The organism is Cupriavidus sp. H18C2, assembly GCF_049393795.1.
GTDB classification, from domain to species: domain Bacteria; phylum Pseudomonadota; class Gammaproteobacteria; order Burkholderiales; family Burkholderiaceae; genus Cupriavidus; species Cupriavidus pauculus_C.
The window spans coordinates 332801-389535 of the sequence record NZ_CP186010.1 but is presented as its reverse complement, the minus strand read 5'-3'; the positions used below and the strand labels follow the sequence as shown (position 1 = coordinate 389535).

General features: G+C 69.3%; 47 protein-coding genes (1 of these 47 cut by a window edge). 23 read left to right on the top strand and 24 right to left on the bottom strand.

Features of this window, described 5'->3' with window-relative positions:
- Positions 1–75: 75 nt before the first annotated feature.
- The 9 genes from ubiB to EPAKOI_RS01775 form a co-directional block, all read right to left on the bottom strand.
- Positions 76–1653, bottom strand: a complete 1578-nt coding sequence (gene ubiB / locus EPAKOI_RS01815; protein WP_124682467.1) for a ubiquinone biosynthesis regulatory protein kinase UbiB — start codon at positions 1651–1653, stop codon at positions 76–78.
- Between the two features lie 56 nt (positions 1654–1709).
- Positions 1710–2387: a ubiquinone biosynthesis accessory factor UbiJ gene (locus EPAKOI_RS01810; protein ID WP_423192816.1), complete on the bottom strand. Its 678-nt coding sequence runs from the start codon at positions 2385–2387 to the stop codon at positions 1710–1712.
- Positions 2388–2506: 119 nt separating this feature from the next.
- The gene (locus EPAKOI_RS01805) at positions 2507–3508 is read right to left on the bottom strand and encodes a Tim44-like domain-containing protein (protein WP_313837674.1); all 1002 of its coding nucleotides are present in this window, start codon (positions 3506–3508) and stop codon (positions 2507–2509) included.
- 49 nt (positions 3509–3557) lie between these two features.
- Positions 3558–4289 carry a bifunctional demethylmenaquinone methyltransferase/2-methoxy-6-polyprenyl-1,4-benzoquinol methylase UbiE gene (gene ubiE / locus EPAKOI_RS01800; RefSeq protein WP_124682470.1) on the bottom strand — a complete coding sequence of 244 codons (732 nt, stop codon included), beginning with the start codon at positions 4287–4289 and terminating at the stop codon, positions 3558–3560.
- A 22-nt stretch (positions 4290–4311) separates the two neighbouring features.
- Complete coding sequence (locus tag EPAKOI_RS01795; protein ID WP_423192815.1) at positions 4312–4728, bottom strand: gamma-butyrobetaine hydroxylase-like domain-containing protein; 417 nt, start codon at positions 4726–4728, stop codon at positions 4312–4314.
- A 51-nt stretch (positions 4729–4779) separates the two neighbouring features.
- Complete coding sequence (locus tag EPAKOI_RS01790; protein ID WP_423192814.1) at positions 4780–6717, bottom strand: ABC transporter ATP-binding protein/permease; 1938 nt, start codon at positions 6715–6717, stop codon at positions 4780–4782.
- A 123-nt stretch (positions 6718–6840) separates the two neighbouring features.
- Entirely contained in the window at positions 6841–7275 is a 435-nt protein-coding gene (locus tag EPAKOI_RS01785; RefSeq protein WP_124682473.1) for an HIT family protein, read from the bottom strand.
- 90 nt (positions 7276–7365) lie between these two features.
- Positions 7366–11340: a DUF3683 domain-containing protein gene (locus EPAKOI_RS01780; protein ID WP_423192813.1), complete on the bottom strand. Its 3975-nt coding sequence runs from the start codon at positions 11338–11340 to the stop codon at positions 7366–7368.
- 174 nt (positions 11341–11514) lie between these two features.
- Entirely contained in the window at positions 11515–12093 is a 579-nt protein-coding gene (locus EPAKOI_RS01775; protein WP_423192812.1) for a YqaA family protein, read from the bottom strand.
- A gap of 267 nt (positions 12094–12360) precedes the next feature.
- Between EPAKOI_RS01775 and EPAKOI_RS01770 the strand changes: the two genes are divergently transcribed.
- The 8 genes from EPAKOI_RS01770 to EPAKOI_RS01735 all read left to right on the top strand — a co-directional run bounded on the left by EPAKOI_RS01770 (position 12361) and on the right by EPAKOI_RS01735 (position 20574).
- Positions 12361–12876: a (2Fe-2S)-binding protein gene (locus tag EPAKOI_RS01770; protein ID WP_124682476.1), complete on the top strand. Its 516-nt coding sequence runs from the start codon at positions 12361–12363 to the stop codon at positions 12874–12876.
- 11 nt (positions 12877–12887) lie between these two features.
- The gene (locus EPAKOI_RS01765; protein ID WP_423192811.1) at positions 12888–15272 is read left to right on the top strand and encodes a xanthine dehydrogenase family protein molybdopterin-binding subunit; all 2385 of its coding nucleotides are present in this window, start codon (positions 12888–12890) and stop codon (positions 15270–15272) included.
- Between the two features lie 14 nt (positions 15273–15286).
- Positions 15287–16087: an FAD binding domain-containing protein gene (locus EPAKOI_RS01760; protein WP_124682478.1), complete on the top strand. Its 801-nt coding sequence runs from the start codon at positions 15287–15289 to the stop codon at positions 16085–16087.
- Between the two features lie 124 nt (positions 16088–16211).
- The gene (locus EPAKOI_RS01755) at positions 16212–17108 is read left to right on the top strand and encodes a MoxR family ATPase (protein ID WP_313837663.1); all 897 of its coding nucleotides are present in this window, start codon (positions 16212–16214) and stop codon (positions 17106–17108) included.
- Position 17109: 1 nt separating this feature from the next.
- Positions 17110–18348 carry a vWA domain-containing protein gene (locus EPAKOI_RS01750; RefSeq protein ID WP_423192810.1) on the top strand — a complete coding sequence of 413 codons (1239 nt, stop codon included), beginning with the start codon at positions 17110–17112 and terminating at the stop codon, positions 18346–18348.
- Positions 18339–18944 carry a CoxG family protein gene (locus EPAKOI_RS01745; protein WP_423192809.1) on the top strand — a complete coding sequence of 202 codons (606 nt, stop codon included), beginning with the start codon at positions 18339–18341 and terminating at the stop codon, positions 18942–18944. Before EPAKOI_RS01750 ends, EPAKOI_RS01745 begins: the two co-directional genes overlap by 10 nt.
- Positions 18917–19972 carry an XdhC family protein gene (locus tag EPAKOI_RS01740; protein ID WP_124682482.1) on the top strand — a complete coding sequence of 352 codons (1056 nt, stop codon included), beginning with the start codon at positions 18917–18919 and terminating at the stop codon, positions 19970–19972. Before EPAKOI_RS01745 ends, EPAKOI_RS01740 begins: the two co-directional genes overlap by 28 nt.
- A complete protein-coding gene (locus EPAKOI_RS01735) occupies positions 19969–20574 on the top strand; it encodes a nucleotidyltransferase family protein (protein ID WP_313837655.1) in 606 nt (201 codons plus the stop codon). Before EPAKOI_RS01740 ends, EPAKOI_RS01735 begins: the two co-directional genes overlap by 4 nt.
- A 599-nt stretch (positions 20575–21173) precedes the next feature.
- Here EPAKOI_RS01735 and EPAKOI_RS01730 read toward each other — a convergent pair.
- The 3 genes from EPAKOI_RS01730 to otsB form a co-directional block, all read right to left on the bottom strand.
- Positions 21174–22568, bottom strand: coding sequence for an alpha,alpha-trehalose-phosphate synthase (UDP-forming) (locus tag EPAKOI_RS01730; RefSeq protein ID WP_124682484.1), 1395 nt, complete (start codon positions 22566–22568; stop codon positions 21174–21176).
- Positions 22569–22599: 31 nt separating this feature from the next.
- Positions 22600–24357 (bottom strand): glycoside hydrolase family 15 protein, encoded by a 1758-nt coding sequence (locus tag EPAKOI_RS01725; RefSeq protein WP_172966086.1) that lies wholly within the window; start codon positions 24355–24357, stop codon positions 22600–22602.
- A 104-nt stretch (positions 24358–24461) separates the two neighbouring features.
- Complete coding sequence (gene otsB, locus EPAKOI_RS01720) at positions 24462–25262, bottom strand: trehalose-phosphatase (protein ID WP_313837652.1); 801 nt, start codon at positions 25260–25262, stop codon at positions 24462–24464.
- A 201-nt stretch (positions 25263–25463) separates the two neighbouring features.
- On the opposite strand from otsB, the gene ilvA reads away from it, so the two are divergent.
- Positions 25464–26999 carry a threonine ammonia-lyase, biosynthetic gene (ilvA, locus tag EPAKOI_RS01715; protein ID WP_124682487.1) on the top strand — a complete coding sequence of 512 codons (1536 nt, stop codon included), beginning with the start codon at positions 25464–25466 and terminating at the stop codon, positions 26997–26999.
- 8 nt (positions 27000–27007) lie between these two features.
- Entirely contained in the window at positions 27008–27841 is an 834-nt protein-coding gene (queF, locus tag EPAKOI_RS01710; RefSeq protein ID WP_124682488.1) for an NADPH-dependent 7-cyano-7-deazaguanine reductase QueF, read from the top strand.
- A 244-nt stretch (positions 27842–28085) separates the two neighbouring features.
- Here queF and EPAKOI_RS01705 read toward each other — a convergent pair whose 3' ends face one another.
- Positions 28086–29456 carry a carbohydrate porin gene (locus EPAKOI_RS01705; protein WP_423192808.1) on the bottom strand — a complete coding sequence of 457 codons (1371 nt, stop codon included), beginning with the start codon at positions 29454–29456 and terminating at the stop codon, positions 28086–28088.
- 195 nt (positions 29457–29651) lie between these two features.
- On the opposite strand from EPAKOI_RS01705, the gene EPAKOI_RS01700 reads away from it, so the two are divergent.
- From EPAKOI_RS01700 to EPAKOI_RS01680, 5 genes are read left to right on the top strand one after another with little or no spacing between them, the layout of a single operon-like run.
- The gene (locus tag EPAKOI_RS01700) at positions 29652–30323 is read left to right on the top strand and encodes a TetR/AcrR family transcriptional regulator (protein ID WP_313837644.1); all 672 of its coding nucleotides are present in this window, start codon (positions 29652–29654) and stop codon (positions 30321–30323) included.
- Between the two features lie 27 nt (positions 30324–30350).
- Complete coding sequence (locus EPAKOI_RS01695; RefSeq protein WP_423192807.1) at positions 30351–31307, top strand: HlyD family secretion protein; 957 nt, start codon at positions 30351–30353, stop codon at positions 31305–31307.
- The gene (locus EPAKOI_RS01690; RefSeq protein ID WP_423192806.1) at positions 31304–32293 is read left to right on the top strand and encodes an ABC transporter ATP-binding protein; all 990 of its coding nucleotides are present in this window, start codon (positions 31304–31306) and stop codon (positions 32291–32293) included. Before EPAKOI_RS01695 ends, EPAKOI_RS01690 begins: the two co-directional genes overlap by 4 nt.
- Complete coding sequence (locus EPAKOI_RS01685; protein ID WP_124682493.1) at positions 32290–33453, top strand: ABC transporter permease; 1164 nt, start codon at positions 32290–32292, stop codon at positions 33451–33453. Before EPAKOI_RS01690 ends, EPAKOI_RS01685 begins: the two co-directional genes overlap by 4 nt.
- A 15-nt stretch (positions 33454–33468) precedes the next feature.
- Positions 33469–34932, top strand: coding sequence for an efflux transporter outer membrane subunit (locus EPAKOI_RS01680; RefSeq protein ID WP_423192805.1), 1464 nt, complete (start codon positions 33469–33471; stop codon positions 34930–34932).
- Between the two features lie 518 nt (positions 34933–35450).
- Here EPAKOI_RS01680 and EPAKOI_RS01675 read toward each other — a convergent pair.
- From EPAKOI_RS01675 to EPAKOI_RS01660, 4 genes are all read right to left on the bottom strand, one after another.
- The gene (locus EPAKOI_RS01675) at positions 35451–36650 is read right to left on the bottom strand and encodes a pyridoxal phosphate-dependent aminotransferase (protein ID WP_423192804.1); all 1200 of its coding nucleotides are present in this window, start codon (positions 36648–36650) and stop codon (positions 35451–35453) included.
- 75 nt (positions 36651–36725) lie between these two features.
- Complete coding sequence (locus EPAKOI_RS01670; protein ID WP_423192803.1) at positions 36726–36938, bottom strand: DUF2783 domain-containing protein; 213 nt, start codon at positions 36936–36938, stop codon at positions 36726–36728.
- A 25-nt stretch (positions 36939–36963) separates the two neighbouring features.
- Positions 36964–38724, bottom strand: coding sequence for an FAD-dependent oxidoreductase (locus EPAKOI_RS01665; RefSeq protein WP_423192802.1), 1761 nt, complete (start codon positions 38722–38724; stop codon positions 36964–36966).
- Positions 38725–38812: 88 nt separating this feature from the next.
- On the bottom strand, positions 38813–39772 hold the full coding sequence (locus EPAKOI_RS01660) for an MBL fold metallo-hydrolase (RefSeq protein WP_423192801.1): 960 nt from the start codon (positions 39770–39772) through the stop codon (positions 38813–38815).
- A 253-nt stretch (positions 39773–40025) separates the two neighbouring features.
- Between EPAKOI_RS01660 and EPAKOI_RS01655 the strand changes: the two genes are divergently transcribed.
- Together EPAKOI_RS01655 and EPAKOI_RS01650 are read left to right on the top strand one after the other, a co-directional pair.
- Entirely contained in the window at positions 40026–40805 is a 780-nt protein-coding gene (locus EPAKOI_RS01655) for an IclR family transcriptional regulator (RefSeq protein WP_423192800.1), read from the top strand.
- A complete protein-coding gene (locus tag EPAKOI_RS01650) occupies positions 40802–41593 on the top strand; it encodes an IclR family transcriptional regulator (RefSeq protein WP_423192799.1) in 792 nt (263 codons plus the stop codon). Before EPAKOI_RS01655 ends, EPAKOI_RS01650 begins: the two co-directional genes overlap by 4 nt.
- 13 nt (positions 41594–41606) lie before the next feature.
- On the opposite strand, the gene EPAKOI_RS01645 is transcribed toward EPAKOI_RS01650, so the two are convergent.
- Entirely contained in the window at positions 41607–43271 is a 1665-nt protein-coding gene (locus tag EPAKOI_RS01645; RefSeq protein ID WP_423193471.1) for a SulP family inorganic anion transporter, read from the bottom strand.
- A gap of 292 nt (positions 43272–43563) precedes the next feature.
- Here EPAKOI_RS01645 and EPAKOI_RS01640 point away from each other — a divergent pair, with 292 nt between their 5' ends.
- Positions 43564–44115: a cytochrome P460 family protein gene (locus EPAKOI_RS01640; protein WP_423192798.1), complete on the top strand. Its 552-nt coding sequence runs from the start codon at positions 43564–43566 to the stop codon at positions 44113–44115.
- A 10-nt stretch (positions 44116–44125) separates the two neighbouring features.
- On the opposite strand, the gene EPAKOI_RS01635 is transcribed toward EPAKOI_RS01640, so the two are convergent.
- The 6 genes from EPAKOI_RS01635 to EPAKOI_RS01610 form a co-directional block, all read right to left on the bottom strand.
- Positions 44126–44899 carry a DeoR/GlpR family DNA-binding transcription regulator gene (locus tag EPAKOI_RS01635; RefSeq protein ID WP_124682503.1) on the bottom strand — a complete coding sequence of 258 codons (774 nt, stop codon included), beginning with the start codon at positions 44897–44899 and terminating at the stop codon, positions 44126–44128.
- Between the two features lie 101 nt (positions 44900–45000).
- Positions 45001–45750, bottom strand: a complete 750-nt coding sequence (locus tag EPAKOI_RS01630) for an amino acid ABC transporter ATP-binding protein (RefSeq protein WP_124684977.1) — start codon at positions 45748–45750, stop codon at positions 45001–45003.
- A gap of 28 nt (positions 45751–45778) precedes the next feature.
- Entirely contained in the window at positions 45779–46432 is a 654-nt protein-coding gene (locus tag EPAKOI_RS01625) for an amino acid ABC transporter permease (RefSeq protein WP_124682504.1), read from the bottom strand.
- A gap of 52 nt (positions 46433–46484) precedes the next feature.
- A complete protein-coding gene (locus EPAKOI_RS01620) occupies positions 46485–47273 on the bottom strand; it encodes an amino acid ABC transporter substrate-binding protein (RefSeq protein ID WP_124682505.1) in 789 nt (262 codons plus the stop codon).
- Between the two features lie 366 nt (positions 47274–47639).
- On the bottom strand, positions 47640–48233 hold the full coding sequence (locus EPAKOI_RS01615; protein ID WP_172966003.1) for a hypothetical protein: 594 nt from the start codon (positions 48231–48233) through the stop codon (positions 47640–47642).
- 116 nt (positions 48234–48349) lie between these two features.
- Complete coding sequence (locus EPAKOI_RS01610; RefSeq protein ID WP_423192797.1) at positions 48350–51115, bottom strand: decarboxylase; 2766 nt, start codon at positions 51113–51115, stop codon at positions 48350–48352.
- A gap of 257 nt (positions 51116–51372) precedes the next feature.
- Between EPAKOI_RS01610 and EPAKOI_RS01605 the strand changes: the two genes are divergently transcribed.
- The 5 genes from EPAKOI_RS01605 to EPAKOI_RS01585 all read left to right on the top strand — a co-directional run.
- The gene (locus EPAKOI_RS01605) at positions 51373–53013 is read left to right on the top strand and encodes a bifunctional aspartate transaminase/aspartate 4-decarboxylase (protein ID WP_423192796.1); all 1641 of its coding nucleotides are present in this window, start codon (positions 51373–51375) and stop codon (positions 53011–53013) included.
- A 73-nt stretch (positions 53014–53086) separates the two neighbouring features.
- Positions 53087–54778, top strand: a complete 1692-nt coding sequence (aspT, locus tag EPAKOI_RS01600; protein ID WP_313837616.1) for an aspartate-alanine antiporter — start codon at positions 53087–53089, stop codon at positions 54776–54778.
- Positions 54779–54787: 9 nt separating this feature from the next.
- Positions 54788–55852: a calcium/proton exchanger gene (gene cax, locus EPAKOI_RS01595; protein ID WP_423192795.1), complete on the top strand. Its 1065-nt coding sequence runs from the start codon at positions 54788–54790 to the stop codon at positions 55850–55852.
- A gap of 75 nt (positions 55853–55927) precedes the next feature.
- Positions 55928–56257, top strand: coding sequence for an ArsR/SmtB family transcription factor (locus tag EPAKOI_RS01590; protein WP_423192794.1), 330 nt, complete (start codon positions 55928–55930; stop codon positions 56255–56257).
- A gap of 3 nt (positions 56258–56260) precedes the next feature.
- Positions 56261–56735, top strand: partial view of an ArsI/CadI family heavy metal resistance metalloenzyme gene (locus EPAKOI_RS01585; protein ID WP_423192793.1) — the 5' portion only. Its footprint extends 23 nt past the window's final position; 475 of the gene's 498 nt are visible here — the first part of the coding sequence; it begins with the start codon at positions 56261–56263; its stop codon lies off the right edge, out of view.

The window sequence follows — 56735 nt, the reverse complement described above, 5'->3', positions numbered from 1 at the left end:
TCCGGTCGAAAAAAATTCCCGGACAGCCGCCAAATGCACGAATTCGTGCACAAATGTGTTGTTTGCGGGATTTCGCTACCAGTACCCGGCCCAGGCCATCGCCTGGACGATCACGATGCCGGCCAGGAAGCCACCCATCAGCAGCAACGCCGTGGACAGCCGCCGGTTGGTCCGCCGTTGCTCGATCACAAGCTGGGCCAGCAGCCGTTCCTGCTCGCCGTTGCCCTGCAGCGCCCGGCGTTCCAGGAACTGGTGGGCCAGGCGCGGGAAGTCCGGCAGCATCTTGGCCCACTGCGGCGCCTCCACCTTGACCCGCTCCCAGGCGCCCTTCCAGCCCACCTGCTCGTACATCCACCGTTCCAGGAACGGCTTGGCGGTCTTCCAGAGATCCAGGTCGGGATCGAGCTGGCGGCCCAGCCCTTCGATATTGAGCAGCGTCTTCTGCAGCAGCACCAGTTGTGGCTGAATCTCCACATTGAAGCGGCGCGAAGTCTGGAACAGCCGCATCAGCACCATGCCCAGCGAGATTTCGCGCAGCGGCTTGTCGAAGTACGGCTCGCAGCAGGCGCGCACGGCCGACTCCAGTTCCTCCACGCGTGTCTCGGCCGGCACCCAGCCCGACTCCACGTGCAGCAGCGCCACGCGGTGGTAGTCACGCCGGAAGAAAGCGATGAAGTTCTGCGCCAGGTAGTTCTTGTCGAACTCGGACAGCGCGCCGACGATGCCGAAGTCCAGCGCGATGTAGCGCCCGAACGTCTCCGGCTGCACCGACACCAGGATGTTGCCCGGATGCATGTCGGCGTGGAAGAAGCCGTCGCGGAACACCTGCGTGAAGAAAATCTCGACGCCTTCCTCGGCCAGCTTGTGCATGTCGACGCCAGCGGCCTTCAGCGACTCCGTCCGCGAGATCGGGATGCCATGCATCCGCTCCATCGTGAACACGGTGCTGGTACACCAGTCCCAGTACACCTCGGGCACGCACAGCAGCTCGCTGTCGGCAAAGTTGCGGCGTAGCTGGCTGGCGTTGGCCGCCTCGATCATCAGGTCCAGCTCGTCGTGCAGGTACTTGTCGAACTCGGCCACCACCTCGCGCGGCTTCAGGCGCCGACCGTCGACCCAGACCCGCTCCAGCCACGTGGCCATGTCGCCCATCAGCGCCAGGTCGCTGTCGATGACCGGCAGCATGCCCGGCCGCAGCACCTTCACGGCCACCTCGCGGCCATGGTTCGGCCCGCCGCGCAGCGTGGCAAAGTGCACCTGGGCGATGGACGCGCTGGCCACCGGTTGCAGCTCGAAATTCTCGTACAGGTCGCCCAGCGGCCGGCCCAGCGACTTCTCGATGATCTTCACCGCCAGCGCCGAATCGAACGGCGGCACCTGGTCCTGCAGCTTGGCCAGTTCGTCGGCGATGTCGGGCGGCATCAGGTCGCGCCGGGTGGACAGCACCTGCCCGAACTTGACGAAGATCGGGCCCAGCGCGGTCAGCGCCAGCCGCAGCCGCTCGCCGCGCGGCTGCTCCAGCTTGCGGCCGATGGTGATGACGCGAACCAGAAACTTGATGCGCCGGCTCTTGAAACCGGACAGCACGAGTTCGTCGAGCCCGTAGTACAGGACGACGAAGATGATCTTGCAGAGACGCAGCAGGCGGGTCATTCGGGATGTTCAGGTGGCAGCGCCGCGCGGGGCGGCAACGGGGGACGGCATGGCGGTTAGCGGTGGGCCGACGGGAGCGAGCCCGGCGCGTGATCCCCCTGTCCGCCCCCGCGCTCCAGGCGTTCCAGCCGTTTTTCGAGCCGCGCCAGGTCGTCGCGCAGCAGTGCCACATCGGCGCCGAACCCGTCGAGCGCGGCATGGCGCACCAGGGTCGGCTGTTCGTCCAGCAGGTATTCGGTCACATTGTCGAGCAGGGCCCGGCCGACCCGGGTGGCGCTTTCATGCGCCTGGCGCGCGCCGTCCACCACGCGCTGCGCCACGCTGTCGCTGATCGGGCCGCCCATCACGCCACGCAGCGCGCGCGACAGGTCTTCGGCCGCATCCCAGCGCAGGTTGCGCGCCAGCGTCGACACCGCGTTGGCCAGTTCGGCGTCGCCGTCTATCCGCACATGGCGCATCGCGGCGGCCTGGCCGCCCTCGGCCACGTCGGCCACCACTAGCGGCCATTGCTGCAGCGGCACGATCAGCGTCACGGCCGCCACCTCGGCCTCGGCCGCCCGCTCGATGCAGCCCTGATCGGTGATCCGCAGCGACAGCGCAAAGGCGGCGGCATCGAACCGGATCACGCGGCCGGCAAACGGTGCCAGCAGGCTGCAGGCCCATGGCTCCTGTTCGATCAGGTGATTCAACGCGGCGACGATCGGCGCGGCCAGCGGTGAGGGCAAGGCGTTCATGGCGTCGGGTATCCGGGCAGTGCTGCCCAATAAAAAAGGCCCACGCTTACGTGGGCCTCCATTCTAAGCTACTCGGCCGCCGCTTCATGTCATCCATGCGCCGACGGCCCAGACGCCACTCAGGATTCCTGCTGGATGCCGGCCAGCAGCCAGCCGCCGTCGCCGGACGCCGACTTGGCCAGGTTCCACACCTCGCCGAACGGCTGCGCCGGCTCGCCGGCGGTCTCGCGGATCATGCCCGAGAAGCGCACGCTGGCAACGTGCTGCGACGGCGTCGACTCGATGCCGAGCAGCTGGGCTTCCAGCGTGACGACGTCGGTCTTGTTGACGGCCACTCCGCGGTCGGACAGGTCCATCTTGATCTCGGCAAACATTTCCGGCGTGGTGAACTCGCGGATGTCGTCGAGGTTGCCGGCATCCCAGGCGGCCTGCAGGCGGACGTAGTGAACCTTGGCATTGCGCAGGAACGCTTCGGTATCGAAGTCGGCCGGCACGCCCCACGGCTGCTGCACCGTTGCCGCCGCGGCACCCGCGGCCGCGCCACCCATCACGGGGTTGGCCGCCGCGCCACCGTAGCCAGCGGCCGGCTGCACCGGTTCGGCCTGGCGCAGCGTCGGTTCGGTGTTGCGCTCCATGCCGCCAAACGGCGAGTTATTGCCCTGGCTGTTGCCCATGCCGGCATAGGCCGGGGTCCGCGACCGGGCCGCGCCGCCGCGGAACTTGCGGATCAGCCAGAACGCGATCATGGCGATGATGGCGATCAGGATGGCGTTGGCCAGGAAGCTGGCCGCCGCGCCACCCAGGCCGAAGTGCGACAGCAGGTAGCCAAGACCCAGGCCGGCTGCCAGGCCGCCGAGCATGCCGCCCCAGTTACGCTTCGGGGCGGCCGCGGCTGCCGTGCCGGCGGCGCCGGCCGTGGCCGGTGCGGCCTGCTGCGCGGGCTGCTGGGCCGGCGCGGTCTGTTGCGGCGGCGTGGCCTGGCGCTGCTGCGTCACCGTCGACGATTGCTTGCCGACGCTGCGCGACCCGCCCAGGCGTTTCGCGTTGGCGTCCAGCGCTGCCCCCAGGGCCAGCGTCGCCATCAGCGACACGGCCAGGAATTTTCCACGAAAAGAAGACATTTTTAGCTTTCCCCTGTCATTTCCGGCCTATGCGGCCGAACATGGCGAATTAGTACTTTCTCCCGACGTGGAGCGCCACGACTCCGGCCGTCAGATTGAAGTATTCGACTTGTTCAAGCCCGACTTGTTCCATCAAGCGTACAAGTGAACCCTGGTCCGGATGCATTCTGATCGATTCCGCCAGATAGCGATAGCTCGGGGCATCCCCAGCCACGCGCTGGCCCAGCCAGGGGAGCACCTTGAAGGAATAGATATCGTAGAACTTCTCCAGCGGTTTCCAGACCTTGGAGAACTCCAGCACCATCACCTTGCCGCCCGGCTTGACCACGCGGCGCATTTCGGCCAGCGCCCGGTCCTTGTGCGTCATGTTGCGCAGGCCGAACGCCACGGTCACCAGGTCGAAGTAGTTGTCCGGAAACGGAATCTTCTCGGCGTCGCACAGCGCCACGGGCGTCACCACGCCCTTGTCCAGCAGGCGGTCGCGGCCCACGCGCAGCATCGACTCGTTGATGTCCGTGAGCCAGACCTCGCCCCTGGGGCCGGCCTGCCGGGCGAACGCCTTGGCCAGGTCGCCCGTGCCGCCGGCGATGTCCAGCACCTTGTGCCCGGGCCGCACGTTGGCCTGGGCGATCGTGAACATCTTCCAGACCCGGTGCATGCCGCCGGACATCAGGTCGTTCATCACGTCGTACTTGCCGGCCACCGAATGGAACACGCCGGCGACCTTGCCAGCCTTTTCCGTTTCGTCGACCTTCTCGAACCCGAAGTGGGTTTCGCTCATTCTTGGACTCCAGGTGCTTGATTCAGTGATGATGGCCGCAGGCGTGGCCGCCGGCCGCCGGCATCGACGCGTCGCGGTCCAGCCCGGCGGCTTGCAGCCGCTGCAGGTAGGCCGTCCACAGCGATTCCTGCTGGTCGCCCAGGCGGTACAGCAGTTCCCACGTGTAGATGCCGGTGTCGTGGCCGTCGTCGAAACGGATCTGGATCGCGTAGTTGCCCACCGGCTCCACGGCGGCGATGCCGACGTGGCGCTTGCCGGTCTGCAGCGTTTCCTGTCCAGGCCCATGGCCCTGGACTTCAGCGGAGGGCGAGTATACGCGCAGCAGCTCGAACGGCAGCCGCCAGGTGCGGCCATTGTCGAAGCCGATTTCCAGCACGCGCGATTGCGTGTGGACGGTCAGCGCGGTGGGATGAGGAGTGTCTTTGTCCAGGCCAGCCATGATCAGGAGTGCCGCGCCGCCGGCCCGGCTCCAGGGGCGGCGCCGGCGTCGTCACGCGTCTTGTACGACCCGATAGCTTACTCCACCCCCCTCGCCTTGCCCATCCCGCGGCCCGCCGCCACTTTCGTCGCGGGCGCCGTTGGCCGGGCCGGCCGCCGGCACATAGCGCAGGCGCCGGTTGTGGAACGCGGCCACCGTGCTGCGGTGCGCAATGCTGACGATAGCCGCGCCGGGCAGCGCATCGACCATCAACTGGTACATGGCGCGCTCGGTGTCCTCGTCCAGCGCGCTGGTGGCCTCGTCCAGGAACAGGAAGTCGGGCTTCTGCAGCAGCGCCCGGGCGAAGGCCAGCCGCTGCTGCTCGCCGGGCGACAGCCGCAGCGACCAGTTGTCGAAGACGTCCAGATGCCGCGCCAGGAAGCCTAGCTGCGCGCGCCGCAGCACGTCGGCCAGCGTCTCGCGCGAATGGGCGTTGCCGGCGTCCGGGTAGGACAGCGCATCGGCCAGCGTGCCGATCGGCAGGTAGCTGCGCTGCGGCAGGAACAGCGTGCGGCGCGCCGGCATCGTGATGCGGCCGCACCCGTAGGGCCAGATGCCGGCCAGCGCGCGGAACAGCACGCTCTTGCCGCAGCCCGACGGGCCGCTGACCAGCCAGCGCTCGCCCGGCGCGATCGACAGCGAGAACGGCGCCACCAGCGGGCGCATGCCGGGCTGGCCGGCGCCTTCCACGCCCTCGCCGGCCACGCCTTCGTCGTCCACGCCAAACCCGCCGCGCACCGGCAGCGCCAGCGCCAGCCCGCTGATGGCGATGCCGGCATCCGCGCCGTCGGTGGCCGTCACCACCTCGATGTCGCCCGGGCCCTCGTGCGTCAGGTCCTGCCGCTCGGCCACGCGCATGGCTTCCTGGAAGTCGATCAGCCGGTTGGCGGCCGCCTTCCAGCCCACCAGCGTCGCGTAGCTGCCGACGAACCAGGACAGCGCGCCCTGCACCTGGCCGAATGCCGAATTAATCTGCATCAGGCCGCCCAGCGTCAGCTTGCCCGAGAAGTAGCGCGGCGCCGCCACCAGCAGCGGGAAGATGATCGCGAACTGGCCGTAGCCCGAGTTCACGAACGTCAGCCGCCGCGTGTAGCGCATGAGCTGGTTCCAGTTGGCCCGGATCCGCTCGAAGCGGGCGCGCAGGCCGCCTTCCTCGGTCGGCTCGCCGCGGTAGAGCGCCACGGGCTCGCTGTTCTCGCGCAGCCGCACGAGCATGAAACGGAAATTCGCCTCGTACTGTTCCTGCTGGAACGACAGGCCGATCAGCGGCCGGCCGACGAAGTGGGCGATCAGCGAGCCGACCACGGCGTAGCCGATCGCAAACCAGACCATGTAGCCGGGGATGGTCACGTCGACGCCGCCGAGCACGAAGCTGATGGGCCCCGACACCACCCACAGGATGCCGATGAACGACACCAGCGTGACCACCGAGTTCAGCAGCCCCATCGACAGCGTCAGCGCGCCGTCGGTGAACTGGCGCAGGTCGTCGGCCAGCCGCTGGTCGGGGTTGTCGGTCGAATGGGTCTGTTCGATGCGGTAGTACGCCTGGTGGCCCAGCCAGCGCCGCAGGAACGTGCCGGTCATCCACGTCCGCCAGCGCATCTGCAGCATCATCTGGTAGTACTGGCGCGAGATGGCCAGCACGATGAAGCAGGCCGCGATCCACGAGAACCGCAGCAGCAGCGCCTTGAACGACACGAAGTCGCGCTGCTCGATGGCGTTGTAGAACACGCGGTTCCACTCGTTGAGCAGCACGTTGATGTAGACGATGCCCAGGTTCAGCGCCACGACCAGCGCCAGCAGGCCCAGCCCGGCCTTGCGGTCCTCGGAACGCCAGTACGGCTTGATCAGCGCCCAGGTGGCCGCCAGGCGCAGCCGGCTCTGGTTCTTCAGGGCCTCGGCGGGGACGGCCGGGCCCGGCACGGTAACGGACGAAGGGGTGGAAGACATGGCGCCAGCGGTTGGCCCGCCGCCGACCGCCGGCGGGCATGTTGTTGTTCGACCGGTGTCAGACGTACCGCCACCGGGGCGGGTTCCTCGCCTGACGGCTACGGCACTTTACCAAGGACGGCGTCAGTCGGCAGCGCCCAGCGCGGACAGGGCCGCCCGCAGCGTGGGCAGCCGGGTCTGCAGCTCGGCAATGCGCGCCGCATCGGCGTTGCGCTGTGGCGCGGCCCAGACCGCTTCGGGAAAGTGGGTGTCCCAGCGGTAGCGCGGGATGATGTGCCAGTGCAGGTGCGGCACCATGTTGCCGAACGCCGCCAGGTTGACCTTGTCCGGCCCCATCACCTCGCGCACCACCCGCTCCACGCGCGCCACCAGCCGCATCAGCCAGGCCTGGTCGGCCTCGTCGAGGTCGGTCAGCTCGGCCGCGTGGTCGTTCCAGACCACCCGGCAGAACCCTGGAAACCGTTCCGCCTCCACCAGGATCACGCGGGCGCGGTCGCCCATCCAGACCAGCTCGCCGCCGTCGGTTTCGCAGAGGGGACAGGAGGGCAGTCGATGCATGGTGGTCGGCCTGGGGATGTGGATGGTTGGCGCCCCTCTCCCGCCAAGCGGGAGCGGGGCGTTGAGACGGCGCGAACGGACGTTGTCGCGTTACACCAGCACCCGCTCGATCCCGCCCGCGTTGGCCTTGGCCACGTACTCGGGCATCCAGTTCTCGCCCAGCAGGTGCCTGGCCATTTCCACCACGATGTAGTCGGCGGTGACCGCGGCGTCCTCGTTGTAGCGCGACAGGCCCTGCAGGCACGACGGGCAGCTCGTCAGGATCTTGACGTCGCCGTTGAAGTCGTCGGTGCGCAGCTTGCCGGCGCCCTTGCGCATTTCCTCTTCCTTGCGGAAGCGGATCTGCGTCGACACGTCCGGCCGCGTCACGGCCAGCGTGCCCGATTCGCCGCAGCAGCGGTCGTTCTTCTCGATCTTGCCGCCGCCCTGGTTGCCGCCCATCAGGTCGTTGACCAGCCTGGTCGGGTCCATCGTCTTGATCGGCGTGTGGCAGGGGTCGTGGTACATGTACCGCGTGCCGGTCACGCCTTCCAGCTTCACGCCCTTTTCCAGCAGGTACTCGTGGATGTCGATGATCCGGCAGCCCGGGAAGATCTTGTCGAATTCGTAGCCGGCAAGCTGGTCGTAGCACGTGCCGCAGCTCACCACCACGGTCTTGATGTCGAGGTAGTTCAGCGTGTTGGCCACGCGGTGGAACAGCACGCGGTTGTCGCTGACCATCTTCTCGGCCTTGTCATACTGGCCGGCGCCGCGCTGCGGGTAGCCGCAGCACAGGTAGCCCGGCGGCAGCACGGTCTGCACGCCCACGTGCCACAGCATGGCCTGCGTGGCCAGCCCCACCTGCGAGAACAGCCGCTCCGAGCCGCAGCCCGGAAAGCAGAACACGGCCTCGGTCTCGGGCGTGGTCAGCCTGGGGTCGCGGATGATCGGGACGATCTCGTTGTCCTCGATGTCCAGCAGCGCCCGGGCCGTCTTCTTGGGCAGGTTGCCCGGCATCTTCTTGTTGATGAAGTGGATCACCTGCTCCTGCACCGGCGGCTTGCCCACCGTGGCGGGCGGATGCTGGGTCTGCTTCTTCGCGAACTTCTTCAGCACCTCGTTGCCCAGGCGCTGGGCCTTGTAGCCCACGCCCATCATGGCCGTGCGGGCCAAGTTGATGGTCTGCGGGTTGGTCGCGTTCAGGAAGAACATCGACGCCGCGGCACCGGGGTTGAACTTCTTCTGGCCCATCTTGCGCAGCAGGTTGCGCATGTTCATCGACACGTCGCCAAAGTCGATCTTGACCGGGCACGGCGTCACGCACTTGTGGCAGACCGTGCAGTGGTCGGCCACGTCCGAAAACTCGTCCCAGTGCTTGATCGACACCCCGCGGCGCGTCTGTTCCTCGTACAGGAACGCCTCCACCAGCAGCGACGTGGCCAGGATCTTGTTGCGCGGGCTGTACAGCAGGTTGGCGCGCGGCACGTGCGTGGCGCAGACCGGCTTGCACTTGCCGCAGCGCAGGCAGTCCTTCACGCTGTCGGCAATGGCGCCGATGTCGCTCTGCTGCATGATGATCGACTCGTGCCCCATCAGCCCGAACGACGGCGTGTAGGCATTGCGCAGGTCGGCGCCGGGCAGCAGCTTGCCCTTGTTGAAGCGGCCCTGCGGGTCCACGCGCTGCTTGTACGCGCGGAATTCGCCAATCTCGTCCTCGGTCAGGAATTCGAGCTTGGTGATGCCGATGCCGTGCTCGCCGGAGATCACGCCGTCCAGCGACCGCGCCAGGTCCATGATGCGGGCCACCGCGCGGTGCGCGTCCTGCAGCATGTCGTAGTCGTCGGAGTTGACCGGGATGTTCGTGTGGACGTTGCCGTCGCCGGCGTGCATGTGCAGCGCCACGAAGACCCGGCCGCGCAGCACCTGCTTGTGGATCTTCTGCGCCTCGTCCAGGATGGGCTTGAACTCGCCGCCGTTGAAGATCTTGCGCAGCTCGGCGCGGATCTCGCTCTTCCAGCTCACGCGGATCGTGCGGTCCTGCATCAGGTGGAACACGGCCGCGTCCGGCTGCACCTGCAGCCGCTGATCGAAGGCCGGCCCCAGCAGGCCCAGCCCGTGGCCGATCAGCGACGCGCGGGCCGTCTGCAGCGGCGTGTCCAGGTGGTCCTGCAGGTAGCGCCAGCGGGCGCGGATCTCGCGCAGCAGCGTCAGCGCGTGCTGCACGCGGTCTTCCAGCAGCTCGGCGCTGGGAATCTCGTTGGCGTCGTCGCTGCGGCCCAGCGGCAGGTTGCCGCGCGCAAAGAACGCTTCCAGCTCGTCCACGAGCTTGAGCTTGTTCTTGACCGACAGCTCGATGTTGATGCGCTCGATGCCGTCGGTGTACTCGCCCATCCGCGGCAGCGGAATCACCACGTCCTCGTTGATCTTGAACGCGTTGGTGTGGCGGGCGATGGCCGCCGTGCGCGAGCGGTCCAGCCAGAACTTCTTGCGCGCCTCGGGGCTCACGGCAATGAAACCCTCGCCGCTCTTGCCGTTGGCCATGCGGATGACCTCGGACGTGGCGCGCGCCACGGCGTCCTCGTCGTCACCGACGATGTCGCCAATCAGCACCATCTTCGGGAATGCGTTGCGCTTGCTCTTGGTGGCGTAGCCCACGGCGCGCAGGTAGCGCTCGTCCAGGTGTTCCAGGCCGGCCAGGATCGCCCCGCCCTCGCGCTTCGATTCCGCGTCCAGGAAGTCCTTGATCTCGACGATGCTCGGAATGGCGTCGCGCGGCTGGCCGAAGAACTCCAGGCAGACCGTGCGGATGTGCTTCGGCATGCGGTGCAGGATCCAGCGCGCGCTCGTGATGATGCCGTCGCAGCCTTCCTTCTGCACGCCGGGCAGGCCGGCCAGGAACTTGTCCGTGACGTCCTTGCCCAGCCCTTCCTTGCGGAACTTGCGGCCCTCGATGGCCAGCGTCTCGGTGCGCAGCACCTTTTCGCCGGGCCGGCGGTTGCCGTCCGACCACGTCAGTTCGAACGTCGCCACGGCCACGTCGTGGATCTTGCCGAGGTTGTGGTCCATCCGCGTGATCTCGAGCCAGTTGCCCTCGGGATCGACCATGCGCCACCACGCCAGGTTATCCAGCGCCGTGCCCCACAGCACCGCCTTCTTGCCGCCGGCGTTCATCGCCACGTTGCCGCCGATGCACGACGCATCGATCGACGTCGGGTCCACTGCGAACACCAGCCCGGCCTTGTCGGCCGCGTCGGCCACGCGGCGCGTCACCACGCCGGCGCCCGAGTAGATCGTGGCCACCTTGTGGTCGACGCCCGGCAGGTCGGTCATCTCCACGTCGCCCAGCTGTTCCAGCTTCTCGGTGTTGATCACGGCCGAGAACGGCGTCAGCGGCACGGCGCCGCCGGTGTAGCCGGTGCCGCCCCCGCGCGGAATGATCGTCAGGCCCAGTTCGAAGCAGCCCTTGACCAGCCCGGCAATCTCTTCCTCGGTGTCGGGGGTCAGCACCACGAACGGGTATTCCACGCGCCAGTCGGTGGCGTCGGTCACGTGCGACACGCGCGACAGGCCGTCGAACTTGATGTTGTCCTTCTGGGTCACCTTGCCCAGCACGCGCTGGGTGCGCTTGCGCAGCGCGTAGGCATCGGCAAATTCCTGCTGGAACGCCTCGATCGCCTGCTTGGCGAATGCCACCAGCTGCTCCACGCGGTGCGAGCGGTCCTCGGCGGCCGGCTCGGCGTGCTCGGCACGGTCGGCGGCGCGGCGTTTCTCGATCTCGGCCAGGCGGTGGTGCAGCGCGCTCACCAGCATCTGGCGGCGCTTGGGATTTTCCAGCAGGTCGTCCTGCAGATAGGGATTGCGGCGGACTACCCAGATGTCGCCCAGCACCTCGTAGAGCATCCGCGCCGAGCGGCCGGTGCGGCGCTCGCCGCGCAGTTCGTGGAGGATGCGCCAGGCTTCCTCGCCGAGCAGACGGATGACAATCTCGCGATCCGAAAACGACGTGTAGTTATAGGGGATCTCGCGCAGGCGCGGCGGGGCGTCCTGCGCTGCGAGCTTGGCGTCGAGCACGAGTGGGGCATTCATGGGCGGGACCGCTTCGAAACTGCGCACGGGGACAGTGCGCGTTTTTCATTAAAGCGCGATTGTACTGCACCGCTTCGTTTTGCTGCGCCGCACCATCGGCGTTTCGGGCCAATAACCCCTGAATTTGTCAGGAATCCCGCGCGGATTGCATGCAATTCCCGACTTCCGGCGCATTCAGAACCATTGGCGGATCGCCTCGCCGGCGCCCTGCCAGAACGAATCCGGGATCCACAGCAGGCTGGCGGTCATGATCAGGTAGCGCAGGAACTTGCCGATCGCCATATAGAACAGGCTCGGCCAGAACGGCATCCGCAGCCAGCCGGCCAGTGTGCAGAGCGGATCACCTATGGCGGGCAGCCACGACAGCAGCATCGTCGGCGGGCCGTGGCGGCGCATCCAGCGCGAATATTTCTTGTCGAGCTTGGGCTTGTGCGGCTTGCGCGGGTGCGGCCGGTGCTCGGCGTGCTCCACCTCGTGCTCGTGGTGCTGGCGGTGCTGGCGAAAGCGCACCACGGCCAGCTTGGCCGCGTAGCCCAGCCACCAGTCGATGGCGCCGCCCACCGTGTTGCCGGCCGTGGCGACCAGCACGGCCGGCCAGAACATGTCCGGATTGAGCTTGACGTAGCCGAACACGGCCGGCTCCGAGCCCAGCGGCAGCAGCGTGGCCGAGATCAGGCTGACGACGAAGATGGCGGGCAGTCCCACCTTGGGCAAGGCAACGGTGTCGAACAGCCAGTCGAGAAAGGCTTCCATGGGCGGCGCGTGGGCCAGGCCGCCTGGCCGCGGGCCCCGGAGGGCAACCCGCATGGCAGGGCCTGAGGATTTGTGATTTACTTTTAGAGCCAGTTGCGGCGATTCGTTCACTACGCCGCGCCGGCCGGGGCAAACCCGGCAGCACCAATATCACGAAATAGCCGTCTCAACCAAGCGGCAGTACCGCGTCGTGGCCAGTCCCGCGCAGTCATCCATTCGGGAATCGGCGGAGCTGGCCATGCGCGCACACCCCACATGGAGACAAGCATGGCCATTCCGATCCGCCTGACGGTCAACGGCAAGCCCGTTGACGCCCAGGTCGAACCCAACACCCTCCTGGTCCAGTTCCTGCGCGAACAGCTGCGCCTGACCGGCACGCACGTGGGCTGCGACACCGCGCAGTGCGGCGCCTGCACCGTCCACCTGGACGGCCAGGCCGTGAAGTCGTGCAACCTGCTTGCCGTGCAGGTCGACGGCGCCACCGTGACCACCATCGAGGGGCTGGCGCCCGATGGCCAGATGCACCCGGTGCAGCAGGCATTCCGCGAATGCCACGGCCTGCAGTGCGGGTTCTGCACGCCGGGCATGGTCATGGCCGCCACCTCGCTGCTCCAGCACCAGCCCAACGCCGACGCGCAGGCCATCCGCGAGCAGCTGGACGGCAACCTGTGCCGCTGCACCGGCTACCACAACATCGTGCGGGCCGTGCAGAAGGGGCAGGCGATCATGCAGGGCCAGGGCACGCCGCAGCAAAGCGACCTGGCCGCGGCCAGCGCCGAATAACGGAGACCGTCATGAACGCACCCGAAAAGCACCCGTTCATCGGCACGCCCGTCCTGCGCAAGGAGGACTACCGCTTCCTGACCGGCAACGGCCAGTACACCGACGACGTCACGCTGCCGCACCAGAGCTACGGCTACTTCCTGCGCTCGCCGCACGCGCACGCGCGCATCCGGTCGATCGACACGCAGGCGGCGCGGTCCGCGCCCGGCGTGATCGCCGTGCTGACCGGCGACGACATGGCCGCCGACAAGGTGGGCGGCCTGCCCTGCGGCTGGCTGATCCACAGCATCGACGGCACGCCGATGAAGGAGCCGCCCCACCCCGCCCTGGCGCACGGCAAGGTCCGCCACGTGGGCGACCAGGTGGCGCTGGTGATCGCCGAATCGCTGCAGCAGGCGCGCGACGCCTCTGAGCTGATCGACGTGGGCTACGACGAGCTGCCCGCCGTGGTCAGCCCGGCCAACGCCGCGTCGGCCGCCACGCTGGTCCACGACGACGTGCCCGCCAACACCTGCTACACCTGGGGCCACGGCGACAAGGCCGCCACCGACGCCGCCTTTGCGCGCGCAGCCCACGTGACCACGCTGGAAATCGTCAACAACCGGCTGATCCCGAACGCGATCGAGCCGCGCGCGGTCAACGCCAGCTACACCCGCCAGGACGACAGCTACACGGTCTACGTGGCCAACCAGAACCCGCACGTGGAACGGCTGCTGATGGGCGCCTTCGTGCTGGGGCTGCCCGAGTCGCGCCTGCGCATCATCGCGCCCGACGTGGGCGGCGGCTTTGGCTCGAAGATCTTCCTGTACCCCGAGGACGTGGCGCTCACGTGGGCGTCGAAGAAGGTGGGCCGGCCGGTCAAGTGGACGGCCGAGCGGTCCGAGTCGTTCCTGACCGACGCCCACGGCCGCGACCACGTGACCAGGGCCGAGCTGGCGCTGGACGCCGACGGCAAGTTCCTGGCGATGCGCGTGCACACGGTGGCCAACATGGGCGCGTACCTGTCCACGTTCGCCAGCAGCGTGCCGACCATCCTCTACGCCACGCTGCTGGCCGGCCAGTACGCCACGCCGGCCATCTACGCCGAGGTGCGGGCCGTCTTCACCAACACCGCGCCGGTCGATGCCTACCGCGGCGCGGGCCGCCCCGAGGCCACCTACGTGGTGGAACGGCTGGTGGAAGCCGCCGCGCGCGAGACCGGCACCGACCCGGCCGCGCTGCGCCGCAAGAACTTCATCCGCACCTTCCCGTACGCCACGCCCGTGGGCCTGACCTACGACACCGGCGACTACGAGCCGTGCCTGGCGCGGGCCGAGGAGCTGGCCGACGTGGCCGGCTTTCCCCAGCGGCGCGAGGCGGCCAGACAGCGCGGCAAGCTGCGCGGGCTGGGCTACTCGTGCTACATCGAGGCGTGCGGCCTGGCCCCGTCGAACATCGCCGGCGCGCTCGGCGCCCGGGCCGGGCTGTTCGAAGTGGGCGAGATCCGCGTGCATCCCACTGGCACCGTCACGGTGTTCACGGGGTCGCACAGCCACGGGCAGGGCCACGAGACCACGTTCGCGCAGATCGTGGCGGACCGGCTGGGCATCGGGCTGGACGCCGTGGAGATCGTGCACGGCGATACCGGCCGCGTGCCATTCGGCATGGGCACCTACGGCTCGCGCTCGCTGGCCGTGGGCGGGTCGGCGATCATGAAGGCGCTGGACAAGATCGAGGCCAAGGCCAAGAAGATCGCGGCCCACCTGCTGGAGGCGTCCGACGCCGACATCGAGTTCCAGGACGGCGTGTTCCGGCTGGCCGGCACCGACCGCACCAAGACCTTCGGCGAGGTGGCGCTGACCGCCTACGTGCCGCACAACTACCCGCTCGACAAGCTGGAGCCGGGCCTGAACGAGAACGCGTTCTACGACCCCACCAACTTCACGTACCCGTCCGGCGCCTACATCTGCGAGGTGGAGGTGGACCCCGACACCGGCGAATCGGAAGTCATCAAGTTCACGGCCGTGGACGACTTCGGCAACGTCATCAACCCGATGATCGTCGAGGGCCAGGTGCACGGCGGGATTGGCCAGGGGCTCGGGCAGGCGATGCTGGAGCAGTGCATCTACGACCCCGACAGCGGCCAGCTGCTGACCGGGTCGTACATGGACTACGCGATGCCGCGCGCGGGCGACCTGCCCGACTTCACGGTGGAAACCTCCAGCGGCACGCCCTGCACGCACAACCCGCTGGGCGTGAAGGGCTGCGGCGAGGCCGGCGCCATCGGCTCGCCGCCGGCCTTCATCAACGCGCTGGTCGACGCGCTGGCGCCGCTGGGCGTGCGCGACGTGCAGATGCCCGCCACGCCGCACCGCGTGTGGCAGGCCATCCAGTCCGCGCAGGGTAGCGCGGCATAACCGGGGAGACGACCATGTACGCATTCCAGTACGAACGCGCCACGGACGCCCAGTCCGCCGTGGCCAAGCTCAAGGCCGACGGCGACGCCAAGATCCTGGCCGGCGGGCAGAGCCTGCTGGCCGCGATGAAGCTGCGGCTGGCGGCGCCATCGACGCTGATCGACATCAACCGCATCCCCGGCATGGCCGAGATCCACGTGCAGGGCGACGAACTCGTGATCGGCGCCTGCGCCCGGCACGCCGACGTGGCCGCGCACCCCGACGTGATGCGCCGCATCCCGGCCCTGGCCGCGCTGGCCCACGTGATCGGCGACCGGCAGGTGCGCGCGGTGGGCACGCTGGGCGGATCGCTGGCCAACGACGACCCCGCCGCCGACTATCCGGCCGCCGTGCTGGGGCTGAACGCCACCGTGGTCACGGACCGCCGCAGCATTGCGGCCGACGACTTCTTCAAGGGCCTCTACGAGACCGCGCTGGCGCCCGACGAGCTGATCACGGCCGTGCGCTTTCCCGTACCGGACCAGGCCGGCTACGAGAAGATGCGCAACCCGGCATCGCGCTTCGCCCTGGTCGGCGTGATGGTGGCCCGCACCGGCAACACCGTCCGCGTGGCGGTAACCGGCGCGGCCGACAGCGTGTTCCGCGCCCCGGCGCTGGAACAGGCCCTGTCGGCCAGCTTCACCCCCGCCGCCGCCCGCGCGGTCAGGATGGACCCGTCCGGCCTGAACGGCGACCTCCACGCCTCTCCCGAGTACCGGGCCCACCTGATCCCCGTGCTGGCCGCCCGCGCGGTGGAGCAGGCGCTGAAGGGGTGACGCGCCTGGGCGCGCCCCTCTCCCGCGCGGGAGGGGGGCCGGGGGCCGAGAGCCCGGCCTGCCAGGCCGCCACCGGCCCGGATCGACCCGGCAGCCTTGTCCCATGTCTCTAGCGGCGTAGCCCATGCTCCCCACCTCCATCGACCAGACCCTCGCCGCGCTGGAAACCCAGCACTATTACGCCGACCGCGAAGCGGCCACGGTGCTGTACCTGGCCCTGCGCATGCAGCGGCCGTTGTTCCTGGAAGGCGAGCCCGGCGTGGGCAAGACCGCGCTGGCGCATGCCATGGCCGGCATCCTTGGCACGCGCCTGCTGCGGCTGCAGTGCTACGAGGGCCTGGACGCGGCCAGCGCGCTGTACGAGTGGGACTACCCGCGCCAGATCATGGCGCTGCGGCTGGCCGAGGCGCGCGGCGAGCGGCCCGAGCAGCAGTCGCTCTACCACGACGACTACCTGCTCAAGCGCCCGCTGCTCGAAGCCCTGCTGCCCGACCCCGCCGCGCCCGGCGTGCCGCGCGTGCTGCTGATCGACGAGATCGACCGGGCCGACGAGCCGTTCGAGGCGTTCCTGCTGGAGATCCTGTCCGAATACCAGGTGTCGATCCCGGAGATCGGCGTGATCCAGGCCGAACGGCCGCCGCTGATCGTGATCACGTCCAACCGCACGCGCGAGGTGCACGACGCGCTCAAGCGCCGCTGCCTCTACCAGTGGATGGGTTACCCGGGCCGCGACCGCGAACTGCGCATCGTGGCCGCCCGCGCGCCCGAGGCCGCCGCCGCGTTGCAGCGGCAGGCCGTCGACTTCATCCACCGGCTGCGCGGCATCGACCTGTTCAAGGCGCCCGGCATTGCCGAGGCCATCGACTGGTGCCGCGCGCTGGCCGCGCTGGGCGTGACCGAACTGGACCCGCAGTCGGTGCGCGACACACTTGGCGTGCTGCTCAAGTACCAGGACGACCTGGCGCGCGCCGACGGCCCGACCATCGCCGAGCTGCTGGCCGGCGCCACCCCGGCGGCCTGAGATGACGCCCGCCGCCGCACCCGCCCTGCCGATGCTGGCGCGCAACGTCACGCATTTCACGCGGCTGCTGCGCGATGCCGGCTTCGGGCTGTCGCCGGCGCACGCCGTGGATGCGCTGGAGGCGCTGCGCCACGTCGACATCGGCGCCCGGCAGGAAGTACGCGCGGCGCTGGCGGCGCTGATGCTGTCCGGGCCAGACCAGCGGCCACTGTTCGACGCCGCCTTCGACCTGTTCTGGCGCGACCCCGACTGGGAGGGCAAGCTGCGCGCGATGCTGCTGCCGCGCGTGGACGCCGGCGCGCCGCCGCCCCGGCGCAGCAACCGGCTGGCCGACGCGCTGGCCGCCCGCCAGCCGGCCGCCGCCCGCCCCGACACGCCGATGCGCGAGGAACGCTTTACCGCGCCGCTGACGTTCTCCGCCCAGGAACGGCTGTCGAGCCGCGACTTCGACACGCTCACGGCCGACGAATGGCGCGCGCTGCAGCACCTGGTCCGCACCCGCCGCGCCCACCTGGCGCTGCAACGCACGCGCCGGCTGCGCGCCGCCACGGCCGGCACCCACGCCGACCTGCGCGCCAGCGCCCGGCTGGCCGTGCGCCAGCATGGCGAATGGCTGCGCTGGAAGCACCGCCGGCAGGTCGCGCGCAAGCCGCCCGTGGTGCTGCTGCTGGACATCTCGGGGTCGATGAGCCAGTACTCGCGCGCGGTGCTGTACTACTGCCACGCGCTGATGCAGTCGCGCGAGCGCATGCACGTGTTCCTGTTCGGCACGCGGCTCACCAATGTCACGCGCCGGCTGCGCGAGCGCGACCCGGACGACGCCGTGACGCTGATCGCCGGGCAGGTGCGCGACTGGGCCGGCGGCACGCGCATCGGCGCGGCGCTGGCCGCGTTCAACCGGCAATGGGCGCGCCGCACGCTGGCCGGGCGCGCCACGGTGCTGCTGGTCAGCGACGGCATCGACCTCGAACACATCGACCTGCTGGCGCAGGAAATGGCCCGGCTGCGGCGCTTTGCGCACCGCATCGTCTGGCTGAACCCGCTGCTGCGCTATGCGGGCTTTGCGCCACAGGCGCGCGGCATCCAGGCCATCCTGCCGTACGTGGACGCGCTGCGCCCCGCGCACAACCTGGACAGCCTGCTGGCGCTGGAAACGCTGCTGGCGGACGACCGCCCGCCCCCGTCTGTCCCACCGGTGAGACAAACCGGCCCTACAGGAGGAAATCCGCGATGGAAATGACCCAGACCCAGCGGCTGCCCGTGCCGCAGCAGGTGGCATGGGAGGCGCTGAACGACACGGCCCTGCTCAAGCAATGTATTCCCGGATGTGAGAGCATCGAGCCCGATGGCGACAACGCCTACCAGCTCGCGCTCACCGCGGCGGTCGGCCCCGTCAAGGCGCGCTTCAAGGGCCGCATGGCGCTGCAGGACATCCAGGCGCCGGACAGCTACACGATCCAGTTCGACGGACAGGGTGGCGCGGCCGGCTTCGGCAAGGGGTCGGCCCGCGTCACGCTGACCCCCGACGGTGACGCGGCCACGCTGCTGGCCTACACGGTGCAGGCGCAGGTGGGCGGCAAGATCGCGCAGATCGGCTCGCGGCTGGTGGACGCCGCGGCGCGCAAGATGGCGGACACGTTCTTCGCGCGCTTCACCGAGGCGGTGACCGGCGGCCCCGCAGAGGCGGGCGATGACGGCGACGGCATGGCGCCGGGCAGTGACAACAACGACAACTCCCAGAGCAATGGGGCCACCGAAGGCGGCGACGCCGACGGTGGCGAGGATCAGGCAGGCAAGCGGAAACGATCATGGACAGCGTGGATCTCGAAGTCCTGAAGAGCAGTGTGAAGTGGCAGCAGGCCGGACACGGCGTGCTGCTGGTGACGGTGGTCAGGACGTGGGGCTCGTCGCCCCGCCCCGAAGGCGCGATGCTGGCGGTGCGCGACGACGGCCTGGTGGTCGGGTCGGTCTCGGGCGGCTGCATCGAGGACGACATCATCTATCGCGTGCACAAGGAGGGCATCCGCGCGGCGGGCCCGGAGGCGATGAAGTACGGCATCAGCGCCGAGGAAGCGCACCGCTTCGGGCTGCCCTGCGGCGGCACGATCGAACTGGTGGCCGAGCCGCTGGGGCCGCAGAGCGGCATTGCCGAACTGCTGGACGCCGTGGAACAGGGCCGCCTGGTGGCGCGCTCGCTGGACATGGCCACCGGCCGCGCCACGCTGAGCCACGCGCAGGCGGCCGACGGGCTGTCGTTCGACGGCCGCACGCTGATGACCATCCACGGGCCGCGCTACCGCATGCTGGTGATCGGCGCGGGGCAGCTATCGAAGTACCTGTGCCAGATCGCGGTGGGGCTGGGCTTCCAGGTCACCGTCTGCGACCCGCGCGAGGAATACACGGAGACGTGGGACATCCCCGGCGTGACGATGGTCCGCACGATGCCCGACGACACCGTCGAGGCCATGCGGCTGGACGAGCGCTGCGCGGTCATCGCGCTGACGCACGACCCCAAGCTCGACGACCTGGCGCTGATGGAGGCGCTGCGCACGCCGGCGTTCTACGTCGGCGCGCTGGGCTCGCGCCGCAACAACACCGCGCGCCGCGAGCGGCTCAAGGAGTTCGACCTGAGCGAGCAGCAACTGGCCCGGCTGCACGGGCCGGTGGGCATCTACATCGGCAGCCGCACGCCGCCCGAGATCGCCATTTCGATCCTGGCCGAGGTGGTCGCCGCCAAGAACCACGTGTCGCTGCCCGACATCCTGCAGGTGGAAGGCGCCAAGGCCGCGCGCGAGATTGCCGCGGGCGAGGCCGAGTGCCCGATCCTGCCGGGCGGCGCACCCGTGACCGCCAGCCAGCCATGACCAGGCCCGCCCGCGCCCCGCTCACGCAGACCGACCTGCCCACCGGCATCCTGCTGGCCGCCGGCTTCGGCCGCCGCTTCGACCCGGCCGGCCTGCGCAACAAGCTGCTGGAAACGATGCCCGACGGCCGCACCGTGGCATGGCGCAGCGCCCGCACGCTGGCGGCCGGCCTGCCAAACTCGATCGCGGTGGTGCGGCCCGGCCACCCGGAACTGGCGGCCGAACTGAAACGCGGCGGCTGTAGGGTCATCGAATCGGCCGAAGCCGAAGCCGGCATGGGCGCCGCGCTGCGCGCCGGCGTGGCCGCCAGCGCCGACGCCCGCGGCTGGGTGGTCGCGCTGGCCGACATGCCGTGGCTGTCGATGGAACTGGTCCGCGCCGTGGCGCTGACCATCACCTCGCGCGACACCATCGCCGCCCCCTGGCGCGACGGCCGCCGCGGCCATCCGGTCGGCTTCGGCGCCGCGTGGCGCGACGAACTGCTGAAACTGGACGGCGACGAAGGCGCCCGCGCGCTGCTGAAATCCCAGCCGGTCACCCGCATCCTCACCGAGGACGACGCCGCATTCCGCGATATCGACGTGCCGGGCGATCTGGTCTGAGAGACAGCGATGCGCCGGCGGCTGGCTCGCCTATGCCACGCGGTGATGGCTGACGCGTCCCGCATGACCGCATGCCGGCTCCCCTCTCCCACGCAGTAGGAGAGGGGTTGAGGGTGAGGGCGTCGAGCATCTGCTTGCCGACAAGTCGCAATTTGGACCGCCAGCCCTCACCCCCGGCCCCTCTCCCGCGTTGCGGGAGAGGGGAGCAAACAAGCGTCGGGCGAAACGTAGTGCTGGCTGACGCGGCCTGCATGACCGCATGCCGGCTCCCCTCTCCCACGCAGTGGGAGAGGGGCTGGGGGAGAGGGCGTCGAGGATCTGCTTGCCGACAAGTCGCAATTTGGACTGCCAGCCCTCTCCCCCGGCCCCTCTCCCGCGTTGCGGGAGAGGGGGAGCAAACAAGCGTCGCGCGCAAACGTAGTGCTGGCTGACGCGTCCCGCATGACCGCATGCCGGCTCCCCTCTCCCACGCAGTGGGAGAGGGGGTTGGGGGAGAGGGCGTCGAGCATCTGCTTGCCGACAAGTCGCAATTTGGACTGCCAGCCCTCACCCCCGGCCCCTCTCCCGCATTGCGGGAGAGGAACGCAAACCACCAGCCCTCAGCCGCCCTCTGTCTCCATCAGCGCCCGCAGGTATTCGCTGCTCCACCAGTGCACGTCTTGCTGGCGGATACGTTCCAGCAGTTTCTGGTGCCGTGAGCGGCGTTCCGACAGCGGCATGTGCAGCGCCTGCTGGATGGCCTGGGCCGTGGCGCGGGTGTCGTACGGGTTGACCAGCAGCGCCTCTTTCAACTGCTCCGCCGCGCCGGCGAAGCGCGACAGCACCAGCACGCCGGGGTCGTCCGGGTCCTGGGCGGCGATGTATTCCTTGGCGACGAGGTTCATGCCGTCGCGCAGCGGCGTAACCAGCGCCACGGCGCTGGCGCGGCATAGCCCGGGCAGCCGGCGGCGCGATGTCGAGCGGTGGATGTAGCGCACCGGCATCCAGTCCAGCTCGCCGTACTCGCTGTTGATGGCGCCGGTGATGCCTTCCATCTCGCGGCGCAGGTCGGCGTAGGCGTCGACCGATTCGCGCGACGGTGCCGCGATCTGGATCAGCGTGGCGCTGGAGCGGTTCTCCGGATACTCGGACAGCAGCGTCTGGAACGCCTTGAGCCGCTGCGGCAGGCCCTTCGAGTAGTCGAGCCGGTCGATGCCCAGCAGCAGCCGGCGCGTCGAGTACTGGCCGCGCATCATCTCGTAGGTTTCCATCGCTTCGTCGCCACGGCCCAGTTCCGCGAACTCGTCGACGTCGATGCCGATCGGGAACGCCTGCGCGCGCACCGTGCGGTGGAAGGCCCGGAAGCGGTACTCGCCCATCGGCTCCGCGCCGGCCTCGCCCTGCACGTAGCGCGAGAAGTGGTCCAGGTCCGCCTGGCTCTGGAAGCCCAGCAGGTCGTACGCAAACAGCGCGCGCATCAGCCATTCGTGCTGCGGGATGGCCGCCAGGATCAGCGGCGGCGGCAGCGGCACGTGCAGGAAGAAGCCGATGCGCTGCCCGCAGCCGATGGCGCGCAGTTCCGCCGCCAGCGGGATCAGGTGGTAGTCGTGGATCCAGATGACGTCGTCGGGCTTCAGCAGCGGCGCCAGCTTGCGCGCGAACAGCTGGTTCACGCGGCGGTAGGCGTTGAGGTTGCCGCCGGCGTCGAAGTCGGCCAGGTCCACGCGGTAGTGCAGCACGGGCCAGAGCACGCCGTTGCTGTAGCCCAGGTAATACGCATCGTGGTCCTCGCGGCACAGGTCCACGGTGGCCAGCGTCACGTTGCCGGCCTGCGTCTGATGCAGTTCGCCCTCGCCGGGCGTGCCGCCCTGCGCGGTTTCCAACACCTTGCCACTCCAGCCGAACCAGAGGCCGCCCGTCTTGTTGAGCGCTTCGGAAAGCGCCACTGCGAGCCCGCCCGCCGCGTGGTTGCGCGGGTCCGCGACCCGGTTCGATACTGCTACTAGTCTGCCCATATATCGCTTCTTGTTGTTGCGAATCCTTTTCTCAGATCACGGTGTCCCAGGGTGCCGACAGCCGCATGGCACCGTTGATCAGGCCGACCATCGAATAGGTCTGCGGGAAGTTGCCCCACATCTCTCCGGTGACCGGGTGGGTGTCCTCTGACAGCAGGCCCAGCGGGTTGCGCGCGGCCAGCATGGCCTCGAAGATCTCGCGCGCCTGCTCGCGCCGGCCAATACGCGCCAGCGCGTCGATGCGCCAGAACGTGCAGATGTTGAACGCGGTCTCGGGCTTGCCGAAGTCGTCGGGCGCCTCGTAGCGCCGCATGTACGGGCCGTCGCACAGCGATTCTTCCAGCGCCTTCACGGTCGACACGAAGCGCGGGTCGCGGGGGTCGATGAAGTTGACCTCGGCCATCAGCAGCACGCTGGCGTCCAGTTCCTTGCCGCCGAAGCTTTCCGCGAACGCCTGGCGCTTCTCGCTCCAGGACTCCTCCAGGATGCGCCGCTTCATGCGGTCCGCGTGGTCGTGCCAGTAAGCGGCCCGCGCGGGCTGCTCCAGCTTCACGGCGATCTTGGCCAGGCGGTCGCACGCCACCCAGCTCATCAGCGCCGAAGACGTATGGATGCGGGCGCGCGTGCGCAGCTCCCACATGCCGGCGTCGGGCGTGCCGAACACGCGCACGGCCTGCTCGCCCACGTCCTCCAGCTTCTGGAATTCGGCCGGCCCGCCGCGATGAAGCAGCCGGTGGTCGTGAAACGCCTGCGCGGCGGCCAGCACCACGTTGCCGTACACATCGTGCTGGAAGTGTTCCTGCGCCTGGTTGCCCACCCGCACCGGCCCCATGCCGCGGTAGCCGCCCAGGTGGTCCAGGATGCTTTCGGGCAGCTCGCGCTCCAGGCCGATGCCGTAGAGCGGCTGGATATGGCCGTCCTGGGATTGCATCACGACGTTCGACAGCCAGCGCAGGTAGTCCTCCATCGTGCCGACCTCCGACAGGCTGTTCAGCGCCCGCACCACGAAGAAGGCGTCGCGCAGCCAGCAGAACCGGTAGTCCCAGTTGCGGCCGCTGCCCGGCGCCTCGGGGATGCTCGTGGTCATGGCGGCCACGATGGCGCCGGTTTCCTCGTAGAGCGACAGCTTCAGCGTGATGGCCGCGCGGATCACCGCGTCCTGCCACTCGCGCGGCACGGCCAGCCGGCGGCTCCACAGGCGCCAGTACGCCGTGGTCTCCTGCTCGAAATCGCGCGCGATGTCCTCCACGCTGTGCGTGAGCGTCTCGTCGGGTCCCAGGATGAAGTTGTAGCCGCGCGTGACCAGGAACGGCGTGTTCGACAGCACGTAGGCCAGCGGCGCGTCGGTGGTCAGGCGCAGCGTCATGTCCTCGCCGACGAACCGCGCATGGCTGCTGCCGCGCGTGACGTGCGGCGCGTGCCGGCCGTAGTTGTAGCGCGGCGCCAGCGTCACGCGCACGCGCGGCGCGCCCCGGATCGGGCGGATGCGCCGTACCAGCGTCAACGGCCGGAAATAGCGCCCGAGCCGGAAGAAGCGCGGGCAGAAGTCGGTGATTTCCAGGCAGCTCCCGTGCCGGTCGGTGAGCTGGGTGCGCAGCACGGCCGTGTTCGGCTCGTACCACTGCGTGGCTTCCTGGAAGTCCTCGATCTCGATGTTGAAGTGCCCGGCGTTCTCGCTGGGGTCCAGCAGCGCGTTGAACACCGGGTCGCCGTCAAAGCGGGGCATGCAGCACCAGACGATGCGGCCGCGGCCGTCCACCAGCGCCGAGAACGCGCAATTGCCGATCATCCCGAGCGACAGCGACGGATCGGCATGGCGCGACGAGGTATCGGAATCGGTATTGACGGCGGGGGCCTCCGTGGCGATGGCAGGGTTCAGGTTGACAGGTTCGCTCACAACGTATCCTCCCGGGCAGATGGGGGTGAGAGGGGGTCGGACGGGGGGTCCTGGCGCTGCGCCAGCAGGTGCGTCAGCGCATGGGCGGACTGGTGCAGCCATTCGCGCAGGTCCGCCGGGCGGGGCAGGCTGTGCGACGCGGCAGAGGCGCGCTGGCCCACCAGCAGGCCGATGCCGCCCAGTTCGCGCACCACGGTGAAGCCGGCTTCGTCGGTGACATCGTCGCCGGCGAACAGCGGCAGGCGGCCGGCGAACGGCGGCGAGCGCATGAACGCGGCAATCGCGCCGCCCTTGTCCACGCCGGCCGGCTTGATCTCGATGACCATCTTGCCGGGCAGCGCCTCCAGCCCGATGGCGTCGCGCAGCACGTCGGCCACGGCGGCCCGCACCAGCGGCTCCAGGTCTGGCACCTGGCGATAGTGGACGGCCACGGCCACGGACTTTCGTTCGAGCCTGAGCCCCGGATGCCGGGCGACCAGCGCCTCAAGCTTGGGCAGCAGCGGGCCGATGCCCGGCGCCGGCGGCCGCGCGATGCGCTCGGCGCCGTTGCGGAACTCGGCGCCATGGATGCCGGCGGCCGGCAGGCGCAAGGGCTGCAGGAAATCGTCCAGCTCGGCGACGGGCCGGCCGGACACGATGGCCACCGCGCCGCCCAGGCAGGTATGCAACGCGCGCAGCGTGCCAACCAGTTCCGGTTCCACCTGCACCAGGTGCGGAAGCGGCGCAAGATCGGCAAGCGTGCCGTCGAAGTCCAGGAATAGCGCGGTGTTGGGTTCGATCAGAGGTAACGGGGGCATCGCGTGAAACCGTAACACGTGGTTTTGACAAGCGTCCACCGGGCGCTGTCCTACAACTGTGGCCCTTGCGGCACGCCGGCGTGGCCGGTGCGCGGTGCGGCCGTGGTGGGGCCCGCGCCGGCGCCATCCATTATCATTGGCGGTTTCCGCCGATTTTTCCGGCTTTTTTTGCACGCCGCCCGCGTGGCGCCCCCGCTGACCATGACCCGCACTCCGCCCAAGCCCGACTATTTGAAGAAGATCCTGACCGCCAAGGTCTACGACGTGGCCCAGGAGACCGAGCTGACCTACGCCCCGGCCCTGTCGGCACGGACCGGCAACGCGGTCTGGTTCAAGCGCGAGGACACCCAGCCCGTGTTCTCGTTCAAGTTGCGCGGGGCGTACAACAAGATGGCGTCGCTGAAGCCCGAGGAACTGAAGCGCGGCGTGATCGCCGCGTCGGCCGGCAACCACGCCCAGGGCGTGGCGCTGGCCGCCGCCCGGTTGCAGTGCAAGGCCATCATCTGCATGCCCACCACCACGCCGCAGGTGAAGATCGACGCGGTGCGCGAGCGCGGCGGCGAGTGGGTCCGCATCGTGCTGCACGGCGAGTCGTACAGCGACGCCTACCTGCACGCGGCCGAGCTGGAGGCCAAGCAGAAGCTCACCTTCATCCACCCGTTCGACGACCCGGACGTGATTGCCGGCCAGGGCACCATCGCCATGGAGATCCTGCGCCAGCACCCGGGCCCGATCCACGCGATCTTCGTGGCCATCGGCGGCGGCGGGCTGATTTCGGGCATTGCCGCCTACGTCAAGGCCGTGCGCCCCGAGATCAAGGTCATTGGCGTGCAGACGTTCGATTCCGACGCGATGAAGCGCTCGGTCGACGCCGGCAAGCGCGTGGAACTGAAGGACGTGGGCCTGTTCTCGGACGGCACGGCCGTGAAGCTGGTGGGCAAGGAAACCTTCCGCATCACGCGCGAGCTGGTGGACGACATCATCCTGGTCGATACCGACGCGATCTGCGCGGGCCTGAAGGACGTGTTCCAGGACACCCGCAGCATCCTGGAACCGGCCGGCGCGCTGGCCGTGGCCGGCCTGAAGGCCTATGCCGAGCGCGAGAAGCTCAAGGGCCAGCAGCTCGTGGCCATTGCCTGCGGCGCGAACATGAACTTCGACCGCCTGCGCTTCGTGGCCGAGCGCGCCGAGGTGGGCGAGGCCCGCGAGGCCGTGTTCGCCGTGACGATCCCCGAGGAACGCGGCAGCTTCAAGCGCTTCTGCGAGCAGGTGGGCACCCGCAGCGTGACCGAGTTCAACTACCGTATCGCCGACAAGGGCGTGGCGCACATCTTCGTGGGCCTGCAGATCGCTGCGCGCAGCGAGAACGACAAGATCGCCGCCAACTTCCGCCGCCACGGGTTCGACACGCTGGACCTGTCCAACGACGAACTGGCCAAGCAGCACATCCGCTACATGGTGGGCGGCCACTCGCCGCTGGCGCAGGACGAACTGCTGTACCGCTTCGAATTCCCGGAGCGGCCGGGCGCGCTGATGAAGTTCCTGTCCAGCATGGCCCCGAACTGGAACATCAGCCTGTTCCACTACCGGAACCAGGGCGCGGACACGTCGAACATCCTGGTGGGCATCCAGGTGCCGAAGAACGAGAAGCGCGCGTTCCGCACCTTCCTTTCCACGCTCGGTTACGTACACTGGGACGAGACCGACAACCCCGTTTACAAGCTGTTCCTGGCCTGAGACCCGCAATGACGCTTCCTGAGCACTCGCCGCTGGGCAAGCCCTCGGCGTACAAGACCGAATACGACCCGACGCTGCTGTTCCCGATCCCGCGCCAGCCCAAGCGCACCGAGATCGGCCTGGCCGAGGGCCGCGCGCTGCCGTTCTTCGGCGTGGACATCTGGAACGCGTACGAGGTGTCGTGGCTGAACCTGAAAGGCAAGCCGCAGGTGGCGCTGGCCACGTTCATCATCCCGTCCGACACGCCGAACATCGTCGAGTCCAAGTCCTTCAAGCTGTACCTGAACTCGTTCAACCAGAGCCGGATCGCCTCTGCCGAGGCACTGCAGCAACTGCTGCACCACGACCTGTCGCAGGCCACGGGCGGCACCGTGCAGGTGCGGCTGGTCACCGAGGCGGACCTGGGCACGCAAAAGATGGGCGAACTGGACGGCCTGCTGCTGGACCGCCTGGACATCGAGACCGACATCTACGAGCCCGACGCCTCGCTGCTCAAGGCCGACCAGGAGGCATCGCCGGTGGAGGAAACGCTGGTGTCGCACCTGCTCAAGTCGAACTGCCTGGTCACGGGCCAGCCCGACTGGGGCAGCGTGCAGATCCGCTACGTGGGCGCCCCGATCGACCAGGAAGGGCTGCTCAAGTACCTGATCTCGTTCCGCAACCACAACGAGTTCCACGAGCAGTGCGTGGAGCGGATCTTCACGGACGTGCTGCGCATGTGCAAGCCGGTCAAGCTGGCCGTCTACGCCCGCTACACCCGCCGCGGCGGGCTGGACATCAACCCGTTCCGCACCAACTTCAACACGCCGTGGCCGGATAACCGCCGGAACGCGAGGCAGTAGGGAGCGGGGCGACGGCGAGTCGTGCCGACACCGGGTCTTGCTCCCCTCTCCCGCCGACGGCTTTGCTCCCTTCGCCCGCCCCCGGTTTTGCTCCCCTCTCCCGCGCGGCGGGAGAGGGGCTGGGGGTGAGGGCGTTGAGGTTCAAAACGCGACATGTCGCAAATAGAACCGTCAGCCCTCTCCCCCGACCCCTCTCCCGCATCGCGGGAGAGGGGAGCAAAGCCCAACAGCTCGATCAGCCCCCTCAAAACTCCGCGTGCGCCCGTACGCCGATGAACTTCGCCGGGCCGCGGTCGCGGTTGTAGCCGGGGTTGCGGATGTACTGGAAGTCCGGGCTTAGCGTCAGCGTCTTCCACACGGCGAAGCTGTAGTAGATCTCCACGATCTGTTCCGGGCCGTAGCGCAGCGCGCCGTCGCCCAGGAAGGCGCCCAGGCCGCCGGCCGCCAGGTAGTTGCGGTGCGCGGGGCCCAGCATGTTGACGGCCATCGCCAGTCCCACCTCGTCCTTAGGGCGGCCCCATAGCGCGCCCTTGAGCGTGCCGCCGCCGGCCACCTGCCGGCCGATCTCGGTGAAGGCGTAGGTCTCGGTCTTGTCGTCGGACCAGTTGGCGCGCAGGAACACACCCGCGTCGCGCGTCACTTCCTGCAGGAACGCCAGCCCCACGCCCCACTTGGTGTGTTCGCGCCGCACGTCGGCCACGTCGGGCGTCACGCCGTTGGCCTGGCCGAACGCGATGGCGTCGTTGAAGGCGCCCATGTTGGCGCGGTTGCGCCACAGCAGCAGCCGCGCCTGCCCGGGGCGGCCGGCAATCTCGTAGCGCTTTTCCAGCTCCAGCATCTGGCCGTAGTGCTTGAACGCGCGCGTGTCCAGCTCGCGCCCGTTGGACTCCAGCGGCTGCAGGAAGTGGCCGACGCGCGCCGACCAGCCGTCGCCGATGTACTCCAGCGCCGCGCCCCAGTTGTAGCCGCGCGAATCGGCCGGGTAGTCCCACGAGCCATGCGTCAGGAACGACCAGTTCATGAACTGCGTGCGCGGGTCTGACCCGTACGGGTTCTGGTCGAACACGTCGATCACGCCGAAGTTGCCGGCCGTCAGCACCAGCCGCTGCTTGTCCACCGTGCGCGCGAACTGGTTGAAATCCGCGTCCAGCGTCTCGTCGCCGCCGCCCATGCCCCAGTACTGGCGGACGAACGCGCGCGCCCGGTAGAACTTTGGCGACGTGCTGGCCGTCTTGGCCAGCTCGCCGTTGGACAGCCCGCCCAGCCCGTGCAGGTCCGAGAACGGCACGCCCTGCGACACCTCGGGATTGAAGTGGAACTCCGCGCCGCGCCACAGGCGCAGCCCCAGGTCCAGCGTGCTCGTGAAGGAATAGCTCTTGGCGCGCTCGGGCGTCAGGCTGTTCTCGCCCGAATACGGCGCGTCGAACGCCGGCTTGCGGGTCCAGATGTAGGTGGCCTGCCCGTGGATGGCGAACGGGCTCTCGGTATCGGGCGGCGTCGCGGCCTCTTGCGCCAGCGCCGCCCACGGCAAGGCCGCGCTGGCCAGCAACGCGGCGAGTCGACGGACAAAGCGGGGGCGCGGCCGCCGGGCGGCCAGCAATACGTGACGCGGCATGGAAGATCGGAAAGAAGGGTTGGATACGCCGCCCGGCTGGGCGGCCCCTTGGCTGCGCGAGCATAGCCAAGCCGACATGACCTGTCCACCGCCCATGCTGCATTGCAACAACGCCACCCAACTTGTAACAGTCCTTGTATTAATTAATTCGAAAATTAATATTCGAGCGAAGCCCGCCAGCATCCAGATCATTCCATGCCCTCCGCCCCGTCCGACCCGAAACGCCGCCCCGGCCGACCGACCACCCGCACGGCCGACGCCGGCCAGCGCGACCTGCTGATCGACGCCGCCGTGACGATGTTCGCGCGGCACGGCGTGGCCGCCACGTCGACCAAGGCCATCGCCACCGAGGCCGGCGTCACGCCGGCGCTGGTCCACTACTACTTCCGCGACCGCGAGGCGCTGCTCGACGCGATTTTCGAGGAACGGCTGCAGCCGATGATCGACCACGTGTTCGGCGCACTGCAGGCCGGCGACGCCGACCCGGTCACGCGCATCCAGGGCCTGGCCGCGCAGCTGATCCGCACCGCGGCGGGCACGCCATGGTTTCCGGGCCTGTGGATCCGCGAGATCGTCAGCGTCGACGGCCATCTGCGCGAACGGCTGCTGCAGCGCGTGGCCCCGCAGCGCGCCCAATTGATCGCCGGCCCGCTGGCCGCCGCCCATGCGCAGGGCCAGCTCAATCCGGGGCTGGAGCCGGCGCTGGTCATGGTCTCACTGATCGGCCTGACGATGCTGCCGCTGGCCACCACCCACATCTGGCGCGCGCTGCCCGGCGCGGCCGATATCGATACCGACACGCTGGTGCGCCACGTCACCGCGCTGCTGGCCCACGGCCTGTCCGTGCCGCCCAAGGATCCCGCCTGAACCGTCATCTCTCCGGAGCCCGCATCCATGTCCCTGATCCTCCGCACCCCGCCCCTGCTGCTGGCCGCCGCGCTGCTCGGCGCCTGCGGCAACGACAAGCCCGACACGTGGCAAGGCTACGTCGAAGGCGAATTCGTGGCCGTGGCCTCGCCGTTCGCCGGCCGCCTGGAAACGCTGTCGGTCGAGCGCGGCCAGCAGGTGGGCACCGGCGCCCCGCTGTTCGTGCTCGAATCCGACGACGAACGCGCCGCGCGCCAGCAGGCCGCCGAGCAGGTGCGCGTGGCCGAGGCGCAGCTTGCCGATATCCAGACCGGCAAGCGGCCGGTAGAAGTGGCCGTCAACCAGGCCCAGCTCGTGCAGGCCCAGGCGCAGGCCACCCGCAGCGCCGCGCAACGCAGGCGCGACGAGGCCCAGTTCGAGATCGGCGGCATCTCGCGCGCCCAGCTTGACGAGAGCCGCGCCACGGCCGATGCTGACGCCGCGCGCGTGCGCGAGCTGCAGCGCGACATCGACGTGGCCCGCCTGCCCGGCCGCAAGGACCAGCTGGCCGCCCAGCGCGCGCAGATCGACGCCGCGCGGGCCGCGCTGGCGCAGGCCGAGTGGAAGCTGTCGCGCAAGTCGGTCAACGCCACCGTGCCCGGCCTGGTCTACGACGTGCCGTTCCGCCCCGGCGAATGGGTGCCGGCCGGCAGCGCCGTGGTGCGGATGCTGCCGCCGGGCAACGTCAAGGTGCGTTTCTTCGTGCCCGAAGCCGTGGTCGGCGCGCTGCAGCCGGGCCAGGCCATCACCATCCGCTGCGACGGCTGCGCGGCCCCGGTGCCGGCGAAGATCACCTACGTGTCGAACGAGGCCGAGTTCACGCCGCCGGTCATCTACAGCAACGAAACGCGCGGCAAGCTCGTGTTCCTGATCGAGGCCCGCCCCACCGCCGCCGACGCGCCCAGGCTGCGCCCCGGCCAGCCCGTGGAGGTGGCGCGGTCATGAGCACGTCTCCCTTCCCCGCCCGCAACGGCGAACTGGCCATCGAAGTGCGCGACCTGAACAAGCATTTCGGTGACAAGCACGTGGTCAACAACCTGACCATGCAGGTGGCGCGCGGCGAGATCTTCGGCTTCCTGGGCCCCAACGGCAGCGGCAAGACCACGTCGATCCGGATGATGTGCGGCCTGCTGACGCCAGACTCCGGCTCGGGCACCTGCCTGGGCTACGACATCCTGACCCAGGCCGCCGAGATCAAGCGCAACGTCGGCTACATGACGCAGCGCTTCTCGTACTGGGAAGACCTGTCGATCCGCGAGAACCTGGACTTCGTCGCCCGCGTCTACGACATGCCCAACCGCCGCGAGGCCGTGGACCGCGCGCTGGAAGACCTGGGCCTGCAGTCGCGCGCCGAGCAGCTGGCCGGATCGCTGTCGGGCGGATGGAAGCAGCGGCTGGCGCTGGCCGCCTGCCTGCTGCACGAGCCGCAGCTACTGCTGCTGGACGAGCCCACCGCCGGGGTGGACCCCAAGGCCCGGCGCGACTTCTGGGAACAGCTCCACCAGCTGGCCGCGCGCGGCATCTCGGTGCTGGTCAGCACGCACTACATGGACGAGGCCGAGCGCTGCCACAAGCTGGCCTACATCGCCTATGGCACGCTGCTGGCGCAAGGTACGTCCGACGAGGTGGTGGCCAGCCAGCACCTGAGCACCTGGAGCGTGGAAGGCGACAACCTGGCCGAGCTGTCCGCGCAGTTGCAGGGCAAGCCCGGCGTCGACCAGACCGTGGCCTTCGGCACCGCGCTGCACGTGACCGGCAAGGACGCCGGCCAGCTGGAACGCACGCTGCGGCAATACGCCGGCACCGGCCATCGCATCGCCCAGGCGCAGACCAGTCTGGAAGACGTGTTCATCCACATGATGGGCGGCGCGCAGGACAACATGGCCACGCCGGCCCGCCAGCCGGCCGCCAGCCCGAAGGAGGCGCCATGAGCACCGCCCGCCCGGCCGCCCCGCGCCAGCGCCGGTTCTCGGTGCAGCGCTGGTGGAGCATCGTCCTGAAGGAATTCCTGCAGCTGCGGCGCGACCGCATCACGTTCGGGATGATCGTCGGCCTGCCCATCGTGCAGCTGCTGCTGTTCGGCTTTGCGATCAACAGCGACCCGCGCCACATGCCCACGGCCGTGATCGTGGCCGAGCACAGCGATTTCTCGCGGTCGTTCGTCGCCGCGCTGGAAAACACCACGTACTTCAAGGTCGTGCGCACGATGCCCGACGAGCGCAGCGGCCGCGAGGCGCTGCTGCGCGGCGACGTGCAGTTCGTGGTCACCATCCCCACGGACTTCTCGCGCCGGCTGCTGCACGGCGACCGCCCGGCGATCCTGGTGGAGGCCGACGCCACCGACCCGTCGGCCACGGGCCCGGCCATCGGCGCGCTGGCGCAGTTGCCGGCCACCGTCGCCCGCATCGACCTCAAGGGCGCGCTGGCGCCGCTGGCCGGCGGGGCGCCCGCGTTCGACGTCAACGTCCAGCGGCTGTACAACCCGGAGGGCATCACGCAGTACAACATCGTGCCGGGGCTGATGGGCGTGATCCTGACCATGACGATGGTGATGATGACCGGGCTGGCGATGACGCGCGAACGCGAGCGCGGCACGATGGAGAACCTGCTGGCCACGCCGGTGCAGCCCATCGAGGTCATCTCGGGCAAGATCGTCCCGTACATCTTCATCGGCCTGATCCAGGCCACGATCATCGTGCTGGCCGCGCACTTCGTGTTCGGCGTGCCGTTCCTGGGGTCGGTGGTGGCGGTCTACCTGGCGGCGCTGCTGTTCATCGCGGCCAACCTGACGGTCGGCATCACGCTGTCGTCGCTGGCGGCCAACCAGCTCCAGGCGGTGCAGCTCACGTTCTTCTACTTCCTGCCCAACATCCTGCTGTCGGGCTTCATGTTCCCGTTCGCGGGCATGCCCACCTGGGCGCAGTGGATCGGCAACGTGCTGCCGATGACCTATTTCAACCGGATGGTCCGCGGCATCATGCTCAAGGGCAGCGGCTGGACCGAACTGTGGCCCAACGTCTGGCCCGTGGCGCTGTTCACGGTCATCGTCATGGCCATCGCGGTGCGCTTCTACAAGCGCACGCTCGACTGACTGCGGAGCGTCGTCATGCGTATCCCACCCCTTCTTGCCACCGCCGCCGCCGTCCTGCTGATGGCCGGCTGCGCGGTCGGCCCCGACTTCCGCACCCCCGACGCGCCGGCCGACCCGCGCTTCACGGCCGGCCCGCAGCCGTCGCAGATGGCCGCGCAGGGCTATCCCACCCAGACCGTGGCGCCTGGCGATGTCCCGGCCGACTGGTGGACCGCCTTCGGCAGCGCGCCGCTGGACGAGACCGTGCGCCTGGCGCTGGCGAGCAGCCCCACGCTGACGCAGGCCCGCGCCCGGCTGCGCGAAGCGCAGGAGAACCTGAACGCGCGCACCGGCGCCACCCAGTTCCCGCAGGTGGACGCCAAGCTCAACGCCACGCGCCAGCAGGTGGACCTGACGTCGGTCGGCATCACGCAGTTCCCGAGCCCCGGGCCATTCACGCTGTACAACGCGAGCGTGCAGGTGTCGTACGCGCTGGACCTGTTCGGCGGACAGCGGCGCGAGCTGGAGGGCCTGCGGGCCGCCGTGGACTACCAGCGCTACGAGCTGGAAGCGGCGCGCCTGTCGCTGGCCGCCAACGTGGCGACGGCCGCCATCCGCGAAGCCGGCCTGCGCGCGCAACTGGCCGATACGGTAGCCATCGCCGCCGCGCAGCAGCGCCAGCTCGACATCATGCGGCAGCGGCTGCAAGCGGGCGGCGTGGCGCGCGTGGACGTGCAGCGCCAGCAGGCGGAACTGGCGCAGACGCAGGCGCTGATCCCGGGGCTGTCGCAGCAGCTCGACGCCACACGCCACCAGCTCGCCGTCTATACGGGCCAGACCCCGGCCAGCGCCCAGCTGCCGGAATTCCGGCTCGAAGACCTACACCTGCCCGAATCGCTGCCGGTCAGCCTGCCCGCCGAACTGGCGCGCCGCCGCCCCGACATCCGCGCGGCCGAGGCGCTGCTGCACCAGGCATCGGCCGACATCGGCGTGGCAACGGCCAACCTGTACCCGCAGATCACGCTGACCGCCAGCGGCGGCACGCAGCAGATGCGCGCGCGCGACCTGTTCAGCAGCCTGAACGTCTGGAGCCTGGCCGCCGGCGTGGTGCAGCCGGTGTTCCACGGCGGCGAGCTGCGCGCGCAGAAGCGGGCCAAGGAAGCGGCGTACGAGCAGTCGCTGGGCGCCTACCAGCAGGCCGTGCTGCAGGGCCTGCAGAACGTGGCCGACACGCTGCGCGCGCTGGAAGCCGACGCCGCCACGCTGCAGGCCCGCGCCGACAACGCCCGCCAGACGCGCGACACGCTGGCCATCGTCAGCGAGCAATACCGGCTCGGCGGCGTCAGCCAGTTCACCGTCATCGACGCCGAACGCCAGGCCCGCCAGGCCGCACTGGACCTGGCCCAGGCCCGCGCGGCGCGGCTGGCTGATTCCGCCGCGCTGATGCAGGCGCTGGGCGGCGGGTGGTGGCAAGGGGAGACGGTGGTGGGCGGGCGGTGAGGTGTTGACGGGGGCGGTGGTGGCAGTGGGATGCGCTGGCCCTCTCCCCCGGCCCCTCTCCCGCGGGCGGGAGAGGGGAGAAAACAGCAGCATCTGAAGCACCGGCTATTTGCTCTGGATGCGCTGGCCCTCACCCCCGGCCCCTCTCCCGCGCGCGGGAGAGGGGGAGAAAACAGCAGCATCTGAAGCACCGGTTATTTGCTCTGGATGCGCTGGCCCTCTCCCCGGCCCCTCTCCCGCGGGCGGGAGAGGGGAGAAAACAGCAGCGTCTGAAGCACCGGCTGTTTGCTCTGGATGCGCTGGCCCTCACCCCCGGCCCCTCTCCCACGCGCGGGAGAGGGGAGAAAACAGTCGGAGCTTCAGACGCTGTCGGTTTCTCCCCTCTCCCGCCTGGCGGGAGAGGGGCCGGGGGTGAGGGCGTCGAGCCTCTGCTTGCCGACGTGTGGCAATTTGAACCCCCTGACCGTCTCCCCCAACCCGTCTCCCACGCACGCGAGAGGGCAACCAAAACCGCGCCCCTACCGCCCCAGAAACCCCGCCAGCCGCTGCACGCCTTCGTCCAGCCTGGCCGTGTCGCACGCATAGCACCACCGGACGAACCCCTCGCCCTCGTCGCCGAAGGCGCTGCCGGGGGCCAGGCCCAGCCGGGCGTCGCGGACCAGGCGCTTGCATAGCGCCAGGCTGTCCGTGGTGCCCGCCAGCCGGAAGAACACATACATCGCGCCGTCGGGCGCGTGGGCTTCCACGCCGGGCAGCGCTGCCAGCCGGGTCACCAGATGGTCGCGCGACGTGTGCAGCCGCTGCACCAGATCCTGCGTGAAGGGCTCGCCCTCGTTCACGGCGACGATGCCGGCCTGCTGGACGAACGATGGCGCGCACGACGTGTTGTACTCGATCAGCTTGCCCAGGTCGTCCATCAGCGACGCCGGCAGCACCATCCAGCCGAGCCGCCAGCCCGTCATCAGCCAGGCCTTCGAGAACGAGTTCACGGCGATCACTTGCTCGTCGCGGCTGGCGATGTCGAGGAACGACGGCGCGTTGCCGCCCTCGGCGCCGTAGTAGAGCCGCTCGTAGACCTCGTCGGCGATGATCCAGATGCCGTGCCGGCGGCAGTGGTCCAGCACTGCCTGCTGCTGCGCGCGCGGCATGACCCAGCCCGTGGGGTTGTTCGGCGAGTTGATCAGCACGGCGCGCGTGCCGGGCGTCAGCGCGCGCAGCAGCTTGTCGACGTCGAGCGTCCAGCCGTCGGCGCCAAAGTCCAGCGTGACCGTTTCCACGGTGGCGCCCAGGATGCGCGGGATTTCAACGAGGTTCGGCCAGAGCGGCGTGACGCAGACCACGCGGTCGCCCGGCCCGGTCACCACCTGCGCGGCCAGCATCAGCGCGTTGACGCCGGCGCTGGTCACGGCGATGTGGTCGACGGCCGTGTCGCCGTGCAGCCGCGTCACGTAGCCGGCCAGCGCCGCGCGCAGCGGCGCGATGCCGAGGTTATGGGTGTAGAACGTGGCCCCTTCGGCCAGCGCGCGGGCCGCGGCGTCGCGGATGAACGCCGGGGTCACCTGGTCCGATTCGCCGAACCAGAACGGCAGCACGTCGGGCAGGCCGATGCCGGCGTTGGCTACCTCGCGGATGCGCGACGCGCGCAGGCCGTGGACAACGTCTCGCGCCAGCGGCGCGGCGTCTGGGGCGGAAGACTGGCGGGGCAGGCTGGCGGACATCGGCACTCCTTGGGGCGGAAATGGATGAAGCGCCTAGCGTACCGGATTTCCGCCCACGCCCGCTGCCGATCGGAATCAAGCGGCCGGGGCGTCGGCGTGGGCTGCCGCGCGGGCCATCCGCATCGCCTCGACCAGGGTGTCGTGGTCGCCGATGTGGTTGGCCAGCAGCAGGATCAGCCGCGCGTTGGCGGCCTGGCTGGCGGCGGCGTCGAGGTCGCGGTGCATGTCGATCAGCGCCTCGTAGAAGTCGTCGGGGCGGGCGAGGTTGGGGGCGGTGTTCAGTGGCATGGGCCTGTCCTGGGTTGCGGGGCCGTCAGGCCAGGGCCGCGGCGGTGGCCGGGGCCGGCTGCGGCAGCGGCGATGCCGGGGCGTTGCCGGTGGCGCGGGCCAGCGCGGCGCCGATGCGGGCGCTGTCCACGCCGCGCCAGCGGGCGCAGACGTGCTGGTCCGGGCGGATCAGGTAGCACGTGCCGGCGCGCGCGTCGTAGCGGCGGGCGGCCAGGCCCTCGGCGTCGCGCAGCACGGTGGCGCCGGGCCACGCCTGCGCCGAGGCCGAGATCGACGCATCGGTCACGAACACCACGCGCAGCGGGATGCCGCCCTGCTGGAGCGTGCGCAGCGCCTGGGCCTGCGCGGCGTCGAGGCCGGACGGCGCGCCGAACACCAGCACGACGAACGCATCGCCAAGGTGCTGGAGCAGCCAGGGTCGCCCCGCCCCGTCGGCGGCCTCGGCCACGGGCGCATCGACGCAGGCCGCGCCGGGCACCATCGGGCCGGCAAACCCGTCGGCATCAGCCGTGTTGAGCGGCGAGCCGTGCAGCACCGCCGGCACCGACAGCCGGCCGCTGTTCACCAGTTGCCGGGCGAATGCATGGTCGCGCGCCAGCGTCAGCACGGCATCGCGGAACACGCGGCTGACCGGGCTCTTGGGCGTGATGAAGTCAGTGGAACGCGTGGAATTGCGGATGTTCTCGTCGGCCGCGAACTCGCGCTCGCTGGCGTAGCTGTCCAGCAGGCTGTCGGGCGCCTTGCCCTGCAGCACGTAGGCCAGCTTCCAGGCCAGGTTCTCGGCATCCTGCACGCCACTGTTGGCGCCGCGCGCGCCGAACGGCGACACGCCATGCGCGGCGTCGCCGGCAAACAGCACGCGGCCGTGGCGGAAGCTGTCCATCCGCACGCACGAGAACGTGTAGACGCTGACCCATTCGAGTTCGAACCTAGCGTCGGGGCCCAGCAGCGCCTGCACGCGCGGGATCACGCGCTCGGGCGCCTTTTCGGCCACCGGATCGGCATCCCAGCCGAGCTGGAAGTCGATGCGCCAGACGTTGTCGGGCTGGCGGTGCAGCAGCACCGACTGGTTCGGATGGAATGGCGGGTCGAACCAGAACCAGCGCTCGGCCGGGAACGGCGCCTCCATCTTCACGTCGGCGATCAGGAAGCGGTCGCGGAACGTGTGGCCGTGGCTTTCCTGCCCCAGCAGCTTGCGCAGCGGGCTGCGCGAGCCATCGGCCGCCACCACGTAGCGCCCGCACAGCGTGTAGCAGCCGTCGGGCGTCTCGATGGTCAGCGCCACGTGGTCGGGGTGCTGGGCCACGCCCACCGCCCGGCTCTTCCAGCGGATTTCCAGGTTCGGCAGCGACTGCGCCAGCTCCAGCAGGTAGCCTTCGACGTAATACTGCTGCAGGTTGATGAACGCCGGGCGCTGGTGGCCGCCTTCGGGCAGCAGGTCGAACGCGTAGATCTGCCGGTCCTGCAGGAATACCTTGCCGACGTGCCAGCGCACGCCCTTGTCGACCATGCGGCCGCCGCAGCCCAGCCGGTCGAAGATGTCCAGCGTGCGCTTGGCGAAGCAGATGGCCCGCGAGCCGGTGGAAAGCGTGCAGTCGTCGTCGACCAGCACCACGGGCACGCCCTGGCGCGCGAGGTCGATGGCCGTGGCCAGGCCCACGGGCCCGGCGCCGACCACCACCACCGGGTGCGGGGCGCCGGCGCAGTGGCCCGGCTGCTGCTCGGCGCACGGCGCGTAGGCGTACGTTTGCTTCTGGTAGTCGATGTCGACCGGCGTACTGCGCATGGTGTCTCCGTCCATGTGTGCGTGTCGTCACGCTTGTTCTGCTGCCCGCCCCCGCCATCCGGGCAAGCGGGAAAACCGCCGCCCTGCCCTACGCCTGCAGCGCGGCCCACATCTCCTGGTCGCGCTGGGCCGTCCAGATGCGCGGATGCTGGATGCCTGCGGCCTCGTCGTAGGCGCGCGAGACGTCGAACGGCAGGCAGTGCTCGTAGATGAAGACGTGGCCGAACTTAGGGTCCATCGACTTGCGGGTGTGCGCCATGGCGGCCTTCAGGTCCATCTTGCCGGCCACGGCCTCGCGGCCGGCCTGCAGCAGCGTGGAGACGAAATCCTTGGTATAGGCCAGGCCCTTGGCCACCTCGGCCGGGCTGGTCAGCGCGGGGCCACGGCCGGGCACGAGCTTTTCGGGTTGCAGCGCGGCCAGCGCGTCGAGCGTGGCGGGCCATTGTTCGAGCTGGGCGTCGCCGCAGTAGCAGGCCGCGTCGTACTCGACCAGATCGCCCGAGAACAGCACCTTCTGCTGCGGCAGCCAGACCACGGTGTCGCCCTTGGTGTGGCCGGCGCCCAGGTGGGCGATGCGCACCTCCAGCTTGCCCAGGAACAGCGTGATTTCCTGGTCGAAGACCAGCGTCGGCCACGTCAGGCCGGGCACGGTCTCCACGCCGGCGAACAGGCGCGGAAAGCGCTCGATCTCGGACTTCATGTCGGCCTCGCCGCGCTCCACGATCATCTCGTAGGTGCCGCGGCTGGCAATCACCTGCTGCGCGCCCTCGGCAAAGTAGGCCGACGCGCCCAGCACGCGCACCGCGTGGTAGTGCGACAGCACCACGTACTTGATCGGCTTGTCAGTGATGGTGCGGATGCGGGCGATCAGGTCCTGCGCCATGGCGGGCGTGGCCGTTGTGTCCACGATCATCACGCCGTCGTCGCCAATGATCACGCCCGAGTTGGGGTCTCCCTCGGCCGTGTAGGCCCAGGCGTTATCGGAAAGCTGCGTGAAGGTGATCTGCTTGGCTTCCAGGTCGGCCTGGGATGCGAATGCTTTTGCCATGTCTGCCTCGTTGTCTCGATAGGTATGGGCCAGCGATCTGTGGGGATCGGCGTGACTGAATCTTAGGAAGGCCGCCCTTTTTAATCAATGGCAAATCCGCTTGCTATTGGATAAACACACCGCAAACCCTTGCCGCACCGTGCCCGCCCCCGGGAAAACCCCCAGCGCGACGCAGCGGCCCCATGCGGCGCCGGGGCCGCCCGCGCGGGGCGGATCGCTTACCATGGGCACCTTTCCAACCCGACACGCGGACATGGCACGACCCCCGGGCGAACCCGCCGGCAAGACGCAGCGCGGCATCCAGAGCGTGGAGGTGGGCGGCCGCCTGCTGCAGGCGCTGGCCGATGCGCGGCGGCCGCTGGGCCTTGCCGAACTGGCGGCCGCCGCGCAACTGGCGCCGGCGCAGGCCCACACCTACCTGGTCAGCCTGACGCGGCTCGGGCTGATCAAGCGCGACCACCTGGACGGCAGCTACGAGCCCGGCCCGCTGGCGTTGCGGCTGGGCATGCTGCACCTGGACCATGCACCCGCCTATCGCGCGGCCGTGCCGCACGTGCGCGCGCTGGCGGCGGCCATCGGCTGCAACGTGGCGATCAGCCTGCCGACGCCGCAGGGGCCGACCATCGTCCACTTTGCCCCGGCCGGCACGCCGCTCCACGTGAACCTGCACGTGGGCACCGTGATGGCGCTGGCGACCACGGCCACGGGCCGCACCTATTGCGCGTTCCAGCCCGCGTCGCACTGGCAGCCGATCTGGGCGCGCCAGCAGACCGGCGCGCCGGCCGCCGCGCTGCCCGCCTTCCAGGCGCAACTGGACGCCATCCGCGCGCGCGGCATGGAACACAGCATCGACACCCCCAGCCCGGCGGTCAGCAGCCTGGCGATGCCGCTGGCCGGCGCCGACGGCGCGCTGCGGCTGGTGCTGACCGCGATTGGCTCGACGGGCGCGATCGACGTCGGCTGGCAGGGCCCCGTGGCCCGCGCGATGCGCGACACGCTCGACCGCATCGCCCGCGAGATGGAGCCCGCATGAGCCAGCCGGAAGACAGCAAGCCCCAGCGCGGCATCCAGTCGCTGGACAACACCGGCCAGTTGCTCGATGCGCTGGCCGACGCGGGCCGCCCGCTTTCGCTTGGCGAACTGGCGCGCGCGGCCGGCATGGTGCCGGCCAAGGCGTTCCCGCACCTGGTCAGCCTGCAGAAGATCGGCCTGCTGGCGCGCAATGCCGATGGCGATTTCGAAGCCGGCCCGCTGGCGCTGGACCTGGGGCTGGTGGCGCTGCAGCGGCTGTCGCCCACGCGCGAGGCCGAGCCCGAGGTGGTGGCGCTGGCGCATGCCACGGGGCTGTCGGTAGCGATGGCGGTATTCGGGCCGCTGGGTCCCACGGTGATCCGGCTGGAAGAAGCGGCGCGCCCGCAGCATGTGAGCCTGCGCGTGGGCACGGTGCTGTCGATGGTCAACACGGCCATCGGCCGGACCTTTGCGGCCCACCTGCCCGACGACGTGCTGGCGCAGGCGCTGGCGCAGGACGCGATCCGCATGGCCGGCGTGGCGGTGGACGCCGCGCTGCAGGCCGAATGGGCGCCGCGCTGGCGCGCGATCCGCGCCGCCGGCATCGACCACGCCGTGAGCCGGCCGGTGCCCGGCATCGACACGCTCGCCGCCCCGGTGTTCGACCACACCGGCGCGCTGGCGCTGGTCATCGCCGTGATGGGCAGCAGCGGCAGCTTTGACAGCGCGACCGACAGCGACGTGGCCCAGGTGGTGCGGCAGGCCGCGCGGCGGCTGTCGTGGCGCTTCGGCGCCGCGCTGGGCGGCTGACCGTCAGCGCCAGCTATTCGGGCGGCTTGCCCATGCCGCGGCTGTCCATGTAGTCGTCGACCGCGCTGCCCACGGTCGGGTGGAAGCGGTGGTCGCTGAACACCTCGGTCAGCTCGAAGCGCTTGAGCTTGTCGCGCACCGGGTCTTTCATCTCGGCGAAATGGAGCGCGATGCCGTCCTGCGCCAGGTGCTGGCCCAGTTCGCGCAGCATGTCGGCCGACGTCACGTCGACGCTGGTCACGGGCTCGGCGGCCACCACCACACGGCGCACGGGCGTGGGCGATGCCTCCACGGCCTCCAGCAGCCGTTGCTGGAACAGCTCGGCGTTGGCGAAGAACAGCGGCGCATCCCAGCGGAACAGCACCAGCCCGTCCACGCGCGCCGCGTGCGGGTAGCGCTTCAGGTCGTGGTAGCCGCGCAGGTTCGGCACGCGGCCCAGCACCGCGAAATGGGGCCGCCAGCCGTCCCACAGGAACTCGACCACGGCCACGACGATCGCCAGGCAGATGCCCGGGATGGCGCCGAACACGGCCACGGCCGCGAAGCACAGCATCGACAGCCAGAACTCCCACTGCTGGATGCGGTAGATGCGCCGCAAGTCCTTGAACTCGAACAGGCCGATGGCGGCGGCGATGACCACGGCGGCCAGCGCGCTGTTCGGCAGGTAGCGCAGCAGGTTGGGCGCCACCAGCAGCAGGGCCGCCACGGCCAGGGCGCCGACCACGCCGGTCAGTTGCGAGCGCGCGCCGGCCGCCTCGGCCACCGGCGTGCGCGATGCGCTGCTGCTGATCGGAAAGCCCTGGAAGAAACCGGCCGCCAGGTTGGCCGCGCCCAGCCCCACCATCTCCTGGTTCGGATCGACCTTGGTATGCGTGCGCGCGGCGTACGTGCGCGACAGCACGCTGGTATCGGCAAACGCGATCATCGCCACGGCGCAGCCGCCCAGCACGATCTTGACCACGTCGGCGCCGGTCAGCCACGGGATGGCAAAGACCGGCAGGCCCTGCGGGATCTCGCCCAGCACCTTGACGCCGCGGTCATCCAGCTGGAACACGCTGACCGCCAGCGTGGCCAGGATCACGGCGATCAGGATGCCCGGCACTCGGTCGAAGCGCTTGAGCGCCAGGATCACCGCCAGGCTGGCCGCGCCCACGCCAAAGCTGTACCAGTTGGTCTGGCCCTGCGCGATGCGCTGCACCAGTTGCCAGAGTTCGCGCAGCGGGCCGGCGTCGTCGATCGGGATGGCGAACAGCTTGGGTAGCTGGCTGACCAGCACGGTCAGCGCGATACCGTTCATGTAGCCGTAGCGGATGGGCTTGGACAGCAGTTCGGTGATGAACCCCAGCCGCAGCAGGCCCAGCACGATGCAGAACACGCCCGAGACGATGGCCATCAGGCTGGCGGTGGCCACCGCGCGCGCCGGGTCGCCGCCGGACACGCTCAGCACCACGGCCAGGATCGGCGCGGCCAGCGCGGAATCGGGGCCCAGCACCAGGATGCGGCTGGGCCCGAACAGCGCGTAGGCCAGCAGCGGGATGATCGTCGCGTAGAGCCCGTAGACGCCCGGCACGCCCGACGCCTCGGCGTAGGCGATGCCCACCGGCACCAGCATCGTGGTCAGCACCAGCCCGGCGGCCAGGTCGCGCGGCAGCCACGCGGGCTGGTAGGTCTTCAGCATGGCCAGCCCGGGCAGCCAGCGCAGCCAGCCAGCCGGGGGCGCGGGGGCGTCCAGTCCCGAGGGGCCGGAGGGGTTGGGCGTGGGGGTAGTCGATGCCATGGAACCCTTCTTGTCGTGGAATCACGCCGGGCGACCGGTCGGATTCAGCATAGGCCCCGGGGCGGCCAAAGCAAGCCGGGCGTGACGGATCCGGCAAACCCGAAACGGCTGCGCGCTGCACAAAACGGCCGGCGCCGCCGCGCGGCCATGCTGGCGGTCATGACGACATGCGCCCGACGCGCAGGAGATTCCCATGAAGCGATCGATCCCGACCTGGCTGTCCGCGCTGGCCCTGGCCGCCGCAGCCGCCGCAGGCGCCGCGCCGGCCCTGCACGCCGAACCCGCCACCCCGGACGGCGTGGCGCCGAACGGCGTCCGCATCCCGCCCGGCTTCCGCGACTGGAAGCTGGTGACCGTGGCGCGCGAGGAAGGCAAGAACGACGACATCCGCGCCATCCTGGGCAACGACGTGGCGATTGCCGCGCTGCAACGCGGCAAGTACCCGCTGCCCGACGGCACCGTGCTGGCGCGGCTGGCGTGGAGCTACGACGCGCTGCCCGAGAGCGCCGCCGCGTTCGGCAAGCCGCAGTCGCACGTGGCCGGGCATCCGAAGAACGGCGTGCAGTTCATGGTCAAGGATTCGGTCAAGTACGCGTCCACGGGCGGCTGGGGCTATGCCGAGTTCGACAGCGGCAAGGCGGCGGGCAACCCGCAGGCCTGCTTTGCGTGCCACACCGTGGTCAAGGACCGCGACTACGTGTTCAACCGGCTGGCCCCGGTGGATACCGGCGGCATTGGCCAGTAGGCGGGCCCGGTCAGCACACGTGCAACGCCACGCTGGCGTGCTCGCAGAGGGCCGGCAGCGTGGGCAGCGTGTCGGTGGCGCCGGCGTCGGTGAACAGGTGGTCGATCTGTTCCAGCCCGGCCACGCGGCATGGCGCGTTGCGCAGGCACTTGCTGCTGTCGGCCAGCAGCACGCGCAGATGGCTCTGCGCCAGCAGCACCTGGCTCAGTTCGGCCTCCTCGGGCTGGAATTCGTAGAACGTGCCGTCCTCGTCGAGCCCGGCGGCGCTGCAGATGGTGACGTGCGCGCGGAACCGGCGCATGAAGTCCAGCGTGGCGCTGCCCATCACGTCCAGGTCGCCCGTGCGCAGCCGGCCGCCGGCCACCCAGGTCTCGATGCGCGGCTTGTCAGCCAGCGCGTGCACCACGCCCAGGTTGTTGGTCACCACGCGCAGCGGCAGGTCGGCCGGCAGTGCGCGCGCGAACTCGGTGACCGTGGTGCCGTAGCCCAGGAATACCGTGGCATCGGCCTCGACCATGCCGAGCGCGGCCTGCGCGATGCGGCGCTTGCGCTCGACGTGGGCCGTGCTGCGCTGGAGGTAGCTGATATTGTGCTGGCTGGCCGGCAGGCTCAGGCCGCCGTGCATGCGCCGTGCCAGCCCCTGCAGGCTCAGTTCGTTGATGTCGCGCCGGATGGTCTGGCTGCTCACGCCGTAGCGGCTGGCCAGTTGCTCGGTGCTCAGGTAGCCGGCGTCGTTCAGCCAGCCGAAGATTTCACGCTGCCGCGGGGTCAGGGTCGGGCTCATCTGGTTTCATTCGCGCATGTTGCATGGTCGAACGAAAATGTAAGCCGGCAATGTGACACTTCCGTGACGCCTTCCCGCCCGCCCCGGGCCGCGTGCGCCGCCTAGAACACGCGGGTCAGGAATTCCCGCGTGCGGGCGTGGGCCGGGGCGCCGAACAACTGCGCCGGCGCGCCTTCCTCAACCACCTTGCCGCCGTCCATGAACACCACGTGGTTGGCCACCTCGCGGGCAAAGCCCATCTCGTGCGTGACCACCAGCATCGTCATGTGCTCGTCGGCAAGCTGGCGCATCGTGCGCAGCACCTCGCCGGTCAGCTCGGGGTCCAGCGCCGACGTGGGCTCGTCGAACAGCATGATGTCGGGCGCCATCGCCAGCGCGCGGGCAATCGCCACGCGCTGCTTCTGGCCGCCCGACAGCCGCGACGGGTAGCTGTCGCGCTTGTCGAACAGGCCCACCTTGCGCAGCAGGTCGTCGGCCACCGGCACGATGCTGTCGCGGGACAGGCCCTTGACCGTCATCGGCGCCTCGATCAGGTTCTGCAGCACGGTCAGGTGCGGGAACAGGTTGAACGACTGGAACACCATGCCCATCCGGCCGCAGATGCGGCGCAGGTCGGCGCCCCGCGCGTAGTGCACGACGCCGCCCTCCGTGTACGCCAGCCGCTCGCCCTCGATCTCCAGTGTGCCGGCGTCGATCACCTCCAGGTGGTTCAGGCAGCGCAGCAGCGTGCTCTTGCCCGAGCCGGACGGCCCGATCACGGCCGTCACGTCGCCCTTGCGCAGCGACAGCGACACGCCCTTCAGCACTTCCAGCGGGCCGAACGACTTGTGGATGTCGCGCGCCGCCACCATCAACGGGCGCGCGCGCACGCCGGCGGGCTCATTGATCGTATCTTGCATAGCGTTTCTCCAGCCGTTGGAACATCCACGTCAGGACCAGCGTCATCACCAGGTAGAAGAGCGCGGCCACCAGAAACGGGGTGGTCGTGAAATCGCGCTGCACGATGCTGCGGGCGGTGCGCAGGATGTCGTTGAGCGCGAGCACGTAGATCAGGGACGTGTCCTTGACCAGCGTGATGGTCTCGTTGCTGACCGGCGGCAGCACGCGGCCGATCATCTGCGGCAGCACGATGCGCCGCATGGTCTGAAAGTAGTTCAGGCCCAGCGTCTTGCTGGCCTCGTACTGGCCGCGCTCCACGGACTGGATGCCCGCGCGGAAAATCTCGGCGAAGTACGCCGCGTAGTTCAGCGCGAACGCCACCACGGCGGCCGGGAAGTCCGGCAGCCGGATGCCGACGTACGGCACGAACGGCAGCGCGAAGTAGATGAACAGCATCTGGAGCATCAGCGGCGTGCCGCGCATCAGCCAGATATAGCCGTTGACGAGCGTGCTGACCGGCTTCCAGGCCGAAATGCGCAGCAGGGCCAGCACCAGGCCCAGCGGGACCGACAGCGCGAGCGTGATGGCGAACAGGGTCAGGGTGACCCTGGCCCCGTCCACCATCGGCGGCAGGAGAGAAAGAACGTAGTCCATGCTGAAACGTCACGCCGCTGGCCCGACCGGGCGCCGGCGGCCTGGGTGAGTCTTACTTGGTGATGTCGGCGCCGAACCACTGCGTGGCCAGGCGGCCGGCCGTGCCGTCCTGCTTCATCGCCGCCAGCGTCTTGTTCAGCTTGGCCAGCAGCTCCGCGTCGTCCTTGCGCACGCCCACGCCGTAGTCCTCGGTGCCGAAGTTCTCGGTCAGCACGCGGTATTCGCCGGCGCGCTTGCCGGCCAGGTAGCGGCCCACCACCTCGTCCACCACCACGGCGTCCAGCCGGCCGGCGGACAGGTCCATCAGCGCGGTGACGTTGTCGCCAAAGGTCTTCAGCTCCTTCATGCTGGCGGCCAGGCTGGCTTCCTTCTTGATGGCGTCCACGGCGCTGCTGCCGTCCTGCGCGCCGACGATGCGGCCGGCCAGGTCGGCCTTGGCCTGGATGGGCGACTTGGCCGTGACGATGACGATCTGGTGGTTGGTCATGTACGGGTCCGTGAAGCTGATGTTCTTCTTGCGCTCCTCGGTGATCGTCAGCCCGTTCCAGAGCACGTCCACGCGCTTGCCGTTCAGCTCGGCCTCCTTGGCGCTCCAGTCGATCGGCTTGAACTCCACGGTCATGCCCAGGCGCTGCGCGGCCTCCTTGGCCATGTCGATGTCGAAGCCGACAAGCTGATTGTTGGCGTCGCGGAAGCCCATCGGCGGGAAGTTGTCGTCCAGGCCGACGACGATGGCGGTGCTGGCGCTGGGCTGGCTGGCCGCCGGCTTCGGGTCGCCCTTGCCGCAGGCGGCCAGCAACGAAAGACCGGAGATCAGGAGTACGGCTGCAATTTTCTTCATGGTTCGAGGAGATAAGGGTGTCGCGGTGGCGCGTCCGGCATCCGCGTCACGCCGCCAGCCCAGGGACAGTGTCGGCCGGCGGGCAGGAAAAGGCGGGATCGGGATTGCGATCGGCGGAGTCGCGCTGGGCGATTCGCGCAGGAAAGCGGGGATGCCTGGACGCTCGGCTACCCGGCGCGGGCGGCGTCGCAGGGCGCGCCGGGCCGGCCGGGGAGTCGGCAGGGCGCTATTCTACAGCGCACCTCCCCGCGAAAACCCTGATGCGGCGGCAAAAATCCGTGCGAAAGCGGCGCAATATGTTGCGCGCGAGGCACTTCGACAAGGCCACACGCCGGGCCGGATCCTCCCCGGCCGGCGTCGGCGGGGCTACCTGGCAGCGCCCGGTTCCACGGACACCGCCACGGCCTCGGTGTAGACAGCCTGCACGCGGTCGCCCTTCTTGACGTCCTTCATCTGGTCGGGATCGCTGACCATCAGGTCGACGATCTGGCCGCGCGGGCCCTTGACGGTCACGATCTGCGCCTCGCGGTTCACGGCCACCACCTGGGCCACCACCGTGACCTCGCGGCCCACGGTGCCGCCGGGACGCGCGCCCGGCTGCGCGCGGTCGGCAATCTCCTTTTCCTGCATCGACGCGGCGCCACTGCCCTTCTTCAGGCTCACGGTCAGCGCCTCGCGGTAAGACACCGTGACCTTGTCGCCCACCTTGAGCTGCTCGAAGTTGCGCGCCTCGGGGCCGACCGTCATCTCCACGGTCTTGCCCTGCTGCGTCTTCAGCGTCAGCTTGCGGTTGGCCGCGTCGATGGCGGTGATGACGGCGGTCGCCGTGACCGTGCCCGACGCGGTGGCCTGCCCCGGCGTGCGCGTCAGGTCGGTCTTCATGTCGGGTTGTGCATGGCCCGGCAGGGCGGCCAGCAGCCCGGCAGCCATGAACAGGGATGCGAGCAGCGTCTTTCTCATCGTGGTACTCCTTCGCGGTCAAAGAGGCGTTGCGGCGGCCCCGGCCGGGCCGGGCCTGCGTTCGATCTCGATTCTAGAAGTTCGCGCCGCTTTCCCGAATGGCCTTTGGGCCAACGTCAGCCCCGGTCCGCCCGCGCCCCGTCGCCATCCGTGCCCAGCGCTTCGGGGCGGATCAGCTCCAGCCCGCGCGCCGCGTTGAAGCCGTGGATCTCCTTCACGTCCAGCTTGCGCATGAACATGATGGTCTCGGGCGTGATGACCTGCCCCGGCACCATGATCGGAAAGCCCGGCGGGTACGGGATGACGAACTTGGCCGATACCAGTTCCGGGCCGTCGGCGAGCCGCTGGTCGATGCGTGGGTCGTTCAGCCTGATGCATTCGCAGCATTCCGGCCGGTAGGCCAGGTAGTACGCCCGGCGCATGTCGCCCTCGGGCGTCTGGCTGCGCGGGTCCAGCCGCAGCGCGTCGTGGAAGCGGCTGAAGTTGGGCAGGTCCGGCACGTCCTCCACCAGCGCCTTGACGCGCGCGGCAAACGTGGCCCGCTCGCTCTCGCCGCCTTCCTCCAGCCTGCGGTCCAGGTTGCGCGAGATGTCGGCCAGCGCCTTGATCAGGTGCGCCAGGTCGCTGCGGGTGTTGTTGATGTTGATCTGCACCAGCACGCTGTTGCGCGACGTCTTGTTGATCTGGATGTCGTACTGCTCGGCCAGCAGCCCCTTGAACTGGGTGCCGTCGTAGCCGGCCGCGCCGCACAGCAGCGTGATGCGGGTGGGATCCAGGAAGAACTCGTCCTCGCGCACGGCCTGGGCGGTGTCCGCCAGCGTCTTGTCGGGCGCGGCGTAGTCGGCAAAGCCAGACAACCGGTACCGCTCTGGGATCATCTCGGCCGGCGTGGCCGCGCGGAAATACTTCGAGATCAGCGGGTGCTCGTTGATCTCCTGGCGCAGCTCGATGGCAAGCTGCAGCGCGCGCTGCACCAGCTCGTAGCCTTCCAGCTCCATCTGGCGCCGCGCGAGGTCGATCGACGCGATGATCTGCAGGTTCGGCGACGTCGACGTGTGCGTGAAGAACGCCTCCTTGAACGGCGCCTCCACCGTGTGGAAATCCTGGTCGGCCACGACGATGATCGACCCCTGCCGCAGCGCCGACATCGACTTGTGGACGGACTCGGTCTGGTAGACCCGCACCCGCGTGCGCGCCGGATCGGGCAGCAGTTCCATGTCCAGCAGCCGCGGGTCGTCGTCGGGGATGTCCTTGACCGTCTCGCGGTACGCCTCGTACCGGCTCTGGTAGGCCGGGTCGGCCATCATCCGGCGCAGCTTGTAGGCGGCGCCCATGGCGGTGCGCATGCGCAGCAGCGGCGAGAACCGCGCGTAGCCGTACCAGGCTTCGTCCCACAGGAAGACCAGGTCCGGCTTGATGGCCAGGCATTCCAGCATGGTGCGCCGCACGTTGGCGATGTGACCGTCGAACGTGCAGTTGGTCAGCACCAGCATCCGGGCACGGTCGAGCTTGCCTTCGGCCTTCAGCGCCAGCAGCGCCTGCTTGATCGGCCGGATGGCCAGGCTGCCGTACATCGAGTACTGGGTCAGCGGGTAGGCGTCGATGTAGAGCGGCTGCGCGCCGGCCAGCACCACGCCGTAGTGGTGCGACTTGTGGCAGTCGCGGTCGATCAGCACGATGTCGCCGGGCATCAGCATCGCCTGGTGCACGATCTTGTTGGCGGTGGACGTGCCGTTGGTGACAAAGAAGCTGCGGTCGCCACCAAACGCGCGGGCCGCCTTTTCCTGCGCGCGGCGGATATTGCCGGTAGGCTCCAGCAGGCTGTCCAGGCCGCCCGTGGTGGCCGACGACTCCGCCAGGAACAGGTTGGCGCCGTAGAACTCGCCCATGTCGCGGATCCAGTTCGACTTGAAGATCGACTTGCCGCGCGCCACCGGCAGCGCGTGGAACGTGCCAATGGGCCGCTGGGCGTAGTGCTTCAGGTTGTCGAAGTACGGCGTCTCGTAGCGGTCCTTGACGCCTTCCTGAATGGCCAGGTGGATCTCCATCGGCTCCTCGGCGCCGTAGAAGATGCGGCGCAGCGGCGCGGCCTCGTCGGAGCCGGCCAGGTGGCCGACGTCGCGGTCCGTCGACAGGAAGACGTCCAGTTCCGGCCGCAGCCGGCGCAGCACGCGCGCCAGCGTGGCGCCGGTATCGCCGGTGCCCTGCCCCGTGCCCACCGGCGTGTTGCGCGTGATGATCTCGCGCAGCGCGGGCGTCGTGTTCGGCGACGCGAACGTGAAGCCGTCGACGATCAGCACCGACTGCAGGTTGTAGTTGAAGATCGCCGCCAGCAGCGCGTCCTCGAAGTTGCCCACCACCACGGTCTCGTAGACGAACGCGTCCTCGTCGCGGCGCAGCCGGCGGAACGACGCGCGCAGATCGCCCCACGTGGACGGCTCGCCGGCCGCCACGATCAGCAGCTCGAAGTACGGCTTGCGGCTCTGGCCCTTGCCGATCGACGGCGGCAGGAACTCGGGCAGCCGCGTCTCGCCCTCGTCCTCCACCAGCCACGCCTCGCGCTCGTCGCGGTAGCTGTTGGACAGCAGCGCCGTGCTGATGCGCCGCACGAGCTTTTCCAGGCTGGCCCAGTCGCGCTGCGCCAGCCGCGCCTCCACCTGGCCGAACAGTTCCACGCCCGGATAGCCGTTGTACTGCTCCAGCGGCGCCAGCTCCTGGATCACCTCGCGGCATTGGGTGGCGTATGACGCATCGTCCTGCGGCGCCGCGGCCAGCTGGCGCGCCAGCCGATGCAGCGTGCGCCACCGGTCGATGCGGCCTTCCGACGCCGAAAGGAACTGGTGCAGGCCGCGCGGCCGGGACGGGTGCTCGAAACGTTCCATGATTCGCCTCCACAGGCAAGGGACCGGCCTGGGCCGGCGTCCATCCCATCAATGTTGGACATCCACGCGCTGCTGCCATTGGACCTTGGTCCCCCGTGCACCGCAGCAATGGCACGTAATGCCCCGTGTTAGGGCTTTGGGCCAATTGAGCGCGTGCCAATCGCCGACTAGCTTGAGTATCGGGATTTAGTGGCCACGCCCGCGCCCGGCACACCGGCAGCCGCGGACGGCCCTCTGACGATTCGAGGAGACGGGCAATGAACAAGCGGGATACCTCCGGCCTGGAGAACCTTTCGCCATTCGAACTGAAGGACGAGCTGATCAAGCTCGCGGGCAGGGCCACGAACCGGCTGATGCTCAACGCCGGGCGCGGCAATCCAAACTTCCTGGCCACGGTGCCCCGCCATGGCTTCTGGCAGCTTGGCCTGTTCGCGATGATCGAGTCGGAGCGGTCGTTCTCGTACCTGACGGCCGGCGTGGGCGGCTTTCCGCGCCGCGCCGGCATCGAGGAGCGCTTCGACCTGTTCGCCCGCGAGCACCGCGACGTGCCCGGCGTGCAGTTCCTGGCCGGCGCGGTGTCGTTCGTGCGGGACCAGCTCGGGTTGGACGGCGGCGACTTCCTGTACGAGATGTGCGAAGGCATCCTGGCCTGCAACTATCCCGTGCCGGACCGGATGCTCCGGCTGACCGAGAAGATCGTCAAGCAGTACATCCGCCGCGAGATGATTGGCCGGCACCCGTTCGTGGGCGACTTCGACCTGTACGCCGTGGAAGGCGGCACGGCGGCCATGACGTACCTGTTCAATTCGATGCGCGTGAACCACCTGCTCAAGCCGGGCGACACCATCGCGCTGGGCATGCCGATCTTCACGCCCTACATCGAGATTCCCGAGCTGGCCGAGTACCACCTGACCGAACTGTCGATCGACGCCGACCCGGCGGCCGGCTGGCAGTACGCCAGGGAGGAACTGGACAAGCTGCGCGACCCCAAGGTCAAGGCGTTCTTCCTGGTCAACCCGAGCAACCCGCCGTCGGTGCGCGTCAGCGACGAAAGCCTGCAGTACATCACCGAGATCGTGCAGGAGCGGCCCGACCTGATCATCCTGACCGACGACGTCTACGGCACCTTTGCCGACAACTTCGTGTCGCTGTTCGCCATGTGCCCGCAGAACACCATCCTGGTCTACTCGTACTCGAAGTACTTTGGCGCCACGGGCTGGCGGCTGGGCGTCATCGCCACGCACAAGACCAACCTGCTGGACAGCAAGATCGCCGAGCTGCCCAAGGACGAGCGCGAGGGCCTGAACAAGCGCTATGCGTCGATCACCACCGCGCCGGAGAAGCTGCCGTTCATCGACCGCGTGGTGGCCGACAGCCGCACCGTGGCGCTGAACCATACGGCCGGCCTGTCCACGCCGCAGCAGGTGCAGATGGTGCTGTTCTCGCTGTTCTCGCTCATGGACACGGCCGAGACCTACAAGCAGACGATGAAGCGCCTGATCCGCAGCCGCAAGGCGGCGCTGTACCGCGGCATGGGCGCCCGGATGGCCGAGGTGGACGAGAACGTGGTGGATTACTACACGCTGCTCGACGTCGAGCAGATGAGCCGCGAGGTGGGACCGGAGTTCGTGACCTGGCTGCTGGACCAGGTGCAGCCGCACGAGCTGCTGTTCCGGCTGGCCGAGGAGGCCGGCGTGGTGCTGCTGCCCGGCGGCGGCTTTGGCACGCGGCACCCGTCGGGCCGCGTCTCGCTGGCCAATCTCAACGAAGAGGACTACGTGAAGATCGGCCGCTCGGTGCGCAAGCTGCGCGACGAGTACCTGGAACGGTACCGCGCGCTGGGCAAGGGCAACGGCAACGGCAACGGCAACAAGTCGGACAAGCCGAAGAAGACGTAGCGCGCGGACGGCCCGCGCCCTGCTGCCCCTTTCGCTCCCGCACAACACGGCTCGAACACCCGGAGGGAAGACCATGACCTGGTTCGTCGACACGCTGAAGGCCTATCCGGAGATCGCCATCTTCCTGGCGCTCGGCATCGGATACTGGGTGGGCGGCAAGAGCTTCAAGGGGTTCAGCCTGGGCGCGGTGACGTCGACGCTGCTGGTGGCCATCGTCATCGGCATCCTGGGCGTCAAGATCTCGGCCAACGTGAAGTCGGTCTTCTTCCTGATGTTCCTGTTCGCCGTGGGGTACGGGGTGGGGCCGCAGTTCGTGCGCGGCATCGCCAAGGACGGCGTGCCGCAGGCCATCTTCGCGGCGATCATGGCGGTGTTCTCGCTGGGCGCGGCCGTGGCGGCGGCGATGATCGCCGGCTACGACCTTGGGTCGGCGGCCGGGCTGTTTGCCGGCTCGCAGACCATCTCGGCGTCGATGGGGCTGGCCACCGACGCCATCAACCGGCTCGGCCGCTCGCCCGAGGAAACCAAGGTGCTGCTGGACGGCATGCCCATTGCCTACGCCGTGACGTACATCTTCGGCACGGTCGGGTCGGCCATCATCCTGGCGCAGATCGGGCCCAAGCTGCTGGGCATCGACCTGGTGGGCGCCTGCCGCGAGTACGAGGCGATGCTTGGCGCCGGCACGTCGAGCGCCAGCGGCGCCACCGAGTGGCACGACTTCGAGGTGCGCGCCTATGCCGTGGCGCCGGAAAGCGTGTTCATCGGCCGGACGGTGGCCGAGCTTGAAGCCGGCACGCGCGAAGGCGTGCGGGCGTTCATCGAGCGGATTCGCCGCGACGGCAAGATCATCGAGGTGGACCAGAACACCGTGATCGAGGCCAACGACGTGGTGGCCATCGGCGGCAAGCGCGACCAGATGATCCTGCGGCTGGGCCCGAGCGGGCGCGAGGTGGAAGACGCCGAACTGCTGAACATGCCGACCGAAGGCGTGGACATCTACATCACCAGCAAGGAGGTGGACGACAAGCCGCTGGAGGCGCTGGCGCGCTGGCCCGGCGCGCGCGGCGTGTTCCTGAAGAAGATCAAGCGCGGCCCGACCGAGACGGTCATCCCCGTGCTGCCGAAGACGCGGCTGTACCGTGGCGACGTCATCACGGTGGTGGGCCGCACGCAGGACATCAACGCCGCCGCGCGGCAGCTCGGCTACGTGGACCGGCCGACTACGGTCACCGACGTGGCGTTCGTGTCGCTGGCGATCACGGTGGGCGCGCTGATCGGCGCCATCGTCATCAACGTGGCGGGCATCCCGATCACGATCTCCACGGCTGGCGGCTCGCTGATCGCCGGCATCGTGTTCGGCTGGTTCCGCGCCATCCACCCGACGTTCGGCCGCATTCCCGAGCCGACGCTCTGGTTCATGAACTCGGTGGGGCTGAACGTGTTCATCGCCGTCGTGGGCATCTCGGCCGGGCCGGGGTTCATCGCCGGGCTGCAGAAGCTGGGCATCAGCCTGTTCCTGTGGGGCATCTTCGCCACCACGGTGCCGCTGATCCTGGGCATGTTCCTGGCCAAGTACGTGTTCCGCTTCCACCCGGCGCTGATCCTGGGCATCTGCGCCGGCTCCCGCACCACCACGGCGGCCCTGGGCATGGTCTGCGAAGCGGCCAGGAGCCAGGTGCCGGGGCTGGGCTATACGGTGACCTACGCGGTCGGCAACACGCTGCTGACGATCTGGGGGATGGTGGTCATCATGATCCTGTCTTGACGGCGCGGCATGCGGCTGCACTACCTGCTGGTCTTCGTCCCGATCGCCATCGCGGCCGAGTTGCTCGCGCCGCACCAGCACCTGGCCATCTTCGTCGTGTCGGCCGTGGCCATCCTGCCGCTGGCGCAGCAGATGGGCCGGGCCACGGAGGCGCTGGCCGAGCACCTGGGCGAAGCCGTGGGCGGCCTGCTGAACGCGACGTTCGGCAACGCGGCCGAGCTGATCATCGCGCTGGTGGCGTTGCGCGCCGGGCTGCACGAGGTGGTGGAGGCGTCGATCGTCGGGTCCATTGTCGGCAACCTGCTGCTGGTGTTTGGCGCGGCGATGCTGGCCGGCGGCACGCGCTACCACGAGCAGCAGTTCAACCCGCGCGGGGCACGCTCGCAGGCGACCATGCTGATCCTGTCGGCCATTGCGCTGATCCTGCCCGCGGCGTTCGAGACCGTCGGCGGTACATCGGCCACGCTGAACTGGCTCAGCGTTTATCTCTCCGTGGCGCTGCTGTTGGTCTACGCGCTCTACCTGGTGTTCTCGCTGGCCACGCACCCGGACCTGTTTCGTGGCGTCCGCCCGGCCGACACGGGAGACGCGCCGGCGGCCCCGGCCCACGTCTCCATCCCGCGCGCCGTGGCGATCCTGGTAGTTGCCACCGCCGGCACGGCCTGGATGAGCGAGATCCTCGTGGGATCGATCACGCCGATGATGGCGCGGTACGGGCTCAGCACGATCTTCGTCGGCGCGTTCGTGGTGGCCATCCTCGGCAACGCCGCCGAGCACGCCACGGCCATTACCGCGGCGATGAACAACCGCATGGACCTGTCCTTCTCCATCGCCGTCGGCTCCAGCGTGCAGGTGGCGCTGTTCGTCGCCCCGGTCCTGGTACTGGCCAGCCTGTTCATCGGCCCCGTGCCGATGGACCTGGCGTTCCGGCCGGCGCTGGTGCTGGTGGTGATCCTGGCCGTGGTCGTCACGGCCCAGATGGCCAGCGACGGGTATGCCGACTGGTTCAAGGGCATGCAACTGCTGGTCGTCTACTTCACGCTGGCGCTGACATTCTTCTTCCTGCCTGCGTAAGTTGCGGAAGTTCCACCCGGGCATTGGCCACATTCCCGCCTTGCCTGGTTTCCATATTTCGACTACATTCGAATAATGGAAACCAATCAAGCCATCGAAGCGCTCGCCGCGCTGGCCCATGCCGCCCGGCTGGCCGTTTTTCGTCTGCTGGTCCAGGCCGGCCCCGACGGGCTGCCGGCCGGCCGCATTGCCGAGTTGATGGAGATGCCGGCCTCGTCGCTGTCGTTCCACCTCAAGGAATTGCACCGCGCGGGCCTGCTGGCCAGCCGCCAGGAAGGCCGCTCCATCGTCTACATGGCCCGCTTCGAAACCATGAATGCCCTGCTGGGCTACCTCACCGAGAACTGCTGCGGCGGCGCGCCGTGTTCGCCGGTGTCCGCCTGTTCCGCCGCCACGGAGTCCTGAACCATGAAGCGCTTTCACGTCCACGTCAGCGTGGCCGACCTGTCGGCCAGCATCCGCTACTACTCGGCCCTGTTCGACGCCGAACCCACCGTCGTGCGCGACGACTATGCCAAGTGGGCGCTCGACGACCCGCGCGTGAACTTCGCGATCTCGAATCGCACCGACCAGCCCGGCGTGGACCACCTGGGCATCCAGGTGGAAACGGCCGACGAACTGGCGGCAATGCAGGCGCGGCTGGCCAGCGCCGACCTGCCGATGCAGACGCAGTCCGAGACCAACTGCTGCTACGCCCGATCGAGCAAGCACTGGTCGGTGGACCCCACCGGCATCGCGTGGGAATCGTTCCAGACGCTCGGCGACGCGCCCACCTACGGCGAATCGCGCGACCGCGGCGCCGAGGCATCGGCCTGCTGCGTGCCCCGTCAGTTCGACGCCGTGCCGCAGCCGGCCACCCCGGCCACCCCGGCCCGTGGCTGCA

Excerpts from the sequence above, each read along its gene's own strand:
- EPAKOI_RS01805 (WP_313837674.1), bottom strand. The coding sequence starts at position 3,508 with ATGTCTTCTTTTCGTGGAAAATTCCTGGCCGTGTCGCTGATGGCGACG.
- EPAKOI_RS01740 (WP_124682482.1), top strand. The coding sequence starts at position 18,917 with ATGGACAGCGTGGATCTCGAAGTCCTGAAGAGCAGTGTGAAGTGGCAG.
- EPAKOI_RS01605 (WP_423192796.1), top strand. The coding sequence starts at position 51,373 with ATGAACAAGCGGGATACCTCCGGCCTGGAGAACCTTTCGCCATTCGAA.
- EPAKOI_RS01640 (WP_423192798.1), top strand. The coding sequence starts at position 43,564 with ATGAAGCGATCGATCCCGACCTGGCTGTCCGCGCTGGCCCTGGCCGCC.
- aspT (WP_313837616.1), top strand. The coding sequence starts at position 53,087 with ATGACCTGGTTCGTCGACACGCTGAAGGCCTATCCGGAGATCGCCATC.
- EPAKOI_RS01780 (WP_423192813.1), bottom strand. The coding sequence starts at position 11,340 with ATGAATGCCCCACTCGTGCTCGACGCCAAGCTCGCAGCGCAGGACGCC.
- EPAKOI_RS01760 (WP_124682478.1), top strand. The coding sequence starts at position 15,287 with ATGTACGCATTCCAGTACGAACGCGCCACGGACGCCCAGTCCGCCGTG.
- EPAKOI_RS01725 (WP_172966086.1), bottom strand. The coding sequence starts at position 24,357 with ATGATCGGCAATTGCGCGTTCTCGGCGCTGGTGGACGGCCGCGGCCGC.
- EPAKOI_RS01755 (WP_313837663.1), top strand. The coding sequence starts at position 16,212 with ATGCTCCCCACCTCCATCGACCAGACCCTCGCCGCGCTGGAAACCCAG.
- EPAKOI_RS01690 (WP_423192806.1), top strand. The coding sequence starts at position 31,304 with ATGAGCACGTCTCCCTTCCCCGCCCGCAACGGCGAACTGGCCATCGAA.
- cax (WP_423192795.1), top strand. The coding sequence starts at position 54,788 with ATGCGGCTGCACTACCTGCTGGTCTTCGTCCCGATCGCCATCGCGGCC.
- EPAKOI_RS01655 (WP_423192800.1), top strand. The coding sequence starts at position 40,026 with ATGGCACGACCCCCGGGCGAACCCGCCGGCAAGACGCAGCGCGGCATC.
- EPAKOI_RS01785 (WP_124682473.1), bottom strand. The coding sequence starts at position 7,275 with ATGCATCGACTGCCCTCCTGTCCCCTCTGCGAAACCGACGGCGGCGAG.
- EPAKOI_RS01705 (WP_423192808.1), bottom strand. The coding sequence starts at position 29,456 with ATGCCGCGTCACGTATTGCTGGCCGCCCGGCGGCCGCGCCCCCGCTTT.
- EPAKOI_RS01625 (WP_124682504.1), bottom strand. The coding sequence starts at position 46,432 with ATGGACTACGTTCTTTCTCTCCTGCCGCCGATGGTGGACGGGGCCAGG.
- EPAKOI_RS01650 (WP_423192799.1), top strand. The coding sequence starts at position 40,802 with ATGAGCCAGCCGGAAGACAGCAAGCCCCAGCGCGGCATCCAGTCGCTG.
- EPAKOI_RS01590 (WP_423192794.1), top strand. The coding sequence starts at position 55,928 with ATGGAAACCAATCAAGCCATCGAAGCGCTCGCCGCGCTGGCCCATGCC.
- EPAKOI_RS01790 (WP_423192814.1), bottom strand. The coding sequence starts at position 6,717 with ATGTCTTCCACCCCTTCGTCCGTTACCGTGCCGGGCCCGGCCGTCCCC.
- ubiB (WP_124682467.1), bottom strand. The coding sequence starts at position 1,653 with ATGACCCGCCTGCTGCGTCTCTGCAAGATCATCTTCGTCGTCCTGTAC.
- EPAKOI_RS01645 (WP_423193471.1), bottom strand. The coding sequence starts at position 43,271 with ATGCTGAAGACCTACCAGCCCGCGTGGCTGCCGCGCGACCTGGCCGCC.
- ubiE (WP_124682470.1), bottom strand. The coding sequence starts at position 4,289 with ATGAGCGAAACCCACTTCGGGTTCGAGAAGGTCGACGAAACGGAAAAG.
- EPAKOI_RS01730 (WP_124682484.1), bottom strand. The coding sequence starts at position 22,568 with ATGGGCAGACTAGTAGCAGTATCGAACCGGGTCGCGGACCCGCGCAAC.
- EPAKOI_RS01680 (WP_423192805.1), top strand. The coding sequence starts at position 33,469 with ATGCGTATCCCACCCCTTCTTGCCACCGCCGCCGCCGTCCTGCTGATG.
- EPAKOI_RS01610 (WP_423192797.1), bottom strand. The coding sequence starts at position 51,115 with ATGGAACGTTTCGAGCACCCGTCCCGGCCGCGCGGCCTGCACCAGTTC.
- EPAKOI_RS01735 (WP_313837655.1), top strand. The coding sequence starts at position 19,969 with ATGACCAGGCCCGCCCGCGCCCCGCTCACGCAGACCGACCTGCCCACC.
- queF (WP_124682488.1), top strand. The coding sequence starts at position 27,008 with ATGACGCTTCCTGAGCACTCGCCGCTGGGCAAGCCCTCGGCGTACAAG.
- EPAKOI_RS01635 (WP_124682503.1), bottom strand. The coding sequence starts at position 44,899 with ATGAGCCCGACCCTGACCCCGCGGCAGCGTGAAATCTTCGGCTGGCTG.
- EPAKOI_RS01660 (WP_423192801.1), bottom strand. The coding sequence starts at position 39,772 with ATGGCAAAAGCATTCGCATCCCAGGCCGACCTGGAAGCCAAGCAGATC.
- EPAKOI_RS01615 (WP_172966003.1), bottom strand. The coding sequence starts at position 48,233 with ATGAGAAAGACGCTGCTCGCATCCCTGTTCATGGCTGCCGGGCTGCTG.
- EPAKOI_RS01630 (WP_124684977.1), bottom strand. The coding sequence starts at position 45,750 with ATGGTGGCGGCGCGCGACATCCACAAGTCGTTCGGCCCGCTGGAAGTG.
- EPAKOI_RS01665 (WP_423192802.1), bottom strand. The coding sequence starts at position 38,724 with ATGCGCAGTACGCCGGTCGACATCGACTACCAGAAGCAAACGTACGCC.
- EPAKOI_RS01695 (WP_423192807.1), top strand. The coding sequence starts at position 30,351 with ATGTCCCTGATCCTCCGCACCCCGCCCCTGCTGCTGGCCGCCGCGCTG.
- EPAKOI_RS01750 (WP_423192810.1), top strand. The coding sequence starts at position 17,110 with ATGACGCCCGCCGCCGCACCCGCCCTGCCGATGCTGGCGCGCAACGTC.
- ilvA (WP_124682487.1), top strand. The coding sequence starts at position 25,464 with ATGACCCGCACTCCGCCCAAGCCCGACTATTTGAAGAAGATCCTGACC.
- EPAKOI_RS01795 (WP_423192815.1), bottom strand. The coding sequence starts at position 4,728 with ATGGCTGGCCTGGACAAAGACACTCCTCATCCCACCGCGCTGACCGTC.
- EPAKOI_RS01685 (WP_124682493.1), top strand. The coding sequence starts at position 32,290 with ATGAGCACCGCCCGCCCGGCCGCCCCGCGCCAGCGCCGGTTCTCGGTG.
- EPAKOI_RS01670 (WP_423192803.1), bottom strand. The coding sequence starts at position 36,938 with ATGCCACTGAACACCGCCCCCAACCTCGCCCGCCCCGACGACTTCTAC.
- EPAKOI_RS01765 (WP_423192811.1), top strand. The coding sequence starts at position 12,888 with ATGAACGCACCCGAAAAGCACCCGTTCATCGGCACGCCCGTCCTGCGC.
- EPAKOI_RS01810 (WP_423192816.1), bottom strand. The coding sequence starts at position 2,387 with ATGAACGCCTTGCCCTCACCGCTGGCCGCGCCGATCGTCGCCGCGTTG.
- otsB (WP_313837652.1), bottom strand. The coding sequence starts at position 25,262 with ATGCCCCCGTTACCTCTGATCGAACCCAACACCGCGCTATTCCTGGAC.
- EPAKOI_RS01675 (WP_423192804.1), bottom strand. The coding sequence starts at position 36,650 with ATGTCCGCCAGCCTGCCCCGCCAGTCTTCCGCCCCAGACGCCGCGCCG.
- EPAKOI_RS01620 (WP_124682505.1), bottom strand. The coding sequence starts at position 47,273 with ATGAAGAAAATTGCAGCCGTACTCCTGATCTCCGGTCTTTCGTTGCTG.
- EPAKOI_RS01770 (WP_124682476.1), top strand. The coding sequence starts at position 12,361 with ATGGCCATTCCGATCCGCCTGACGGTCAACGGCAAGCCCGTTGACGCC.
- EPAKOI_RS01775 (WP_423192812.1), bottom strand. The coding sequence starts at position 12,093 with ATGGAAGCCTTTCTCGACTGGCTGTTCGACACCGTTGCCTTGCCCAAG.
- EPAKOI_RS01700 (WP_313837644.1), top strand. The coding sequence starts at position 29,652 with ATGCCCTCCGCCCCGTCCGACCCGAAACGCCGCCCCGGCCGACCGACC.
- EPAKOI_RS01745 (WP_423192809.1), top strand. The coding sequence starts at position 18,339 with ATGGAAATGACCCAGACCCAGCGGCTGCCCGTGCCGCAGCAGGTGGCA.